Origin of the sequence: Undibacterium sp. Dicai25W (assembly GCF_049340505.1) — a bacterium.
Classification (GTDB): domain Bacteria; phylum Pseudomonadota; class Gammaproteobacteria; order Burkholderiales; family Burkholderiaceae_D; genus Undibacterium; species Undibacterium jejuense.
The window spans coordinates 1-57,671 of sequence record NZ_JBMPOQ010000019.1 but is presented as its reverse complement, the minus strand read 5'-3'; the positions used below and the strand labels follow the sequence as shown (position 1 = coordinate 57,671).

Sequence of the window (57,671 nt, the reverse complement as noted above, 5' to 3'; positions counted from 1 at the left end):
ACTCAATTGATCGATACAAGAAATCGCAGTACTCGGATCATTCACTGCTGGCGAAATCGCTTTGAGCGCAATATCAACAATCTGCAATACACCAAACTCAACGTCTTGCTGCAAAGTGCGCATGGCACCAATATCGAAGGTCGACAACAGGGCTTTTCTGACGTTATCAGTCAATCGTTCTTCTCTGGAAATATGCATCAACGCTACACCTGCCGGGATGAATTGACCGACTCGCTTCAACACTTTGACTTTCAATTGATGCCTTTTGGCAATCTCGACCAATCTGTTTGTATCGATGAAACAAATGTAGCCCGACATGGTATGACTCAGCGGCACCTCAAGTTTTGCGTGTTCTTCGCCAGAACTACCGATAGGCCATAACTTCTGACTGATTGGTTGCGCCATAAATTCATCGATCATCAATTCGGTTTCGCCAGCAATTCTGTCAACAATAAAATTGACGCTGATCGCGCGCGAAATGTGATGGATAAAAAATAGCAGACCAATCACGCAAGCAAGCACCAAAACCATCGCACCAAACACCGATAGCACAGGCGAAAACGCATAGGGTTTGGTACGTGCGGCAGGCAATACAGCAATACAATACGAAAACGTCCCTAGGAAAATACCTAAAATCCACTGTGTCACTTTGTCTCTGGAAAAACTGACAATGATGCGTGGCGAAAACTGCATCGATGCCAGAGTCAGTGACATCAACAAAATCGCAAAGACAATAGAAACGACCGTCATCACTGATGTTGAAATATCACTGAGGATAATCTGCGCAACTTGCGGATCACTTTTCGATGGAAACAGCGTCGCCGGTACCCAGGCACTCAATGCCGGAAAAATTTCTTCAAAATAGGAAAGCGCGCCACCCAGCATACCCAACACGAGGGTAATACATAGCGGACGGACTAAAAAGCCGCCCCGCAAGTTGTACATGATGTGCTTAAAAGTCAGCGGCAGGCGTCGTATCATTAGTTGCTCAATAAAAATGCATAATCAATCTCTTACTCTTCGGTCGAGAAGCACAACACGAAGATCAAGAGTGAAGAATGATATCGCAAACGTCTGCAGAGAAGATAAGAATCGCTTATTAACGATCTATACTCTAAGCGTAGTGCAACGCGCTTTTGATAGATCGTGGCTGAAACAGAAGGCCTGACTTTCTGGGCGATGAATCATCACGCTTTAGAATGTCGCCTGCCCAGATAAATATGCAGAAAAAGCAGTAGTGGCAATGCGGAGCCTATGATCCAATGCGCTAGCGACCAGAGTGGTCGGGCAGTTTCGCTGGCGAAGTAGTACAAGCCGTATCCAGTCATTGTCAGCCACATCAAGCTAAGGATCATGGTCCAACCACTTGCCCGGTTACGATGGGCACGATGGGCGCGACGCATGTGTTGTAGCAACAAGCTACCCACTAACACGGCAAATGGCACGATCAAGGCACCGTGGACTTGCATAGACCAGTGTTCTAATGGATGTACCGTTTCTCCGAACTCGCCCATCACACGCAGGCTGAAATGCGCGATAAGCCAGGCAATGCCGCTCAACAGTAAGGCAGTCAGCACGGCGTAGATACTGAGCTTATGCCAATTTTCTAACTTGAACTGTAGGCGCGCAGCACTTGTTGAAGTGGGATGACGCAGACTTTGTTTGTGGGTACGCATAGGCTGGCTAATAATAAATGGCTGGCGATAATCAGAGAATAAATGCTTTTGCTTGGTAAGCTTCAAAGCAGGGATGACGCGCATCCTGCGTTGCGGCAAGTAGCTTGGTCAGGCCATCCGCCAGCATACAGCAAGGTGCGAGCACCGAATAGCTGTGAGCGGCATGTAAAGAACGCCCGCTACGACCATCAAACAAGGCGCTATGCCAATCGCCACGCCATTTTTTCTGAGAAAAATACGTCGCCGAACTTGCCATTGCCTGATCTTGCAATAGCATTTTTTTTGCCATTACCGTGGGTTGTTGCGGATCACGAATCGCTATTTCGTGTTGACCCAATACGCTAAGATCACCACCAGCATTGACGCAAGCGTGTTGAATACCAAAGTTTTGTAATGCCAGAATCGCCTGATCAACCGCATAACCCTTAGCAATTCCGCCCACATCCAGCCAGTCGTTGCGTAATTTTTTTATCTGACCATCGTTGAACAGTTCATAGGCCTGTTGGCCGCTCTGATATTCAGGTAGAGGTGTGCTTGCGCTGTGAGGTAAAAATTCGCAGGCAGCGAGACGGCTGGCAATTCTCACGTCAAAAATTCCGGCGGTGACCTGATTAAGTTCTTGGGCAAGGTTCAGAACGCTGAATGTATGAGGACTTAATTTGATCTTTGCGCCGATAGCAGCGCGATTAAAGCTTGCGATGTCGCTGTCATCTGAATGAAAACTCATGCATTCATGCACTTCGCGCACTACGCCAAAAGCCGCTTGAAATGCCACTTGCAGCAGGTTGTCCGGCAACGCATCCAAAATGCTGATATCGACCAAAGTGCCTAACCACGGCTGGGCACGACGGTTCATTTTTTCAATGTCACCTGAGCGATGGCAGCAATACGACGAACGCCATCCGTCACGTGGGTACATGACAAGGTCGCGCCGCTGATATTGGCAATCCCTTCGCCGACGACCAAACCCGTGTTCGCCGTTTTTCCGACAAATTGCCGACGCCAGTTGGCGTTGCGAATTTCAAAGCCGTGGCTTTCACGATAAGTCAGAATTTCAACTTGTTTGACGCTGGCATCCGGTAACAAACCAACAGCATAAGAAATCAACTCAAACTTGCCAATGACGTCGTCCAACACCACGTAACCTAACAAGCTATTGTCTTTGTATGCGGCGATAGTGCGCCAGGCAACGGAGCGTGCTGGCACACCGGCGATTTTTTCAACCTGCTTCATTTGCTCCGCGTTTAATTGCAAGGGCTGCGCATTGAAGTGATTGGCTTCTGGAAAAATACTTTGTTGTGCTTGCTCTACCGTCAGATATTGCGTAGCAAAAGCACTGCTGCTCACAGCAGCGAGTGTTGTCAAAGACAGAGGAGCAAGCATTTTCATAAGAACAATCAGAACGAGTAACCAACACCAAGATTATATCGATCTTGGTTGCTATCCTGCTGGAACTTTTGGTAATCCGCTTTCAGCACTACACCTTCACCGATGCGGAAATTAGCACCCAGGGTCGTCACTTTTTGATCTGCTGCCGGAGCTAAACCCAGACCTTGCGGCATTGCCGTATACGATTGCGCTGTATTGAACTGCTCATAACGCAAGAATGGTGTCAGGCTGTAACTATCTGTTTTCCAAACCTGATACGCAGCCTGCGTGTACCAACCATAGAACGAGGATGGAACCGGCGTTACTTGTCCCGCAAAAGTCTGATTCAAGGCTGCAACGCCTGTGATGGTGCCGCGGGTATACAAGGCGCTCACATCAAGCTTGCCTGGGTTGTAGCGGGCATGCACATCCCACAAAGTGACGCGAGTGTCGTTGGCGACGGAATTAGGCGCCCCCTGTCCTGCTTTACCGGTAAATGCCGAACCACCTAACAACAAACCTGGCACACCGCGCCAGTTCAAGGCGGCGTGCATACTCAAGTCACGCGATTTAGCGAGCTGCCCTTCCTGGTGAATACTGCCTAAAGGAGATGTGCTGCCGTCAGTGCTGGTGGCGTCCCATTTATTGATATCAAAACCTGTCGTCAGACCCGCGTCCCAGCTAATGCCGTTATCATGCGTTCCGGACAAGCCAAAACCTGCTTCGCGCCAGGTACTTGGGATAATCGCAGTTTCAACAAAATTTCGCTTTACGCCATAGTAGGCGGTTGGTTCATGATTGGTGTTGAGGAGGCCGACTGGCATCAAAAACAAACCCGCTTTGCCACTCAAACCCGGACGAATTTCATGCTCTACGTACAGTTGCTCAACTTCGCTCTCGCCTTTGTCATCTTTGGAAGTGACTGCGTGTTCCCACTCAAATTCTGCAACCATTTTGGTTTTTTCATCGAAGCGATGGGTAATGCCAATCACTGCACGAGCAACATCGGTTTGCGCCTGGCTGTTTGACTGACGAGGGCGGGTGTAATTGACCTCACCGTAGCTGCTGATCACGGTCTGCGAACCTGATTTGCCTGCTTGTTCTGCCATTGCAACCGCTGAACCAGTGGTCGCGGCTGTAACACTAGAGATTGCCGCCGTATTTTCTGCAACGCTGGTGCTCAGTTGTTGTTGATTCTTGGCGACGCTGTCTGTTTTTTGCTTGGTCGCAGCCAATTCCGCCTTGATAGCATCCAATTCAGCGGCAAGTTTCTCTATTTTTTGAAGCAAGGCTGCTTCATCGGCGTGAGCTGGCGTAACAAAGGCGGTAGCGATGATGGCGCTGCAAATGCTTAGGGAAAAGATATTTTTTTTCATGTTAACTTTCGGTATTTTGATTTTTAATGTCGATTTTTTATTGATCAAGGCTTGTAACCGTCGTTCAAGGTCGATAGGAAGGTAATCACATCCTCTACCTCTGATGGCGTCAGTGCAGCAGCCATGCCTGGTTGGCGGTTGTATGGCACTTCCTTCACATTGACGTTACCCGCATAAGCGGCAGGCAAATCATTGAATTTTTGAATACTTCCATCTGTGCCAACCGGGAACCATTCCTCGGGATTGGTATCACGGCGCACATAAAAATTGACGACATCGCGCAGGTTATTAAATTGGCCGTTATGGAAGAACACTTTGCGAGTCGCTACGTTGCGCAGCGTTGGTACTTTGAATGCGCCGCAAAATTCAGTACGTTTGGCTAAATCCGTACGATCCGGGCCACAGACGCCCATGTCGAAATAATCTGCTGCTGCGGTCGCCGGTATCAGCTTATTCCTCGGCACACCCAGATTGTCGAAGGTGAAGTCGGTAAACAGTGGGGCTGATCCATCTGCTCCCTTCTTGCTGATGTGGCAGGCCGCACAATTACCCTTAGTTGGATTATTGAACAAAGCAAGTCCGCGTAACTCGCTGTCCGACAGGGTCGCTTTGCCTGCTAAAAAGCGATCGTATTTTGAATCGTAGGGATGAAAATCACTGTCTTCCAATTGATACTGTTGTAACGCAAACAAGGCACGTTCAAATGCGCTGTCCACATTGCTAAAAATAGTCGCACCAAAGGCATTTTTGAATTCGTTGACATAGCTCGCGCGCTGCAATTTCGCTACCACGTCTGCACGTCCGTTGTTGGCCATTTCGTGTGCGGCCATAAATGGCGTCTCAGCTTGTACCGCAAGATTTGGTGCCTTACCGTCACGGGTAAATCCACCTAAAGGCTTGCCATCATCACCAAATGCGAAAGCCGGTGTTTTATCGAGATAGCGCAATGAAGGAACTGCGCGAAAGCCTGGCACATCCAGGTTTTGACCACCAAGTTGGACGCTGAGATTATTGGTTTGGGCGTGCGCGTTGCTCGGATCATGGCAAGTTGCACACGACATTTTCCCTGATGCTGAGAGGCTGATATCGGAAAAGATTTTTTTTCCGACCTGCGCGGCTGCACTCAGACCGGCATCCGAACCTGCATCGCTTGCTGGGTTGTTAGAACTGCCACCACCGCCACCGCAAGCACTTAACACGGTGATTGAAGCACTCAGCATAAGGCCCAACAAAAAGCGCGGACGAAAATAGACATAGGCTGCTTTAGAGGCAGCAATTGAGGTGGATGGCATCATAATTGTAAAAGAAAGCGCAGACTTGCCGCTTTAGAGAAAGAGACAATTCTTAACACAAATGAGAATGATTGCTATTGTATTTTATAATGATTGATAATTACAACTAAAATTGCCTGATGTTGTCGATCGAATACAAAATAAAAACCCAGTATTTGATCTTTTTATCAATCAAAAATCTGCCAAGTGTCGTTTTCTCACGCTTAACTCTGGGATAATGACGAACAATTTTGTTTTCACCCTCACCTTTTAAGGTCCATCATGACTAAACGCGCCGCCAAGCCAGCAGTGACCCTGCCTGCTATTCCAGCTCCAGAACCGTTCCAAGCCAAGACCCTGAAACGCAAGCAATTTGCCAGCACTGGCGATGTGCATATCCAAGGTGATGTGACAATCACGACGCAATTAACCGTCGGAGGCGATTTGTTGATTGATGGTGATCTGATTGCAGAAGAAGTGTATTGCCTCGGTAAGCTGACGGTGACTGGGGATATTCAGGTGCAGTCTTTGTACATCGGTCATACGCTCGACGTGGGTGGCAATATCGATGTTGAATTTTTGGTTAAAACTGGCTGCAGTGCCGAATGGATGGTACGCGTACTGGAAATAGACCAGCGCAAACCAGCAAAAGATGGCAGCAGTTTTATGGATGCTCTGGTCCATCCGGCTATCCTGGCGCGTCATGAGCACAACGATGTGTTTGGCGGTTTTGGTGATATCCAATGCCTCGGTTATTTGTCTTGCGCGGATCTTGATTGCCACGGCAATCTGCAACTCGACGATGATCTGGAAGCATCGGAAGTGCAATTCGTTGGTGGTCATCTGGCAGCGAGCGCCATTCACGTTGCAGGCGATTGCAATTGTCAGGGCGAAGTCTTCAGCGAAACCAATATTGAAGTCGAAGGCAGCTTATTTGCTGGTGAAATCATCAGCCAGGGTAATGTTGCTGCCGGTTCTATTGGTAGCCAAGGCGATATTAGTGCCTGGGGTAGCATCCGCGCCAAAGGCGAAATCAGCAGCCTGTTTGGTGAAATCCACGCTGGCCGCTGGATCGCCACTGCTGCCAGTTTGTATGCCGCAAAATACATCAAGGCCGGTGAGTCGGTAGTCGGTGAAAAAGGTATCAGCTGCGGCAAAGACTACGGTATTTTCGCTGGCTCTACCCTGCCACGTTCTGAATGGGCGACCAATGGCATGATTTCGGCAAACGCCAAACCGCGTCTGATCTTGTCTGGTGAATTCGTGGCAGATAAAAAGCTGCGCCATATCGATGCATTAGAAAAAAAGCGCGATAAAGAACTGGATTGGGAAATTTCACGTCGTGTGAAACGTGAAATGTTGGCAGAGTAAAGATCCCACGAGATACCCTGTCGCCAGCAGCGCTCGGTATCTCAGTCTGACCTCTTTGCAATCTGAACGACAATGATGCTGTGCTTATTTGTACGCCTTATTTACCTCTAATAACGATAGTTTCCTTTCTTGCTCGCTTGAGACTGAGAAACAAAACAATTCACGGAGCACAATTTGAACAAATTGAATTTCTTTTCTTTACTATTAACCAGTACTGCAATCAGCAGCATGTCAATGGCATATGCCGACGAAGGTCAATGGCAACCACACCAATTGCCGCAGCTCAAAGCTGAATTAAAACGAGTAGGCATTGTCCTTCCCGCTGAAAAATTAGCCGATCTGACCAAAGCACCATTGAGCGCGATGTTATCGCTAGGTGGATGTTCCGCGTCATTTGTCTCCGATGCCGGTTTAGTCGTGACTAATCATCATTGCGCTTATGGTGCAATACAACGCAATTCCAGCGCCCAAAAAAATTACATCAGTGATGGATTCTTAGCTAAAACCATGAGCGAAGAATTGCCGGCCGGTAGCGATTCGCGCATGTATATCACGGACAAGGTTGACAACGTTACGGCCCAGGTCTTGCAAGGTATCAGTCCTACAATGACTGGCAAAGAACGTCATGCTATGGTCGAAAATAAAATCAAAGCACTGATTACCGAGTGCGAACAAGACAAAGCCTACCGTTGTTCTATTCCTAGTTTCCATCGTGGCATGGAGTATTACCGGATACGTCAATTGATGATCCGTGACGTGCGTCTGGTGTACGCACCTTCGGACAAGATCGGTAATTTTGGCGGTGAGGTCGATAATTTTGAATGGCCACGCCATACCGGCGATTTTTCATTTTTACGCGCTTATGTCGGTAAAGATGGTCGTCCTGCTGACCCAGCACCCGACAATGTCCCGTATAAATCTAAAGACTTCTTAACGATTTCAGCATTAGGGCTGAAGAACGGTGATCCGATTTTACTGGCAGGCTACCCGGGCCGGACTAGTCGCTATAAATTGCCAGAAGAAATCCGCTTCGCACGCGACGTCAGCTATCCAAAGCGCATCGCTGAATCACAATCTGACGTGGAAGTAATTAATGCGGCAACCCAGGGAAATCCCGATGCCGTAGTGCGCTATGCAAGTGTGGTCAAGGGCATCAATAATGGTCTGAAAAAAACCCAAGGATTGGTTGATGGCTTTAACCGCAAAGACATCGCAGCCATCAAAGATGAGCAGGATGCCGAATTCCGCAGCTGGTTTAGTAAAAATAATCCAGACAAAGATTTTTTGAAAGAACTCGATACCGTGATCGCCAGTGATATGGCATTGACCGAAGAAGAGTTTGCCTGGTCGGTCGCCAACAATAGCGAGCTATTGAGAAGCGCCCGTACCTTATATCGTCTGGCGCTGGAAACCGCGAAGCCAGATGCACAACGTGAAGCTGGCTTCCAGCAGCGTGATGTCGCGTTTATTGCAGCACGGCTGAATCGTCTGGAACAATCGTATATGCAAAATGTCGATCAGGCACGCTATACCGCTGCATTACAAAGGTATAACAAACTTGATGCCAAAACCCACCCACAAGGACTCGACATTTTATTGCCGATGCCGGAATCGGTTGCCAGCATGTATCAACAAAGCGAGCTGGGCAATACGGCCAAACGCCTCGCGTGGCTGAAACAAGATGCTGCCGCGTTCTTACAGTCAGATGATGCCTTTATTAAACTCGCGATCAAATTACACGATATCGGGATGACACTCGAAGAGCGTCGTAAAGAAGTGAACGGAAATCTGGAACGCGTTATTCCACAATACATGCAAGCAGTGATCACCTGGAAAAACTCGCAAGGAAAACCTGTCTACGCCGATGCCAACTCTACACTACGCGTTACTTATGGCACGGTTGCTCCATACAGTCCCAAAGACGGCGTGACCAAGGGTCCGTTCACCACCGTTGAAGGTATTGTTGAAAAACATACCGGCAAAGAGCCTTTCATTGCGCCAGATAATTTGCTGACAGCGATCAAAGAGAAACGTTACGGTGTATTTAAAGATGCGACGCTTGGCACAGTGCCAGTAGATTTCTTGTCCAGTGCCGATACTACGGGTGGTAATTCCGGATCAGCAGTCTTGAATAAAAATGGCGAACTGATTGGGTTGAATTTTGATTCCACTTACGAATCAATTACCAAGGATTGGTATTTCGATAGTGCCATCACACGTGCAATTCATGTCGATATCCGTTACATGTTATGGGTTATGAAAGAAGTAGATCATGCTGACAACGTACTCAAGGAAATGTCAGTCAAATATCCGGCCAAATAAAAGTAAAGTATTTAAGCTAAAGCTCTGATCATTAAAACGGCATGTCGCAAGACATGCCGTTTTTTTATTTCGTCAATAAGCTTAAATGAGCAAAATTATCACTAACGGGGATGGCAAGTATCCAACATTATGTTTTAATGTCACGCTGCATTCCCTCTTGAAATAAATGGATAGCTTTTTATGTCAGAAGTAAAACTCGTGGTGTGTCACGAATGCGATCTGATTTGCCAGGAAAAAACACTCGCTGTTGGTGAAGCCGCCAGTTGCCCGCGTTGTCGTGCCAAACTATTTCAGCACCGTGGTTCGACCCTGGAACAAACACTGGCAATGGCATTTACCACTGTAATTCTGTTTTTAATCATGAACACCTTCCCGCTGATGGCATTGCATTTGCAACAAAATACGCGCGAAACCAGTTTATTAGGAGCGGCGTTAGCAATGTGGGATCGAGAAATGCCGGTATTATGCGTGCTTGTGATACTCACCACGATAGTTGCCCCTGCGATGCAAATTGGCATCGAAATTTATGTTTTATCGCGACTAAAGTGGGGCAAGCAGCTCAAAACCACAGGCTTGCCTATGGTCATCTTACAAAAGCTACGCCCGTGGAGCATGGTTGAAGTATTCATGCTGGGATTGTTAGTATCTTTGGTGAAATTAAAAGATTTAGCCGATATTATCGTCGGCCCGGCCTTCTGGTCTTGTTCAGGTCTGATTGTCGTCTCAGCTTACATGGGAACAATGTTAACGCCGCATAATGTCTGGAACTGGTTTCAGCAAAGGAAATCAGATGTCCAGGTTTGAAGACGAACAAATCCCTCCAGCATTAACGCCAATGCGTCATCATTTAGCGACCGGCGCCAGCGCTAATTTGGCAACATGCCGCATTTGCGAGACGCTCTGTCACATTCACGCCAATGATGCCAAATGCCCAGTCTGCGGAACACATCTGCATTTGCGCAGTAAAACAGCATTCAGCAAATCAGTGGCCTATCTGATTGCAGCTTATATTCTGTATATCCCCGCCAATTTATTGCCGGTCATGCATACCGAAACTATTTTCGGCCCTGAAGACGATACCATCATGAGCGGCGTGGTGTTGCTGTTCGCTTCCGGTTCGTGGCCTTTGGGATTATTGGTATTTTTTGCCAGCGTGATGGTGCCATTGCTAAAGCTTTTTTCTATGAGCTTTTTACTGTTTACTTGCTGGCGGCGCTCAGCCTCTCACCCTTTGCAACGGACGCAATTATTTCGTATCGTTGAAACGGTTGGACGCTGGTCGATGTTAGATATTTATGTGGTTACTGTGTTAGTTGCCTTGGTGCAGTTTCAAAGCCTGGCGGCTGTTTATCCGGGTGAAGGCGCGTTTGCATTTGCTACGGTCGTGGTACTGACGATGTTGTCAGCAATAAATTTTGATTCTCGTTTAATTTGGGATGCAATAGATACCGATGAATGATCATGTTCCACCCTCCCCTGAGGGACAAGATACCGCTGCCACACCACGTGCTCAAGCGGCACAAATTCCCGCTGTAAACGTCCATTCACGCCGGCGGCTGCCATCCGTGGTCTGGATCGTCCCCTTCATTGCGGCTTTAATCGGTTTGTGGCTGGTGATTCATAGTATCACCAGCCAGGGTCCGGTAATTACGATCACGTTTAAATCCGCAGAAGGTCTTGAAGTCGGTAAGACTAAACTGCGCTACAAAGACGTTGATGTCGGACAGGTCAAGGCGATCAGTTTATCGAGTGATAGGAAAAACGTAATTGTGACGGCGCAATTGATTAAAAGCGCTGCGGATATTCTTGCTACTGATACGCGTTTTTTTGTGGTCAGACCGCGCATATCTGGCGGCTCAGTATCCGGTTTGAGTACGCTGTTGTCAGGTGCTTACATTAGCGTCGACGTAGGTGTCGCCAAAGATAGTACGGATGAGTTCACGGGCTTGGAAACGCCGCCTTTAGTCACACGCGATTCTGTCGGTCATGAATTTATTTTACATGGCAAACAAATCGGTTCCATCAACTACGGCTCTCCAGTTTACTTCCGGCATATTGATGCTGGACATGTCACGCAATACAGTCTGGATAAAGATGGCAAGGGTATTACGCTGCGGGTCTTTATCGACGCACCGTATGACCAGTACGTCAATACGCAAACACGCTTCTGGCACGCCAGCGGTGTAGAAGTGTCGTTGGACGCAAATGGCGTCAAAGTTGCCGCTGAATCGTTGACCTCAATACTCGATGGTGGCTTAGCATTTCAGGACGTCGACGATGCGCCACCAGGTTTAAAACCTGCCGACAATGGCACGGTGTTCAGCTTATTTGAAAACCGCGAACATGCGATGCGCTCTCCCGATACCAGAGTCCGATCCTACGTGATGTATTTTAAAGATTCGCTGCGTGGTTTATCTAAGGGGGCCCCCGTTGATTTACACGGTATTGTGATCGGCGAAGTGAAGTCTATCGGTGTGGATTTTTCTGAAAGTGGCGATGTGCCGCGCTTTCCTGTCGAGGTCAGCATTTATCCGGATCGTCTGCGTTCGCAACTCAGAAATGGCGCACAAGCACCGGATGACGATACCGCACGCAAAGAACATGCTTTGCTTGATCGCCTGGTTGCGAAAGGCCTGCGAGCACAATTAAAATCCGGTAATTTGCTGACCGGACAGCTCTATGTAGCACTGGATTTTTTCAACGATGCGCCGCCAGCAAAGATCAACTGGAGTAGCGATGTTCCAGTATTACCTAGCAATAATGGTGGTTTGGCAGAAATTCAGGATACGGTAGGTCGGATCGCTAAAAAAATCGACAAGCTTCCATTCGAACAACTATCCGGTGAACTGTTGACCGCAATGACGAAGCTAAATAAGACGCTGGAAAACACAGAAAAATTAAGTCGTCATCTTGATACTGAAGTCACCCCAGAATTGACTTCAACCTTAAAGGAAGCGCGTGCAACCTTGACCAGCGCCAACGCCGTATTATCAGAAGATGCACCGGTACAACAAGACTTACGTGAAGCCCTCAAACAGGTCTCCAAATCAGCGCGCTCGCTGGCCAATTTTGCCGATACTTTAGAGCGTCATCCGGATGCGTTGGTGTTTGGAATAGAGAAAGTTAAACCATGATCAAGTTCAATCAATACTCTTTGATTTCGCACCAGCAACTGCTACGCAAGCTGGGCGTTGCGGCACTTGTTACGACGCTGGTGGCTTGTGCCAGTCCAAATAAAGACCGTTTTTATCAACTCACATACGCCAATCAAGACCATACGTCTGATGATGCAAAATATGACGTCATTCTCGATACAGTCACGATACCTGATGGGATAAATCGGCCGCAATTAGTAGTACAAAAATCGCCGACAGAGTCACAAATTCTGGATGAACAACGCTGGGTAGCACCGCTGGATGAACAAATCAGACAAACGTTTCTCGCTAATTTGCAGGCACAATTGCCAGAGGCATGGTTAGCTCTACGTGCTGATACACACGCGACTTTACCGCGTTATTTTGTTCATGCTGAGATTCAGCAATTACAAATAACGCCGGGGCAGGACATAGCGATCGATATTGTCTGGACTATTTCTGACACCAACAAAAAACCATTACGGCGACAGCATTTACGGCGCTCAATGGCATTAAACAGCGCAGATTACGGTGGCATTGCCCCAGCAATTTCCAGTGTTTTACGCAGCATATCTGAGAACATGGCCAAAGATATCTTGCAAGCCACTCAGCAACGCCTGAAATAAATGTTCCATATTGGTGGTCGTTGATTAGTTCACGGCCACGCTTCGCCATGCAGCAGGAGCCAGATAGCCTTGCGCCCATGCCAGCACCTGATTAGCTGGCATTGGCCGTGCAATACCAAACCCTTGAGCAAGATCGCAGCCCAAACGCATCAAAGCAACACCATGCTCGGTGGTCTCAACACCTTCAGCAATGACCTCTCGTTTAAACGCCCGTGCCAGACCAATAATTGCACCAATCAAAGCCAGATCATCCTGGTCATCCAACATATCGCGGATAAAACTCTGATCAATTTTCAATGTATTTGCCGGTAAGCGTTTGAGATAAGATAAAGAAGAATAACCCGTGCCAAAATCATCTAGGGCGAAACGCACTCCTAACTGCTGCGCTGCCAGCATCACTTCGTGCACATATTGAATGTCTTGAATCGCTGCCGACTCCAGAATCTCAATTTCCAGACTTTGGGATGGCAATTGTGGAAAGGCAGAAAGAATCTCACTGAGCTTTTCCAGAAAATCATGACATTGGAAATGTCTGGCAGCAATATTGACACTGATCACCCATTGATGACCAGCAGCGATCCATTCCTGCAGGTAAGCAAGTGATTTACGCATCACCCATTCACCGACTTCAATAATCAGATCCGTTTGTTCTATCAGTGGCAAAAATTCCATAGGACTAAGTATGCCGCGCTCCGGATGGTCCCAACGCAGCAAAGCTTCCATTCCTATCACGAGCCCACGTCGCATATCGACCTTAGGTTGAAAATATAAGACAAATTCATTGTTATATAAGGCTTCACTAATCCGTACGCGTTGGTTGTGATGCGTGCGCACTTCCTGATCGCGTTGAGCATCGAACAAATGGTATTTATTGCGACCGCTGATCTTAGCCTGATACATGGCTTGATCGGCAAAGCGTAACAAGGCATCAGGGCTCTGTTCATCGCGTGGATAGATCGCCACACCAATACTGGCTGACATGACGGTGTTGCGCTGTTCGATCTGATATGGCTGTGCTAATTCGGCCAACAGAAGCACTAGATTTTTATCAACCTCTGCCAGATCATGTTGATTTTGAAGAAGGACTACAAATTCATCTCCTCCAAGACGCGCGACCAAATTTCCTTCTCCAACGCTGCGCTCCAATCTGCGTGCAACGCGTTGCAACAGCTTATCGGCGAACTCCTGACCATATTGTTCGTTCACAGCCTGAAAATGATCTAAATCCAGCAGACACACAGCGAGGAATGTATTTTGTTGACGCGCTATCGTAATCGCATTTTGAAAATGCGCGGTCAAAGAACTACGATTCGCCAATCCAGTCAAAATATCATGACCAGCCTGCCAGGAAATTTGTCTCAATAATTGGCGTTGTTCGCTCAAATCCCGGAAAATCAACACGCAACCCCGATGCGTACCATCAACCTGCCGAATCGGCGCAGCGGTAAAATTAATGTCTAATAGCTTGCCATTGCGGCAGCGTAAAGCTTGATTATTGGCTTGGTACGTAGAGCTTTGCCATTCAATATTTTGCAGAAACGCTAAAAACAAATTTTGCTGTTCGGGGTCGGATAATTCAAATACCTCAGTCAATAATAAACTTTGCGCCTCGTCCCGGCTCCATCCCGTTAACTGCCGCGCCACCCGATTGAGTGTCAGAATACGACCGTCAATATCGGTACTAATTACAGCGTCACCAATCGAATCGAGCGTGGTTTCAACTCTTTCTTTTTCTTCTGCGAGATCAGCCTGCATTTGCTTGCGTTCGCTGATATCGACCAGAGCGCCGATCACACCTGATGGTTTTCCTTCCACGCTAGTGTAGGTTGCTTCGTAATATATAACGTCCAGATCTTTGTCCGCTGTCGGGACATTCATTTCTAAGACCAATTGTTGGCCCAGGTGCGCATCTTTTTGTGTGTGCAGGTTATGACTGATCTGCTCAATTAATGGCAAGATTTCTTGCATGGGTCGGCCCACAGCATGCTGCGCACTCATACCAAACATTTGCGTCCACGCGGCATTCACACCACGGCAAATTCCGTTGCGATCTTTAAAAAAAATAGGGATGGGTAAAGCCGTCAACAATTGCCAGGTAAAATGTAATTGCTCGTTTTGTTCAGCCTGACTCACGCGCAGTGAAGTCACCAACTGTTCGACCTCTGCTGCCATACTATTAAAAGTAGAACTAAGCGCCCGTCCCTCCGAAGTGCCGCCCACTTCCATACGAACGGAGTATTCACCGTGTTGAAAGCGATGATTTGCCGCGGCCAGTTGTGCCAAAGTCTTTGCATTGGCTCTCACCACCAACGCTAATAATGAAAAAATCGCTATCAGCAAAAAACTAGAAATAAGCAATTGTTGCTGCACTTTTTTCCAGATGAGATACGCTGCGGGAGCAGCATTTGCATCTATTTGCAGGTTGCCAGTTTGTCCGTTTGCGAGGGCAACCGTGGTCTGTAGTTTCAATGGTGGAAGTTTGATCAGGTGTCCAAACCAGGGCGGCAGGTTTTTTGGTACTGTTTCTGCCTTAGTTACATTTGATGCGTGAGGTTGTTGATGACTCTCTACGTTTTGTTGATCTGCGCTCCAGTAAATCGCTGCAAGCTCCGGTGTTGCACCGAGCTCTTGCTCGAATAAGCGCGAAATATCAGTAGCATTGCCACTTTCATCAAGTTCCGTGATGCGTGTGCTCAGGTAATGAGCTGTTTGCGTCAGAACGACTTGTTGTCTTTGATGCGCTTCTCTGGTTTCAGCATCAATGAATAGATAATAACGTAGCCCCGCTACCGCGAGGACAAGAACTAGTAATGGTACAAATAAGCGGTTATACGCGCCTTGTTGTAACCATAAATGCATGATTTTTCTGATAGTTTGCACAAATTCTATGAAAATCTAAGGTGAGAATAACTGTAGTTTTTATTCAATAACCGCAATTTTGCCTAACTTTCGGCGGAATTCTAAGTTTTATCACAACGAATATGTAATCAAATGTTACCGAGTGGCAACTATATGTAAGAAATGTTTGCCGCTTTGTCTTAATTGGCACCGCAAAAAAGCTCGCAAGAATGGCGCGGTTATACAAAATCAAAGGTAATTTTCTTTCGCCGTCTGCTATTTTCTGCCGTCTTGTGCTTCATGCCCTACAATAACGCCATAGAAGCTGGCATTGCTCTTTTATTGCCACGCACAGAGTGCATAGCACTTATCCATCCGTTTTTTGAAATGAGCTCCATGTCCGACTCCACTGCCTTTAATTCGCTCCCCTTGTCTCCTGCCATCCTCGCTAACCTGGAGAGTTTGGGTTATCAAACGATGACCGCCATCCAGGCAGAGAGTTTGCCTATTGTGTTGCAACAACGTGATCTGATTGCGCAAGCCAAAACTGGTAGCGGCAAAACGGCCGCTTTTGGACTCGGGATATTAGCCAAACTCAACCCGACGTATTTTGCTGTGCAAGGTCTGGTCATTTGCCCAACCCGCGAGCTCGCTGATCAGGTGGCAAATGAATTACGCCGCCTCGCCCGCGCCATCGAGAATGTCAAAATTCTGACCTTGTGCGGTGGCACAGCTATGCGCCCGCAAATCGCTTCGCTAGAGCATGGTGCACATATTGTTGTAGGCACGCCCGGTCGTCTGATTGATCACATCAGCCGTGGCACGATCAAGCTCAACAGCGTACAAACCTTGGTACTGGACGAAGCCGACCGCATGGTCGATATGGGTTTTTATGATGATATCTACACTATCGTTGAAGCGTGTTCCCCGCGCCGTCAAACCTTATTGTTTTCTGCGACCTATCCCGACAATATTCGCAAAGCCAGCGAACAATTGCTACGCGATCCGGTTGAAATCAAGGTCGAGTCACAACACGCGGCGAATCACATTGAGCAGTTGTTTTATCTGGTCACACCAGAAGAGCGCAATGAAGCCGTCGCGCGTTTGTTACACCACTATCAACCGATTTCTACCATTGCCTTTTGCAATACCAAAATTCACTGCCGCGAATTGACTGAAGAGTTGCAAGCTCAAGGTATCAGCGCCCTGGCCTTGCATGGCGATCTGGAGCAACGCGACCGCGATGAAGTATTGATCCGTTTTGCCAATCAAAGTTGTTCAGTATTAGTAGCAACGGACGTGGCGGCGCGCGGGCTCGATATTCAAACTTTGGGAGCGGTCATCAACGTTGACGTGTCGAAAGATACTGAAGTACACATTCACCGCATCGGTCGTACCGGCCGCGCTGGTGAAAAAGGTCTGGCACTGAGTCTGGCAACCCCAAATGAAAAAAAATGGGTGAAGCTGATCGCAGAATATCAGGGGGAAGCCGTCACTTGGGCCGACATCAATGCGCTGGAAGCCGCACCAGATCAAACGTTACAAGCGCCGATGACGACCGTGTGTATCTTTGGCGGAAAAAAAGATAAATTACGTCCTGGTGATTTGCTTGGCGCATTAACCGCCGACATTGGTCTGAAAAAAGAACAAGTCGGCAAAATCAACGTGTCTGAATTCTCTACCTATGTGGCGATTGATCGTCACGTCGCGCGCAACACTGTGGATAAACTCAGCCGCACGAATATCAAAGGACGTCAGTTTAAGATGCGCATCATCGATTAATTGATGACGCGTAGCTGATCGGTACACGATCACTTCGGTAATCGGATGCGTGCGTAGTGAAGCGCTTATTGGTACAGATCGGTTGCTATTTGCCTATGACTGACGCACTGACTGCGCTTCACCCGTATAGAAGATATTTTTTTGGATACGTTCAAATACCGAGACCGGGACATGCGGCGATTCATCAGAAATGCGATCTAACTCTTCGCGCAAAGTATCGAGATAATGTTTCTCGGCAGTCTCGGTATGTTCGGCGTACAGAATTTCTAGCTTGCGGCGGATGGCACCGTAACGAGCGGCGGTTGCTCTATGCTTTTCAGAACGTTCAGAATATTTAAAAAAAGTCTGCAAGCTCGATAATACAGCGGCAATGGCACTCAGGGTTCCGACGACAATTTTCGCACCTGAACTAATTTCGACTGAGCTTAATGAGGCAAAGACCGAAGTACCAATCACGGTCGTGATTAATATTACTGGTACCCCAAGCCAACGCCCGCGGGTCGAAAGCAAATTCGCCATTTCGTAGTGTGCCATCTGCGATTCGCGTGCGCGCCGCAGCCATGCGAGCACCAGTTCTCGTTGATTCGCGGGAGGCTGATAGGACGAAGAGGGTTTGCTAGACATAAATTGGTTTTGGAAAAGGGAGAATTTGGCAGATGCCTGATTCTCCCACAATTCTTTATATCTAGATAACTGTTGTAGGAGGTAAATCCTTCAGTGTCTGCGTCTGACGAATTTCAGACAAACTCCATAGCGCACTGATCCACAAGCCAATACCGGCTCCCAGACAGATATTTACATCACCAGGTCCATTTGCTGAACAAAGCGGAAAAAGCACCGCCAACAATACAAAGTAAGCTCCCGTCAGGTAATGTTTAGGCTGATGGAACAGACGAGCTAATGGAAAAAAATGTAAGCCAACGATCAATACGATCAAAGGAAGATCCCATGCGGCGAGACCAAATTGATTGAGTAGGTTAATGCCAATAAATATCGCCAACCATTGTGCAGCATTGATTAAATGATAGGTTTTATTGCTCAACCGACTATCCTGGTCATTCTGGATACCGGTAAGCGTGGATCTGACTCTCTTGTCGATGCTGACCGCCCAGGAAATGATTGCGATACCACATGCTACGATCAGCACGTTAAATAGCGTTTGATGGCTGCCTGAATAATGATTCCAAGAAAGTAACCACAGACTGCCAAAGACGGCAAAAATCATTGCGCCTATCGGGCGGCGTTGACTGGCTTGGGCTGAGACGGGTTGCACGAAAGCGTGTTCCATGATGATCCTCGCAAACTGGTTGATTTATGTTTAACTAACACTCAGGATACCATCTTCGGTTCGAAAAAATCAGTACAGATGATCACCAATCAATGATGACATTTGTCACGAGATGAGCACTGCTAGATGTCAACAGGATCAATCTCTATCGACCATTTAACCCGGCTTTTAAACGACCTCAGGGTAATGATCCATTCTTTCACAAACGCTTGCAGCGCTGGTCTTGAAGCAGATTCAACCAATAATTGCGCGCGATCAACATTGGCGACGCGCGTCATGGTCATAGGGATAGGGTCATTGATGGTAATCCCTATGTGGGTCTGGCACGCCGCTGCTTGTTGCAAAAATTCCAACGCTTGTTGCAATTCTTTTGCTTCTGCGCGGAGCAAAGCCTGGTACATAAATGGTGGTAATTGTGCTTGCTGTCGTTCTAGCAAAAGATCTTTTGCAAAGTCTTCGTAGTTGTGCGCCATCAAAGCATGATACAAAGGATGATCCGGGTAACGGGTTTGTACCAATACTTCAGACATGTTACCGCCCTCTTTTTGTGCCGTACGCCCAGCACGTCCGGACACCTGCATCAATTGGGCAAACAAGCGTTCGCTAGCGCGGTAGTCTTGCGAGAACAAAGCAGCGTCCGGGTTCAACGCGGCAACCAGCGTCAGGCGTTTAAAATCGTGCCCTTTGGCAACCATCTGGGTGCCGATCAGGATATCCACGTCACCATCATGCACACGTTCAAACGCGGCGGCAGCGCTGCCTTTGAGGCGAGTTGAGTCGGCATCAATCCGAAATACCTTAGCGTCAGGAAAAATTGCCGCAAGACTTTCTTCCATTCTTTGCGTACCACGCCCCAAAGGTTGCAGATCAATATTGCCGCAAGTCGGGCATGAACGCGGGATACGTTGCTCCAGTCCACAGTGATGACAACGCAAACGATGATCGCCTTTGTGTAAGACTAAGTTAGCTGTACATCGGGTACATTGACTGATCCAGCCGCAAGCATCACAAGCGAGAACTGGAGCATATCCACGCCGGTTTAGGAATAGTAGTGATTGCTCACCCTTCTCAAGACGTAGCTTTATTGAGGATATCAGACGTGGGGTCAAACCATCGCTGGGTTTTTCCCGCTCCAGATTAATGATTTTTACAACTGGTAAAACAGCATTCTTGACTGCCCGTTCACGCAGATTTAATTGGCGATAACGACCGCTTTGGGCTCCCTGCCAGCTTTCCAAGGACGGTGTAGCCGAACCCAATACGACAGGAATATTCAACTGACGCGCACGCCAGATCGCCAGATCGCGCGCCGAATAGCGCAACCCCTCCTGTTGCTTGTAAGAAGGGTCATGCTCTTCATCAACAATAATAAGTTTCAGATGCGGAATTGATGCCAGCATCGCCAGACGCGTGCCCAAGATAATGCGTGCCTGCCCCTGATGAGCGGCGAGCCAGTGCAACAATCGTTCGCCTTCCGCCATGCCGCTATGTAAGGTCGACAACATCACACCCGGGAACCGGGCTCTGATATGTGACTCAAACTGTGGCGTCAAATTGATTTCAGGCACTAAAATGAGGATCTGACTTTGCTCATCACGTGCTAGTACTTTGGTTGCCGCTTGTAAGTAAACTTCGGTTTTTCCGCTCCCAGTCACACCAAATAGCAAATTGGCAGCGAAGCCGGATGCACCCGTAATTTGATCGACTGCAGCTTGTTGTTCAGCGTTCAAATCTGGCTCAGCGGTAGGCTGGACATTGTTCGTGGTGCTTATTTTTGCTAATTTTTTTAAATTTCGCTGTAGAGAAACCGGTTTAATTGCCTTTAGGTTCTTTGGCAACGCTGGCAATGCCACCTCGCCCAAAGGCCTTTGATAGTAATCGGCGGCAAATTGCACTAATGCCATCCAATCCGGCAACAAGGGTGTTAGCTCCGTCCGGACGGTGATAACGTCTTTGATCTTATTTTCTGGGACGTCGGTGCTCTCACGAATATCAACAATGACACCAACCAATTCTTGACGTCCAAATGGAACGACAAGTAATTGCCCGATATAGGGAATGCTTGCCTTGTCAGTCGCGGTCGAAAGCACGCAACGGTAATCAAACAGGGTGTCAAGAGGAGTGTCGAGCGCGACACGAAGAAAAATAGCTTTCACGGCCTAGTTTTTTTGGCAATAAACAAGCGTAAACATTGATTTTATAAGGCCTTTTTGAGTTGTCCACAACTTCTGTGGATAACTTTGTGGAGAAAGATCTATTGACATTGGTTTTTGTTAGTGTTTATGCGGGTCTTGGGCTAGAAGTGGTTCTACGTCAAAATTTTAATGTCTTTTAAAATCAATGACTTATAAATATTCGTCGAATATAAAAAAATATTTTTAAAGCTTTTTTACAACGCCCTGAATTTGTGCATAAGTAAGTAAAATCGGTGAAAGAAATATAAAAGTTATTAGCTATTATCCACTTGGTTTTCCACAGCTTTTCGGTTGGGAAGGCGCATAAATACGAGGTTGTGCATAGCAACATGACGCGTTGGCGCGGCAAATCAGTCATTGTCGTTTTGCCAGCACCAACGATATTCAAATTTTAATACTTTTATCCGGTTCTTCGATTATATGACGGGCAGCAGATTACCCTAACCTGTGCATTTCAAATGATGTCATGCAACTTTATAGGGCAAGTCTGATCACTTATTACGCTGCTGACGGCTATATTCGTGCACGGTATCAACCAGAACACTAACGGATTCTGGCGGCGTAAACTGGGAGATTCCATGTCCCAGATTGAACACATGGCCATGACCTGCGGTCGGCGTCCCATAGGCATCCAGGGTTTGTATCACCTGCTGGCGGATTTGCTCCGGGTCAGCAAACAAGATCGCTGGATCTAGATTTCCTTGCAAGGCAACCTTGTCACCTACGCGGGAACGTGCTTGTCCCAGATTGACTGTCCAATCCAAGCCTACTGCGTCAGCACCGATGGCAGCAATCTTCTCCAACCATAGGCCGCCACCTTTGGTGAAGACGATGGCGGGAATGCGTTTGCCGTCTTTTTCCTTTTGCAGCTTGGATACGATGTCTTGCATATAGGACAAAGAAAACTCTTGATATGCGGCATCCGCCAACGCCCCCCCCCAACTATCAAAAATCATCACGGCCTGTGCTCCGGCATCAATTTGTGAATTCAGATAACTAGCGACGGCATCCGCATTCACACGCAAAATGTGATGCATCAAATCTGGACGCTTGTACAGCATGGTCTTGACCTTATGGAACTCTTTCGAGCCCTGGCCTTCGACCATGTAGCATGCCAGCGTCCAAGGGCTGCCTGAGAAGCCAATCAACGGTACGCGACCATCAAGCGCAGTGCGGATTTGTGTCACAGCATCAAACACATACTGCAGACTGCCTTCTTCCGGAACTTTTAAAGCCAAAATGTCTTTTTCGTCTTTTAATGGACGTTCAAATTTCGGCCCTTCGCCTTCTTCAAAATATAAGCCCAAGCCCATAGCGTCAGGCACGGTCAGAATATCGGAAAACAAAATCGCTGCGTCCAACGCATAACGATCAATGGGTTGCAACGTGACTTCCGTCGCGAACTGCGGATTTTTCGCCAGGCTCATAAACGACCCAGCGCCTTTACGGGTCGCACGATACTCTGGCAGATAACGTCCGGCCTGACGCATGAGCCACAATGGGGTGTAGTCGGTTTCTTCACGCATTAAAGCTTTAAGAAAGGTATCGTTTTTCAGTGGCGAAAATTGGTGGCTCATGGGGGCTTTCAAAAAACTAAGGTTCACAGCAATGAATAAATATCATCGCAAATTTCGGATTAGTCGACATTATCGCTTAAGCCGCAGGGATCAGCATCTGATCTTGCGCAAGTTGCGTTTAAGGCTGTGAATTTCTTTTGAATAACTGTGGATAACTTTGTGGATAGATTTTCTTTATTTGGAGTTTACCTCGATTTTTTAATTACGTATGACAAGTTAACTTCCTAAGTCATTGATTTTATTATATATAAATACTCATAATCAGAAAGGCGCTTATTTTTATAAAAATAATGTACTTGACAGTTTGTGCATAAGTGATGATTTCAATTGGTGGCTTACGTTATTTATATTGCAAATTTATGACCAATACCACTTCAAGCTTGAGCAATGAGTTTCGCTATCTTTAGATAACATGCATCGATTGAATTAGCTTCTTCGCCCATTTTTTGTTAGCGATATTTCTGGTTGCAGACCTCCACAAATCGTGAGACCTGTGATGAGGTGGAGTGTTAGCAAAAAGTACGCTCATTTTCGTTATTCAACAATCAGTTTGCTATATTCGAGATTGCCGGGTGGATACTTGAGGTTAAGACTTGCAAGTCGTTCGTCAACAATACTGGCGATGACAAGATTTCTTTGGGTCTTAGAATCAGACGGAACCACGTACCAGGGTGCTTCCCGGGTATCCGTCGCCGTTAAGGCTCTTTCATATGCGCGTTGGTAAGCATCCCAATGCACACGTTCAGCCAGATCTTGCATATCAAATTTCCAATGTTTATCCGGATCGGCTAAACGTTCCTCAAGACGCTGTTTTTGTTCAGCATTGGAGATGTGCAGGAAAAATTTCAAAACGATGGTTCCCGTTTCGACCAACATGCGTTCGAAGTCGCGGATATGCGCGTAGCGGCGTTCGCATTCAGCATCGTCGATCCAACCATGCACTTTGCTGATCAGTACATCTTCATAATGGCTGCGATTAAAAATCACGATTTCGCCTTTACCTGGCACTTCTTTGTGAACTCGCCATAAAAAATCGCGGTCCTTTTCAGCCTGACTTGGCGCTTTAAATGCCACGGTGCGAGCACCCAAAGGATGAAGCTGACCGAACACACTTTTCACCGTTCCGTCTTTTCCCGACGTGTCCATGCCTTGCAAAATAACCAATAGTTTATGGTCGTGATTGGCGGCGAACACCTCTTGCAAACTCGAGATTTGTTCAGCAAAGGAAGCAGTTTGTAATTTATCTGCTTGTTTGTCTTCGGATTTCTGACCAGTCGAAGATCCTATCAGCTTACGGGAGGCATCAGCATCTTTCAGTTCGAATTTGGCTGGGATGTGAAATTGTTCAGCGACGCTCATGGTTTATTCACTTTCGGTGTAGGTGTTCATATTCAGAAGAAGCCGCTGGTGCTCTATTTTCAGACAGCGATCCATAACAACGATTAACCCAGCCTGATATGCTGACTGCGCGGCATCAATATTCACTATGCCGGACTGCATCCAAAGGCAGCGCGCCGCGATCTCGATTGCCGCATCGGCAATTGGTGGAATATCGTCAGCACTTCGGAAACAAGCAACGATGTCGATATGGTGGTGCTGGCGCGCTTCTGCTAAATCAGCATAACAAAGTTCCGACAAAATCGTTTTTCCTGCTTCGCGTGGGTTGATGGGAATAATGCGGTAGCCGTGCGCTTGCATATAGGCCGCAACGGAATAACTGGCACGGTGTGTTTTGGGCGACAAACCGACCACGGCGATAGTTTTACTTATTCGAAGCAAGTCCGCTATGTCTGCCATGGGCTGGTCAAAAATGGCTGATGCGTGCATTAATCACCCTCATAAAACAAAAAGACAGCCGGAGCTGCCTTTTTATTGTACTGCTTTCGTCGCGTCAATGACGGCAACGAATTAACGCTTTTGACGCAATTTGTTAATCGCTGCCAATTGGGCGATCGCGGTTGCCAATTCAGCCTGTGCTTGCGCATAGTCGATGGTGGAATCGCGATTAACCAAAGCTTGTTCAGCCAATTTCTTAGCTTCAGTCGCTTTAGCTTCGTCCAGGTCGTGACCACGAATCGCGGTATCAGCCAAAACAGTCACTCCGTCTGGTTGCACTTCCAGCAAACCGCCAGCAACGAAAACGAATACGTCTTCAGCCTGACCAGCCACTTTGATGCGCACCGCACCCGGTTTGATACGGGTAATCAGTGGAGTATGTTTTGGATAGATACCCAATTCACCAGCCTCACCCGGCAACGCGACGAATTCAGCTTCACCAGAAAAAATCAATTCTTCTGCTGAAACTACGTCAACGTGAATAGTGTGTGCCATGTTGGACCCTTTTTGTTCGCTTGAAAAAGCTCTTGCTGCGACGTTGCCGTCGCAGCGCTAGTGCTTAAGAATTAAGCAGCCAGTTTTTTCGCTTTTTCGATTGCTTCGTCGATAGTACCTACCATGTAGAACGCTTGTTCTGGCAAGTGATCGAGTTCGCCGGAAGCGATCATTTTGAAGCCCTTGATCGTGTCTTTCAGCGAAACATATTTACCTGGAGAACCGGTAAATACTTCAGCAACGTGGAAAGGCTGAGACAAGAAACGTTGCATCTTACGTGCACGTGCAACCAGCAATTTGTCTTCAGGAGCCAATTCGTCCATACCCAGAATCGCGATAATGTCGCGCAATTCTTTGTAGCGTTGCAGAGTACCTTGAACAGCGCGTGCTGTTTCATAGTGCTCTTGACCCACAACTTGTGGATCCAACTGACGGGATGTCGAATCCAGTGGATCAACCGCTGGGTAGATACCCAGAGAAGCGATGTCACGGGACAGAACAACTGTAGAATCCAAGTGAGCAAACGTCGTTGCAGGAGATGGATCGGTCAAGTCATCGGCTGGAACATACACGGCCTGGATCGATGTGATCGAACCAGTTTTTGTGGATGTAATACGCTCTTGCAGACGGCCCATTTCTTCAGCCAGTGTCGGTTGGTAACCCACAGCGGAAGGCATACGACCCAGCAACGCGGAAACTTCAGTACCGGCCAGTGTATAACGGTAGATGTTATCCACAAAGAACAGAACGTCTTTACCTTCGTCGCGGAAACCTTCAGCAATAGTCAAACCAGTCAAAGCAACGCGCAGACGGTTACCCGGTGGTTCATTCATCTGACCGTACACCATCGCAACTTTGGAGTTTTCTGGGTTTTCCAGATCAACCACTTTTGCGTCAGCCATTTCGTGATAGAAGTCATTACCTTCACGAGTACGTTCACCAACACCAGCAAACACGGACAAGCCGCTGTGTGCTTTAGCGATGTTGTTGATCAGTTCCATCATGTTAACGGTTTTACCAACACCAGCACCACCGAACAGACCAACTTTACCACCCTTAGCGAATGGGCAAACCAGATCAATAACTTTGATACCGGTTTCCAGCAATTCCTGGGATGGTGACAGTTCGTCGTAAGCAGGCGCTTTACGGTGAATCGATGCTGTCTGCTCGTGGCTGACAGGACCGCATTCATCGATAGGGTTACCCAATACGTCCATAATACGACCCAGCGTTGCTTTGCCGGTTGGTACCATGATTGGATGACCTGTGTTGCTGATAATCATGCCACGACGCAGACCGTCAGAAGTACCCAGAGCAATGGTACGGACAATGCCGTCGCCCAATTGCTGCTGAACTTCCAAAGTCAACTCGGAGCCTTCCATTTTCAAGGCATCGTAAATCTTAGGCATCGCGTCACGTGGGAATTCAACGTCCACCACAGCGCCGATACACTGAACGATTTTGCCATTAGCCATGTTCGTTCCTTCAATAAATATTTATACAGTTTAGACCGCTGCCGCGCCGGCGACGATCTCGGAGAGCTCTTTGGTAATGGCAGCTTGACGGGTTTTGTTATAAACCAGTTTCAACTCACCAATGACGTTACCTGCGTTATCACTTGCTGATTTCATCGCCACCATACGGGCCGACTGTTCAGACGCCATGTTTTCAGCCACTGCTTGGAAAATCAGCGCCTCTACATAACGGATCAGCAATTCATCAATCACCGTATTTGCATCTGGTTCATAGATGTAATCCCAAGCATGGGAAGACTTATCTACCGCCAGGCGATCCGCTGTCAGAGGCAATAATTGCTCCATCACCGGTTCTTGCTTCATGGTGTTAATAAACTTGGTATAACTCAAGTAAACCGCGTCGAGTTTGCCTTCCTGATAGGCATCCAGCAAAACTTTGACTGGGCCAATCAATTTATCGAGGTGCGGAGCGTCGCCCAATTGCACTGCATGGGAAACCACTTCTGCGCCAATACGATTCAGGAAGCCTAAACCTTTATTACCAATTGCGACCGCTTCTACTTTTGAACCCTTACCTTCGAGTTCACGCAATTTGTTGGTGACCAAACGTAACACGTTGGTGTTCAAGCCACCGCACAAACCTTTATCTGTCGTCACAACGATCACTCCGACCTTCTTGGAGTGATCTTGTTGAACCATAAAAGGATGCGTGTACTCTGGGTTGGCTTGCGACAAGTTAGCAGCGATGTTACGAATCTTTTCACTGTACGGACGAGCCGCACGCATCCGGTCTTGCGCTTTACGCATTTTGGACGCAGCGACCATTTCCATCGCTTTCGTGATTTTCTTCGTATTTTCTACGCTTTTAATCTTGCCACGTATCTCTTTGCCTGCAGCCATGAGTATTGACTCCTTCTAGCTACAGTAAATTAATAGGCGCCGGATTTTTTGAAATCAGCAATTGCGGCAGCCATGGCAGCTTCGCCATCTTTGTCCAGTTGCTTGGTTTCTTCGATCTTTTGCAACAAAGCAGCATGGCTAGTTTTCATGAAGTTGTGTACGCCAGCTTCAAAAGCCAATACTTGCTTAACAGGTACATCATCCAGGAAGCCTTTGTTCACGGAGAACAAAGTTACAGCCATCAAAGAGATAGACAATGGTGCGTACTGAGCTTGTTTAAGCAGTTCAGTAACACGGGCACCACGATCCAACTGCTTGCGGGTTGCTTCGTCAAGGTCAGATGCGAACTGAGCAAACGCTGCCAATTCACGATACTGCGCCAAGTCAGTACGAATACCACCGGACAAATTTTTGATAACTTTAGTCTGCGCTGCACCACCAACACGGGAAACCGAGATACCAGCGTTAATCGCTGGACGGATACCGGCGTTGAACAAGGATGTTTCCAAGAAGATCTGACCATCGGTAATCGAAATTACGTTGGTAGGAACGAATGCGGAAACGTCACCAGCCTGAGTTTCAATGATAGGCAACGCTGTCAGAGAACCTGTTTTACCTTTTACTTCACCTTTGGTGAATGCTTCAACGTAATCAGGGTTCACGCGCGCTGCACGCTCCAACAAACGGGAGTGCAGGTAGAACACGTCACCTGGGTAAGCTTCGCGGCCTGGTGGGCGGCGCAGCAACAGGGAAACCTGACGGTAAGCCACAGCTTGTTTAGACAAATCATCATAGATGATCAGTGCATCTTCACCGCGGTCACGGAAGTATTCGCCCATCGCGCAACCGGAGTAAGCGGAAACGTATTGCATCGCTGCAGATTCAGCAGCAGTTGCAGCAACAACGATGGTGTATTCCATGGCGCCGTGGGCTTCGAGAGCGCGCACAACGTTTTTAACGGAAGAAGCTTTTTGACCAATCGCTACATAGATACATGTAACGTTCTGGCCTTTTTGGCTGATCACCGCATCAATCGCTACCGCTGTTTTACCAGTTTGACGATCGCCAATGATCAATTCACGCTGACCGCGGCCAACTGGTACCATCGCGTCGATAGACTTGATACCTGTTTGCAGTGGTTCAGAAACGGATTGACGAGCGATAACGCCTGGAGCGATTTTTTCGATTGGTGCAGTCAATTTAGCATTGATTGGACCTTTGCCGTCGATAGGCTGACCCAGCGCGTTAACAACACGACCGCGCAATTCAGGACCGATAGGCACTTCCAGAATACGACCAGTACATTTCACTGTGTCGCCTTCGGAGATGTGTTCGTAGTCACCGAGAATAACGGCGCCAACGGAATCACGTTCCAGGTTCAATGCCAGACCAAATGTGTTGCCTGGGAATTCCAGCATCTCACCTTGCATCGCGTCAGACAGACCGTGGATGCGGCAGATACCGTCGGTAACGGAGATAACCGTACCTTGATTACGAATCTCAGCTGTGTCGCCAAGGCCTTGAATCCGGCTCTTGATCAACTCGCTGATTTCAGATGGGTTGAGTTGCATACTAACTCCTAATATTTATTACGTTCTTACGCGGTCAGTGCTACGTGCATTTTTTGCAGCTTAGCGCGAACCGACGTGTCAAGCACCTGATCACCAACCACGATGCGCACACCACCGATCAAAGCAGGATCTACTTTGACTGTTGGGTGCAGTTTGCGGCCAAATTTCTTCTCCAATGTCACTGCCAGGTCGCTCAACTGGGCTGCGGACAATTCAAAAGCGCTTGTTACTTCCGCATCTGCAGCGCCGTCGAAGGCGTTTTTCAGAGCGTGAAATTGGAAAGCGATTTCAGGCAGCAAAGTCAGGCGATCATAGTCAGCGAGCGTTGCTACGAAGTTTTTGGCTTCAGTAGTCACTGGCGATTTGAGCGCAGACAGGAAAATCTCAGCTTTTTGAGAAGCCGAGACTTTTGGGTTGTGTGCAAGAGCTTGTACATCGGAATTCGCACCCACATGACCCATTTCAGTGACCAGTTCCGACCAGGCGGACAGGTTACCGGTTTGGGCAACACGGAATAGCGCTTCAGCGTAAGGACGAGCGATCGTTGCGAGTTCGGCCATGATTACAGCTCGGTTTTCAGTTGAGTCAACAAATCTGCGTGAGCGGATGCGTTGATTTCACGTTTCAGAATTTGTTCTGCGCCTTTGACTGCTAATGTAGCAACCTGGTCGCGCAATTCTTCGCGTGCTTTAGTAACTTGATTTTCTGCGTCAGCCTGAGCAGCAGCGACGATGCGAGCAGCTTCAGTGGATGCAGTGTTCTTGGCTTCTTCGATGATCAATTGTGCGCGTTTTTCTGCGTCAATGATACGTTTTTGGCCTTCATCACGCGCACCAGCCAATTCAGCTTGCACACGCTTTTCAGCAGCTTGCATTTCAGCGCGGCCACGGTCGGCAGCTGCCAGTCCGTCAGCGATTTTCTTAGCGCGCTCATCGAGCGCGTTCATCAGTGGCGGCCACACAAACTTCATGGTGAACAATGCCAAGATGAAGAAAACCCCAAACTGAACAAACAAAGTTGAGTTAAGGTTCACGGTAATTCCTTATCTAGATGGATCAAGCCAGAAGCCAGCGACTTCCGGCACGAAAAGGAAAGACTATTAAGCGTGGAACGGGTTTGCGAACGCGAACAACATAGCGATACCAACACCGATCAGGAACGCAGCGTCGATCAGACCAGCCAACAAGAACATCTTAGTTTGCAATGTATTCATCAATTCTGGTTGACGTGCAGATGCTTCCAGGTACTTACCACCCATGATAGCGATACCGATACAAGCACCGATCGCGCCCAAACCGATGATCAAACCGCAAGCCAAAGCAACAAAAGATAAATCAGTCATGACATTTCCTTAAAAGTTAAAAATAATAAAAAGCTAAAACTAAAACCAAAAAACTAAAACTAAATCAACACTTACTACTTACTGCAATCTTAGTGATGTTCGTGCGCTTGACCGATATAGACCAGTGTCAACATCATGAAAATAAACGCTTGTAAGAACACAATCAGAATATGGAAGATCGCCCAGATGGAACCTGCAATCAGGTGACCTGCAACACCAAATACTGTTGCCATTGAACCCAATAAAGCGATCAACAAGAACAATAATTCGCCTGCAAACATGTTACCGAACAGTCGCATACCCAATGAAACAGTTTTTGCCGCGAATTCGATGACTTGCAGAATCAGGTTGAACGGCGCCAACCAGATGCCAAAAGGCGCGGCCACCAGTTCGTACAGGAAACCACCCAAACCTTTGATTTTAACGCTGTAATACAGCATCAAAGCCAATACGCCTAAAGAGATACCGATGGTTCCGTTCAAATCGGAAGTTGGTACCACACGGTGGTGCATGTCGGTCAGGGATTCAGGGGCAACACCCAGACTAACTAATAAACGGAACAAGCCAGAGAACATATCGACTGGCAAGAAATCAAGGGAGTTCATCAAAGCAACCCAGACAAACACGGTCAGTGCCATCGGAGCGATGAACGTACGATCACCATGAACAATGCCTTTGGACTGTTCTTCCACCATTTCAACCAAAATCTCTACCGCTGCCTGAAAACGACCTGGTACGCCGGAAGTCGCCTTACGTGCAGCCAGCCACAATACGAGGCTGCCGACAATACCGGCGAAAAGTGACCAGATAATGGTGTCGTAATTTAATATAGAAAAATCAACAATTTTATCTTGGTGATGGGTCGAAAAATGTCCTAAGTGATGGACAATATATTCTGACGCTGTTGGTGCGTTCTCGGTTGCGCTCATGGTCGTTGTCTAAAGAGTAAAATGAAATAACTTTTCAGTACTACGATGAAGGCGATCAAAAAAGCCGGCCAGTTGACATCGTGGTACAAGGTAACAACCGCAGCCATCAGGCCGATTGTTAGTCCAATCTTGATAAATTCACCGATGAAAAAACTCATCGGGTTGGCTCCTCCAGGCTTTCGGGCGCTCATCGTCAGGCGCAACGCGAAAAAAGCGTTTGGAATTGCACAGCACAGTCCACCTAACAAGGCTGAAAATGCTAAAGAAATCGTCCCAAATACACCAGCAACAAGCGCGACGACCAGAGCTGCCACCATTTGCAGCAGTACGATACGCGCCATGCTTTCCTCACTTAATTTATAGATCTTGCTCGAATTCACCGCATTTGCCTCGAAATATTATCGGGCAGCGTAAATCCTTGCCTATCAAAACCACGGAATTATACGTGGTAGTGCGTAATAACGTCAAACGATACCTTCAGTGCACCAGAATGAGACACTGCCTATTTTTTTTGCAACTTCAGCCTATTGGCACCAACTTCTTCAACCAGCTCTGGCCTTGCTCCCAATTGCCGAGACCCGATTCACTGTTGATGTGGCCTTTCGCGCTTAGCGAATGAAATTCGCTTCCCCAGCAGTGTGCCCAATGTCCGCTTAATGCAACATCGCACCAAGGATCATTATCCGAAGCGATCAGAATACTAGGTACCGGCAGGCGATTTTCTGGCATAGGACTAAAGCTGGGTGCTGGAAACGTATTTTGTCCTACATCTGGCGCTGCCACCAAAAACAGGCCTTTAACTTGTTTCACGTGTAACGCCGATGTCTTGAGCGACGCAACCCAGTGTACGGCCAACGCACAGCCCAAACTATGCGCGACCAAAATAACGTCTTCCTTACAATTGTCTATGTGAGCGGATAATTTGGCCATCCAAACATCGAGTTCAGGTTGATCCCAATTCTCTTGTTGCACCCGTTCGATATTGGGCAAGCTGGTTTCCCATAAGCTTTGCCAATGCTGGGGACCGGAGTTGTATAAACCTGGGAGAGTAAGAAGTTTCACGTGGAACGCACCATGAGAATAAAAATGACCCATTCAAAAACGGGGACGAAAAAAAAGCTGCAAAACCAAATTGGTTTGCAGCTTCATGTTATTTTTTACTGACCGCGTATTTTTAAAATCACGCCATCCAAAGAATCAAGATCGGCAAAGTCGATCAGCATTTGCCCCCTGCCCTTGCTTCCCATTTTCAATGTCACTTGGGTTGCCAGCAAATCGGATAACTCTTCTTCGAGTCGCGTAATGTCACGCGACTTCTCAGCTTTGTCGCGTGGCTTGCCTGGCGAATTCATTTCAGACGTGGTTTTTGCCACCAGCTTTTCTGCTTCACGCACCGACATGCGTTTTGCCACAATCTGATTTGCCAACTGTATCTGGGTTGCCGCATCGGTAGCAAGCAAAGAACGCGCATGCCCCATATCGATATCGCCTGCCATCAACATGGTTTGTACTGGCTTGGCCAGGTTCATCAAACGCAACAAATTGGACACAGCACTACGTGAACGGCCCACCGCCGTTGCCGCTTGCTCATGGGTAAATGAGAAATCGGTAATCAAGCGATGTATGCCCTGCGCTTCTTCCAAAGGATTGAGATCTTCACGCTGAATATTCTCAATCAAAGCCATGGCTGCCGCGGCCTGGTCATCCACATCTTTCACCAATACTGGCACTTCTTCCAGACCAGCCATTTGTGAGGCACGGAAACGACGTTCGCCGGCAATGATTTCATACCGGGTAACGCCGTTATTTTGTCCGATAGGACGTACCAGAATTGGTTGCATCAAGCCTTGCGCTTTGATCGATGCGGCCAGTTCTGCCAGTGCCCCCTCATCCATACGGGTACGTGGCTGATATTTACCAGCTTGCATATGCTGAACTGACAGGCTGGTTGGTGCACCGCTGACCGTTGGTACGGCATCCGCAAAATCACCTGCACCACCAAGCAAGGCGTCGAGACCACGTCCCAAACCCTTTTGTTTTTTTATGACCATATTCATTTTTCCAACTGTTTAATTCTTTCGACCATTTCTGCACCGAAGGCGATGTAAGCCTGTGCACCTTTGGACGAGGGATCGAAAACCACGCCAGGAATGCCATACGATGGCGCTTCAGCCAACCTCACATTGCGTGGGATCAGAGTTTTAAAGACTTTGTCGCCAAAATGCTGTTCCAGCTGGTCAGAAACTTGTTGAGACAAGGTCATGCGCGGATCGAACATGACACGCAACAAACCCACAATTTTGAGATCCGGGTTCAAATTTGCAGAGACTTTTTTGATGGTATTGGCCAGATCTGACAAACCTTCAAGCGCATAGTATTCGCACTGCATAGGAATAATCACGCCATGGGCGGCGCACAAACCGTTCAGGGTCAACATCGACAAGGCAGGTGGGCAGTCAATCAGGATGAAATCATAATCAGCACTGACGACCGCTAAAGCATCGCGCAAGCGCTTGTCACGATTCTCCAGCTCCACCATTTCAACTTCAGCACCGGCCAGTTCGCGATTGGCTGGCAATACATCAAATCGGCCTGATTCGGAACGCAAACGAGCCGTCGCTACGTCCGAGATACCGAGCAATACTTCATACACAGAAGAGGTTAATTTTGCTTTGTTAATCCCCGCGCCCATCGTGGCGTTGCCCTGAGGATCAAGATCGACCAGTAAAACACGTTGGTCCAATTTCGCCAGTCCGGCGGCAAGATTGACAGTGGTAGTGGTTTTGCCCACGCCACCTTTTTGATTTGCTACACAAAAGATTTTTGCCATACAGGTTTTCCGTGGGTGATTCAGACTGGGGATTTTTTAACAAAAACAAGATGCCGCTCTGCTTGTAAACCCGGCACCGACAAAGCTTGCATGCCTGTGACTTGCCAGCCCTCAGGTAGCCGCTCGATTTCCTGCGCTGGTGCCACACCTTTCATGGCGATAAATTGACCACCATCAGCCAGCAAATGTCCCGACCAATTAATGAAGTTACACAGTTCAGAAAAGGCACGTGAAGTAATCACGTCAAATTTCTCTTTTACTTGCAAAGCTTCCACGCGGCCAGTGTGTACAGTCACGTTCGTCAAACCGAGTTCGGTTTTTGCCTGACTCAGAAAGGCAGTCTTTTTACTGACCGTGTCGATCATAGAAACCCGAGTATCCGGATAGGTAATCGCCAACATCATGCCAGGCAAACCGCCGCCCGCACCAACATCCAGTACGTTTTTTGCATTAACAAAAGCCGGTGCCGCCGACAGAGAATCGAGCAAATGCTGCTTGACCATCTCTTTAGGATCACGAATTGCTGTTAAATTATAAACGGAGTTCCATTTTGATAGCAGCAACAAATAAACAATCATCTTATCTATTTGCGCACTTGTTAAAGCTAGATCTAATTCTTGCACACCGTCGGCGAGCATGTTACGCAAAGCACTCGTATCGTTGATACTCATCAAACCTCTCCTGCTGCGGGCATTGTTTCTTCCAGTACTTCCGGGGCGGCGGCAAATTCTTTAAAACCGCGTTTTTTCAAATGCACCAGCAACAACGAAATGGCTGCCGGAGTCACGCCAGAGATACGACCACACTGCCCCAGAGTTTCTGGCTGATGCTTATTCAATTTTTGGCGCACTTCGATAGATAAGCCGTTGACTTCCATATAGTCAAACGTCGCAGGCATTTTGAGGTTTTCAAAGTGTGCATGACGCTCAACCTCTTTGGCCTGGCGGTCAATATAGCCTGCATATTTAACTTGAATTTCGACCTGTTCACGTACTGCTTCGTCATTAACACCAGGGCCAGCTAAAGCTTGTCCTTCGATACCAACCAACCCCATCAGGCTGTTGTAAGTCACTTGTGGACGGCGCAACAAATCAGCCAATGAATACTCACGTTCGAGTGCTTTACCAACCACACGCTCGGCTTCTTCAGCACCGAGGATACGTGGATTAACCCAGGTAGAACGTAAGCGCTCCATTTCACGTGCAACACTTTCACGCTTTTGTTCAAACATCTGCCATTGCGTATCGCTGACACAACCAAGCTGGCGACCGATTTCGGTCAGCCGCATATCGGCATTATCTTCACGCAAACTGAGACGGAATTCTGCACGGCTGGTGAACATGCGGTAAGGCTCTTGTACACCTTTGGTAATCAGGTCATCGACCAATACACCAAGATACGCCTCATCACGGCGTGGCACCCACGCATCTTTACCCTGAGTTTGCAAGGCGGCATTTAAACCTGCCAACATACCTTGCGCTGCTGCTTCTTCGTATCCGGTAGTACCATTGATCTGTCCGGCAAAGAACAAGCCTTCAATCTGGCGGGTTTCTAAGGATGATTTCAAACCACGAGGATCGAAGTAATCATATTCAATCGCATAGCCTGGGCGTAGGATATAAGCGTTTTCCATACCGCGCATAGAACGAACTAATTCCAGTTGCACATCGAATGGCAGGCTGGTGGAGATGCCGTTGGGATAAAACTCATTGGTAGTCAGACCTTCGGGCTCAAGGAAGATCTGGTGCGATTCTTTGCTCGCGAAGCGATGGATTTTGTCTTCGATCGATGGGCAGTAACGTGGTCCAACACCTTCAATCACACCGGTATACATCGGGCTACGATCTAAACCGGCACGAATAATATCGTGTGTTTTTTCGTTCGTATGTGTAATCCAGCAAGGAACCTGCCTAGGATGCATCGCGGCATTTCCCATGTACGAGAACACTGGTACAGGATCGAGATCACCAGGCTGTTCTTGCATGACAGAGAAATCGATACTACGGCCGTCAATCCTTGGCGGCGTGCCAGTTTTGAGGCGTCCTTGAGGCAAAGCCAATTCTTTCAAACGGGCAGACAGCGATATCGCTGGTGGATCACCGGCTCTACCTGCGGAGTAATTATTCAGGCCAACGTGGATTTTTCCGTCAAGGAAAGTCCCTGCCGTCAAAACGACCGCGCGTGCACGGAAGCGGATACCGACTTGGGTTATCGCGCCAACGACGCGATTTCCTTCGACCAATAAGTCATCCACTGCCTGCTGGAACAACCACAGATTGGGTTGATTTTCCAGACGGCTACGGATCGCTTGTTTGTACAAAATGCGGTCCGCCTGCGCTCTGGTTGCTCGAACTGCCGGGCCTTTTGACGAGTTCAGAATGCGAAACTGTATCCCTGCCTCATCTGTGGCGATTGCCATTGCACCGCCCATGGCATCAACCTCTTTCACCAAATGCCCCTTACCAATGCCACCGATAGATGGATTGCAGGACATCTGACCAAGAGTCTCGATATTGTGGGTCAACAACAATGTGGACTGCCCCATTCGCGCGGCGGCGAGGGCAGCTTCTGTACCGGCGTGACCACCACCAACGACAATCACATCAAATTCTTTAGGATAAAACATGGCTAGCTTCTGACAAACAAGGACTTAAGAGGCACGATTATAGTTTGTTTTCGCGTTGCAGCAGTTTTCAAAATGCGAATCTACAAAAAATAAGTCCCAATGTTTCACGTGAAACATTGGGAGCAGGAGTAAAAAAGGGCAAACCGACAAGAAAGAATGACTAAATTTTAATCAATTCTAGTTTGTGTAGTAGTGTCTTAAAATATACACCGATTGTTTCACGTGAAACAATCACTTCAAAAACCCATCATAAGTTGTTTTGCAAATCAATGCGACCACCACAAACAAAAACATTTTTCGTACAAAACCGGTGCCATGCTTAATCGCCATATGGGAACCCAACAAAGAACCACCCACCTGGCACACTGCCATTGTTGCACCCAATATCCACAGGACATGTCCGCTAAACCCAAACCAAGACAAGGCTGCGGCATTGCACGCCACATTCAACACCTTCGCGACAGCCGAAGCACGTAAGAAGTCGTAGCCAAAAAAACGTACAAACAAAAACATAAAGAAACTACCTGTACCAGGGCCAAAGAACCCATCATAAAATCCAATCGTAGCACCCACTAACATACCGAGCAGAATTTCTTTACGACCAGAAAACACAGGTTTATCCAAAGCGCCAAACTCTTTTTTCTTAAACGTATAAATCGCCACACCAACCAACACAAACGGCAACGCTTTACGTAACTGATCCGGAGATACATGCGTAACCAGATATGCTCCAGCGAAAGCGAACACAAATGCTGCCACCGCGGCAGGTAATGCCATCTCCCAACGTATGCGAACTTTACGCAAATAGTTTTTCGCCGCTACACCCGTGCCCCAAATACCGGCAAATTTATTTGTGCCCAATAAAGTAGCAGGTGCTGTACCTGGCATCAAAGAAAACAAAGCTGGTACTTGTACCAATCCCCCACCACCAACGATTGCATCAACAAACCCAGCAAAGAATGCCGCACCACCCAACAACAATATATCGACCATGCTATTAACCTTATTCCAACAATCAACAAATTTCCGTGCTACAAACCAATTTTCCGACAGTTTTGCGTAAAGAACAAAGTTCTGGCAAGCTAGAGAGGATAACAAGTCTCTCCCCACTCAGGTCATACAGTTTTCAGTATCTTTTACCAGAACAGGAAATATCCGCATGAATCACTTCGAGTTTCAGACTGTCCCACATATCATCAGCCAGACTGGCGCCGCAAATCACGTAGGCCAGACCATTGCCCTTCACTACCCTGCAGCCAGACATGTATTGTTGGTCACCGATGCCGGCTTCCTGAAAACCGGATTAATGCAAGCGGCGATTGATAATATCCGAGCGCAGCAAATTGAGGTCAGCGTGTTCTCTGATGTCGTCGCTGATCCACCTGAAGCGGTCGTGCTCGCCGCCGCATCTCAAGCGCACATCCTGGGTATCGATCTGGTAGTTGGTTTTGGTGGCGGCAGTTCAATGGATGTCGCCAAACTGATCGCCATTTTGACTGGTAATGAACAAGAATTAAGTAGCATGTATGGCATCGGCAATATCAAAGGTCAACGTCTTCCCCTGATTCAAATACCAACCACCGCCGGTACCGGTTCCGAAGCAACACCCATTGCCATTGTAACCACGGGAGAAACCAGCAAAATGGGCGTCGTCGCACCGCAGCTCTACGCCGACATCGCAATTCTCGATGCACAATTAACCTTGGGGTTACCTGTTGCAGTCAGTGCCGCCACGGGTATAGATGCGATGGTTCATGCGATCGAAGCCTTTACCACCAAACATAAAAAGAACCCCATGTCGGACATGTTGGCAAAGCAAGCGCTGCAACTACTATGGAATAACATTCGCACGGTTTGTCGTGAACCACAGAATCTGGCCGCCCGTCAGGCCATGTTGTTGGGTGCATTCCTTGCCGGTCAATCGTTTGCCAACGCCCCCTGCGCTGCAGTACATGCCCTCGCCTATCCGATCGGTGGAATTTTCCATGTGCCACACGGCCTGTCCAATTCACTGGTCTTACCAGCCGTGCTGCGCTTCAATGCAAGTGCTGCACATCCCCATTATGCCGAACTCGCTGCCATTATTGCACCACACGAGCAAGGTAGTAGCGAAGCAAAAAGTAGCGCTTTGATTAATGCACTTGAACAATTAACGGGCGAATTGGGCATTGCCACCCGTTTGCAGCAAGTCGGCATCAAGGAAAGCGACCTCGACAAAATAACCACAGATGCCATGCTCCAGACCCGCCTATTAGGCAATAACCCGCGTGAGGTCACGTGGCAGCAAGCAAGAGCGATTTACGCTGAAGTTCTATAAAGCCGGATAAAATTCGTTATAAAAAATGGTTCTTTTGACAAACAAATATCGATAAACAGTCAACCGAGCCAGCATCATTAGTAAGTGAGAAACCCGGAAAATTAATTCTTCCTTTTTCAAAACAAAACAGGCTGTGGATAGTCTTACACTTTTCCACAGCCGTTCCGAATGTTATTTACGCCTATCAAACTAACCCACCGGTGGACAACTTCACTTTTTTCCACAAACTACGAGATAGCCCTCCCAAAATCGTTGATGCGAAAGTCAATCTAAGCTGATTAAGACGAGATTTTAATCAAAACACATAAGTCCTCGCATTTATCAAAAAAAGCTCGCTAGGATGCTTTAAATCGCTCTTAAACAATACAAGTTCATCACAACTCCCAACACAAAAAAACAAAAAGCCTCACAAATTACTTTGCGAGGCTTTTTTATCCATCAAATCATAAAAAACTTAATGCGAAACAGAACTCCGTTTAGCGCCGAACACAGCAGCCAGTTCACCGACGATCCCCTTACGGAATAACAACACACAGACAATAAAAATAAATCCAGTCACCAAAGTGACCGAGTCCCCAAGTGTGCGGAACCACTCAATATGGGATACGTCTGCAATCCATGATCCGATATCACCCAATTTATCCTCAAGAGCAATGATCAACACCGCACCAACGATCGGCCCAACCAAGGTACCCAAACCGCCGACCAGCGTCATCAACACCACCAAACCTGACATCGCCCAATGCGCATCCGTCAACGTCTCAAACCCGATAACAACTGTTTTTGTGGCACCTGCAAGACCCGCAATCGCCGCGGACAATACAAACGCCAGCAACTTGTATTTATCGACGTCGTAACCGAGTGAAATCGCGCGTGCCTCATTTTCTTTAACGGCTTTCAAAACCTGTCCGAACGGTGAGTGAATCGTCCGCACAATCAGCACAAAACCAGCAACACAAATTGCTAACACAACGTAATACATCGCCATGTCGGAACCCAAATCAAGTACACCAAATAACTTACCACGCGGCACCCCTTGCAGCCCATCTTCTCCACCAGTGAACTTCGCCTGCAAGAATACGAAATACAGCATTTGCGCCAAGGCTAGGGTGATCATCGTAAAATAAATTCCTTGCCGACGAATCGCCAATGATCCCATCACAAAACCAATCGTGGCAGCGACCACAACGCCAGCGAGGATACCGGCCTCGAACGACCAACCCGCATCACGCAAAACCACACCTGATACATAACCAGCAGCACCAAAAAAAGCCGCGTGCCCAAATGACAGAAGGCCAGTAAAACCGATCAGTAAATTGAAGGCGCAAGCAAATAACGCGAAGCACAAGACTTTCATCAAAAATACTGGATACATCAGCTGCGGTGCCACCAGCAATAAAACCAGAGCCGTTCCATACGCCATTTTTTTATTCATCACAGCTCCGCTTATCTTTCTTTTCCAAACAAACCAGCAGGACGTATCATCAGCACAATCGCCATTACGATAAACACCACCGTCGCTGATAATTCAGGATAAAAAACACGTGTCAAACCTTCAATCACACCCAGGCCTAAACCAGTTACGATAGAGCCCAGTATCGACCCCATTCCACCAATCACCACCACAGCAAATACAGTGATGATCAAGTTTGATCCCATCAACGGTGAGACCTGAATGACCGGAGCTGCCAGCACACCAGCGAACGCCGCCAAACCCACGCCAAACGCGTAAGTTAATGTCACCATCAAAGGCACATTGACACCAAAAGCCTCAACCAATTTAGGGTTCTCAGTACCAGCACGCAAATACGCGCCGAGCTTGGTTTTTTCAATCACAAACCAAGTCGCAAAACACACCACCAGCGATGCGACAACAACCCAGGCGCGATAATTCGGCAGTATCATGAAACCCAGATTAGTCGCACCACTAAGGGCTTCAGGAACGGAATACGGTTGACCGGAAACACCATATACAGAACGGAAAATCCCTTCCAGCATCAGCGTGATACCAAAGGTCAAAAGCAGCCCATACAGGTGATCAAGTTTATAGAGCCAGCGTAACATCGTACGTTCAATCACGACGCCAAACACGGCAACGATTAAGGGGGCGGCAATCAACATAAACCAGTAATTTATGCCAAAGTATTCCAGCCCCATCCAGGCCAAAAAAGCGCCCATCATATACAATGCGCCATGCGCAAAATTGATCACATTGAGCAGGCCAAAGATCACTGCGAGCCCGAGCGACAACATCGCATAAAACGAACCATTCACCAATCCAAGCAGCAATTGGCCCAGCATCGCCTGTAGCGGAATACCAAAAATTTCCATGGCACTCTTCAAAAAAAATCCGTCAGAAAAAACGGAAACATGTCAAAGAAAGTCAGCGTCCACGCGTACTCGCGGACACTGACAAGAGCATTCACATTCAACGATCAATGCGCATTATTTCCACAACGCGCACTTCGAATCTGCCTTGGTGGTAAACGCTTGTTCACCCGGAATTGTCTGAATCACTTTGTAGTAATCCCAAGGTTCTTTAGAATCCGCCTGCGCTTTCACTTGCATCAGATACATATCGTGAATCATGCTGCCGTCAGCGCGTACGTAGCCATTTTTAACGTACATATCGTTGAACTTCATACTGCGCAATTTCGCCATGACTTTATCGGTATCATCGCTACCCGCTGCTTTAACGGCGTTCAGATATTGCAACGTTGCAGAATAATCTGCGGCTTGCAAACTAGACGGCATTTTTTTCATTTTTTCAAAATACCGACGAGCCCAGGTGCGTGCTTCCGGCGTCTGATTCCAGTACCAGCTATCAGTGAGATACATGCCATTGGTCAGGTTCAGACCCAGTGAGTGAATATCATTAATGAACATCAGCAAACCAGCTAATTTCATGGTCTTGGTGATGCCAAATTCATTTGCCGCTTTAATCGCGTTGATGGTGTCACCACCGGCATTCGCCAAGCCAAGAATCTGCGCTTTTGAGGATTGCGCCTGTAACAAGAATGAAGAAAAATCAGATGCTGATAAAGGATGTTTGACCGACCCACTGACCGTTCCGCCACTCGCTGACACCACCTTGGTTGTGTCACCTTCTAAGGCTGCACCAAACGCATAATCAGCGGTCAGGAAATACCAACTTTTACCACCTTGTTTCACCACCGCTGAACCAGTCCCTTTTGCCAAAGCAACGGTATCGTAAGCATAGTGAACTGTGTACGGCGTACATTCAGCGTTAGTCAATACTGCCGTGCCAGCACCGATAGAAATAAATGGTTTTTTCTTTTCTGCTGCGACTTTCGCCATAGATAAACCAGTGCCAGAATTGGTACCGCCAATCAACATGTCAACGCCATCGCGATCAAACCATTCACGCGCTTTGCTGGCGGCGATGTCAGCTTTATTCTGATGATCGGCACTGACTAATTCAATTTTTTTCCCAAGCACGGTACCGCCAAAATCCGCGATCGCCATCTTGATCGCTTCTATCCCGCCTTTACCATCGATGTCAGAATACACGCCAGAAAGATCGCTGATAAATCCAATCTTCACAACGTCACCGGATACCTGTGCACCAGCACCGCTGGTCCATCCTGCGCACGCCATTGCTACTGCGAGACTAAGAAATTTTGATGTGGTTTTCATGTGTCTTCTCCAAGAAATGAGGATCAATACCTGCTCTGATTTTTTGTGCGAACTTATGTCAAATTTCTACTTCAATGTGTTCTACTTCAGACGCCCAACAACTGATTCAATACCGGCATTTTTTCTTGTAATTGCCCAGCAGAAAAGCTCTCTACGATTTGCCCATGTTCCATCACATAAAACTGATCCGCCAAAGGTGCCGCAAAACGAAAATTTTGCTCGACCATGACGATCGTGTATCCCTTCGCTTTGAGCGTCAGAATCATGCGCGCCAAAGCTTTTACGATCACCGGAGCGAGACCTTCAGATATTTCATCCAACAACAGTAATTTTGCCCCGGTACGTAAAATGCGGGCGACCGCCAGCATCTGTTGTTCACCACCAGATAAGCGAGTTCCCTGACTGTGTTTACGTTCAGCCAGGTTCGGAAACATTGCATAAATTTCTTCTACCGACATGCCTTTTTCATGACGCGATACAGCAGGCGGCAACATCAGATTTTCTTCTGTGGATAAAGACGAAAATATCCCCCGCTCTTCCGGGCAGTAACCGACACCAAGATGCGCAATTTTATGTGTCGCCATTGCGATGGTTTCTATGCCATTAATTTTAATCGAGCCTTTACGCGCCCCAGTCAAACCCATGATCGCGCGCATCGTCGTGGTGCGACCCGCGCCATTGCGGCCGAGGATGGTTACCACCTGCCCCTGATTTACACGTAAATTCACATCATGCAAAATGTGGGACTCGCCATACCAGGCTTGCAAGCCAGAAATTTCCAAACTAGGAATTTGTGCATCGACACTCATGCATGTGCCCCTTCCAGTTCAGCACTAGTACTGCCCATATAGGCTTCCATCACTTGCGGATTTTCTGAGACTTCAGCATACGAGCCTTCTGCCAATATCGCACCGCGTTGTAAGACAGAAATGCGGTCACAAATTCCGGAGACGACTTTCATATTGTGTTCCACCATCAAAATGGTCCGACCAGCGGATACTTTTTTAATCAGCTCAGTCACGCGGTGCACATCTTCATGCCCCATTCCTTGCGTAGGCTCGTCCAACAACATCATTTCTGGTTCCATCGCCAGCGTGGTGGCAATTTCGAGTGCGCGTTTTCTGCCATAGGGCAAATCGACCGTCATTGTATGGGCGAACTCCGTCAAATCCACCTGAGCCAGTAAATCCATGGCCCGGTCATTCAAACGATTCAGCGATACATTACTTTTCCAGAAATGAAACGAGCTCCCCAACGCCCGCTGCAAACCAATGCGCACGTTCTCTAAGACCGTCATATGAGGAAATACCGCGGATATCTGAAAAGATCGGATAATGCCCTGACGTGCTATCTGTGCAGGTTTGTCGGCAGTGATATCACGACCGTTGAACAAAATCTGTCCGGACGTCGGATTTAAAAATTTGGTGAGTAAATTAAAGCACGTGGTTTTACCAGCGCCATTCGGGCCGATTAAGGCATGGATATGTCCCCGCTGAATTTGCAGGTTAACCTCATTGACCGCAGTAAAGCCTCTGAACTCTTTGGTCAGACGCTTTGTCTCCAGGATGACTTGAGTCATCTCATCTCCTTTGATTGTCTTGCCTGAAACATGACAAACCCGCTGTCATAGCAGTGGGTATTTATTTTTCTCTGTGAGATCAAGCTCAGCAGATGATTTCTTCAATTCGGTTTCGATTCGGCTTCGATAGTAACGACTAAATCTGCTTGTACGCAAGCGTTAAAACAGCAAAAAATAAAAGAAATTGTTAATGCCTATTCTGCAAGATGTGTATCGCCGCTTTCTCCGCAATCATGATGGTTGGCGAGTTCGTGTTGCCAGAGGTAATGGTCGGCATCACTGACGCATCCACCACCCGCAAACCCGCGATGCCAAACACGCGCAGCTGACTATCCACCACTGCGCTGACATCATCCTTACGTCCCATCTTACACGTACCAACCGGATGAAAAATCGTGGTTCCGATATCACCTGCCGCCCGTGCTAACTCTTCTTCGGTTCGGAATTGTGCACCCGGCTTCATTTCTTCAGGCTGATATTTTTTTAACGCTGGTGCAGCAATAATCTTGCGTGTCAATGTCAATGAGTCAGCGGCAATTTTCTTATCTTCTGCTGTGCTCAAATAATTTGGTGCAATTTTTGGCGCGGCAAATGGATCCTGACAAACAATCCTTACGTGGCCACGGGAGCTGGGACGTAAATTACAAACACTCGCCGTGAACGCCGGAAAATCATGTAAGGGATCGCCAAATTTTTCCAGAGATAAAGGCTGCACGTGGTATTCCAGATTCGCACTGGTTTGCGTCACATCCGAGCGCGTAAACGCACCTAATTGTGAAGGTGCCATAGACATAGGGCCGCTTTGCTTCAATGCATATTCAAGCCCGATGGCAGCTTTGCCCCACCAATTATTCGCCATGGTGTTGAGGGTTTTTGCGCCAGTAATTTTAAATGCCGAACGGATCTGCAAATGATCTTGCAAATTCGCCCCCACCCCCGGTAGCGCGTGCTGTACGGAAAGCCCCAGACTATGCAAATGCTCAGGATTACCAACACCAGAATGTTGCAATATTGAAGGTGAACCGATGGCACCAGCGGCGAGAATAGTTTCGTGCACAGATTCTGCAAACCATTCCTGACCACCGCCAACAAATTCAACGCCAATACAACGCTTTCCATGTTCACCATCTTTAAAACGCAAACGACGTACCTGGCATCCGGTCATGATGGTCAGATTGTCGCGTGCCGCAGCGGGACGTAAAAAAGCCTTAGACGTATTCCAACGTATGCCGCGTTTTTGATTCACATCGAAGTAGCCACAACCTTCGTTATCACCGCGATTAAAATCATCGGTTTTTGGAATGCCAACTTGTTCTGCCGCATCACGAAATGCATCTAAAATTTCCCATGATAAACGCTGTTTTTCAACGCGCCATTCACCGCCTTGTGAATGAAATTGTTCATCTTTACTGTAATGATCTTCGCTCTTTTTAAATAGCGGTAACACCTGATCCCAGCGCCAGCTATCATCGCCAGTCAGTGACGCCCACTCGTTGTAATCGCGCTCCTGTCCACGCATGTAAATCATGCCGTTAATCGATGAACAACCGCCGAGCACTTTACCTCTTGGATAGATCAGACTACGCCCATTTAACCCAGCCTCAGCTTCGGTGCGAAACATCCAATCAGTACGCGGATTATTGATGCAATACAAGTAGCCGACAGGGATATGAATCCACACATAGTCATCTTTACCACCAGCTTCAATCAACAGTACTTTATTTTCTGGTGCTGCTGATAAACGATTCGCTAAAACGCAACCAGCACTACCGCCACCGACGATGATGTAGTCATATTGCCCCGCTGCTTCCATGGAGGTTTTCCTCTTTTCTTTTTTAGTTTTTTAAGGATTTATCTAAGGTCAGATGTTTGACTAAATTACGCATCAATTCGGTAGCACTCATCGCTTTTGCGCGGGCGACGCCCTGGCCGCACCACATAGACATCCACTCAGGATTATTGCTCTTTCCCGCCGCTGCTCTGATGGCCGCAGTCAATGCATTCTGTACCGGATATGCTGGTACCTGATCAGCCACTGTCGCCATGACTTGCATAAATTGATTATCTAATCCACGTGCAAAACGACCGGTGATTGCACGCGTTTGTCGGGTGGTATCAGAGGTGGCAGCTAATAGTTTTTCCTTGTAAGCAGGATGAATTCCAGACTCATGCGTAACCAAAAAAGCCGTCCCCATTTGCACGGCTTGCGCACCCGTAGCCAAAGCTGCCGTCACGTCTTCACCAGTGACAATATTGCCGGCAGCGATTACCGGTATGCGTAGCTGTGGAACTACCTGCGCCAGCAATTCCATTGTCGATAACTTCGCGTCTTCTTGTCTTCCAATAAATGTGCCGCGATGACCACCCGCTTCGATACCAGACAAACACACCGCATCCGCACCAAGCTCTTGCCAGGCCAGGGCTTCCGCCAGGTGCGTTGCGGTGCCGATGACCAACATACCGGCTTCATGCAGACGCTGTAATTGTTCACGTTTGAGAATACCAAACGTAAAACTTGCGACGGCAGGCCCTGCAGTTAGCAAAGCCTCAAACTGTTCATCAAAATCCTCACACCATTTACCTGGCAGGGGCAATTTATCCCAAGCCAATGACGACCAGACTGGCTGCAATAAGTCACTTGCAAGCTGTATTTCCTCAGCCGACGGTGAAGGCGTTTGTTGTACAAATAAATTCATAGCAAACGGTTTGTCCGTTGCTTGTCGTATCTGCCATGCTTGATCCAGCATCGCCTCAGGAGACAACATGCCACACGCCAGAGAACCCAGTCCACCAGCATTCGATACCGCCGCCACTAAAGCCGGTGTCGAGGCGCCTCCAGCCATGGGTCCCTGAATAATCGGATGTGGAAATAAATCGCGCAAAGTCAGCATTGTTATTCCTTGAGATGGAAAGTTATTTCGCAACCGGCATCGTAAACTCTGCGCCTTTGCCTATGCTATCTGGCCAGCGCTGCATAATCGATTTGTAGCGGGTATAAAAACGGATACCTTCTTCGCCATACGCATGCATATCGCCAAACAAAGAGCGCTTCCAGCCACCAAAAGAATGCCATGCCATTGGTACTGGAATCGGCACATTAATACCCACCATACCGACTTGTATGCGACGTGAAAACTCACGTGCAGTATTTCCGTCAGACGTAAATAAAGAAACACCATTACCAAATTCATGGCGATTAATCAGCTCAACAGCAGAAGCAAAATCAGGTACACGAACAATGCACAATACCGGTCCAAAAATTTCTTCGCGATGAATCTTCATGCCTTCTTTAACATGATCAAATAAGGTGCCGCCAAGGAAGAAACCACCCTCATGTCCGGCCACTTTCAAACCGCGCCCATCGACTAGCAAAGTCGCTCCTTCGGCAATGCCGTCAGCGATATAGCCTTCGATTTTTGCTTTGTGCATGGCGGTCACCACCGGGCCCATTTCGGCGTCGCTTTCCATACCATTTTTGATCGTCAATGCTTTCACGCGCGGCACCAGCGCACTCACTAATTGATCGGCGATCTCACCGACCGCCAACGCCACAGAAATCGCCATGCAACGTTCGCCTGCAGATCCATAAGCTGCGCCCATCAATGCATCAACGGCTTGTTCCAGATTCGCATCCGGCATCACGACCAAATGATTTTTTGCACCGCCTAAAGCTTGCACACGCTTTCCTAAACGCGTGCCTTCGCTGTAAATGTATTCTGCGATCGGCGTTGAACCAACAAAAGAAATCGCCGCCACATCCGGATGCTGCAATAAAGCATCGACCGCTGTTTTGTCGCCTTGCACCACATTAAACACGCCATCCGGCAAACCCGCCTGACGGAATAAGTCTGCAATCATTAATGCACATGATGGATCGCGCTCCGACGGTTTCAATATAAAGGTGTTGCCCGTCGCAATCGCCAGTGGTGCCATCCACATCGGTACCATGAAAGGAAAATTAAATGGGGTAATACCGGCAGTCACGCCCAATGGCTGGCGCAGATTGTAGTTATCGATACCGCCACCGATGTTGTCCGAAAACTGTGATTTCAACAATTGCGGCATCCCGCAGGCAAATTCAACAATTTCAATACCACGGGTAACTTCTCCCATCGCATCGGACAAGACCTTGCCATGCTCACGCGTGATCAACGCTGCTAACTCCTGGTGGTGCTGATCCAACAATTCTTTAAACTTGAACATCACCCGCGCACGCTTGAGCGGTGCCGTTTCTGCCCACGCTGGCGCTGCCGCCCTTGCAGCAGCAACAACCGTATTGACTTCATCCACGCTCGCCAAAGCTACCTGGGCAATGACCTGACCCGTTGCAGGATTAAATACGTCTTGCTGACGGCCACTGGCAGAAGGAAAAATCTGACCATTCATAAAGTGCTGGAGTACCGATGTCATAAGAAAACCTTAATCAGAAAAAGATATTTGGCATGAGATTAATTCACTCGTCATGGCAAATCCAATGAGTTATTATCAATAGCAATATAAGCATTGCTTATAATAATCTGGTCGATTTTCCTCACATCGGAAAAACTGATGGACTTCACGCAACTACGCGCCTTTGTGACCATCGCCCGCGAAGGCAACCTGACGCGGGCCGCAGAACGTTTGCATGTAACGCAACCTGCAGTCAGTCTGCAAATGAAGGCCCTCCAAGAGCAACTTGGCTTACAGCTATTTAATCGCAGCAGCAATGGCATGGTTTTGACCAATGACGGCGCCAAGCTTTTGCCGTATGCAGAGCGGGTATTGGCGAGTAGCGGTGACTTTATGCAAGCAGCCAATGCGCTCCATTCGACTTTATCCGGTGAACTGGCGATAGGCACCATTCTTGACCCGGAATTTACGCGCCTTGGGGTATTTTTGAAACGTCTGGTCGAAACTTATCCACAGATCGCGACACGCCTGCAACACGGCATGTCTGGCTGGGTTTTGCAGCAAATTCGGGCCGGGCAGCTGGATATTGGCTTTTACCTCGGCGACTTGCCCAATGATGGTAAAACCCCATGCCACCGTCTGGTGCTCACTGATTTTACCTATCGCGTTCTGGCACCAAGTGGCTGGAATAGCCGGGTACAAGGACAAAGTTGGGAAAAGCTGGCGCAGTTACCCTGGATATGGACACCGCCAGAATCAGCACATCATCGCTTGTTGAGTAAGATTTTTGCCCAACATGGGATTACACCCAACAAAGTGGCGCTGGTGGATCAAGAACAATCTATGCTTGATCTGGTGAAATCTGGTGTAGGCCTCAGCTTAATTCGCGATGCGATTGCTATGCGTGAGGCCCATGCTCACGGATTGGTGATTGCCGATGCGGTAAGCATTACAACGCAGCTCAGCCTGATTTGTCAGGAAAAGCGAAAAAATGAAGCAATGATTGCGGAGAGTTTTCAACTAGTTAGCCAATCCTGGAAGTTAATCATCTAAAATCTCAGATCTGATTAAATAACCTCTTTTGCCCGTTTTTTATAAAACGGACAATGTTCGGATACCAGAAAGTAACAAGTGTTCAAAGTACGTGCGATTAAGCAGTCCCTGGTGACTTCTCTCGGTTTTTTTCTTATTCCGGCCTTGGCACAGGCGGAAAGTATTAAGCTGGTCATTCAAGAATTTGCTCCATTTACTTACACCGACCCAAAAACTGGTGAAATTAAGGGCTTTTTAGTCGACAAAGTAATTGAAATCATGAAGCGTGCGGGTGAAACGCCGAGTGTGACCAGTACCTCATTAGCGCGCGGACTCAACGCGACGATGAACGAAGAAAACACCTGCCTGTTTGGTTTTAGGCGCACTCCTGAACGCGAAAGTTTCTATAAGTGGGTCGGTCCTCTGACGACCGATAACTGGGTTCTCTATACGCGTAAAGATGACACCCGGGTGCTGAAACATGTCGAAGATGCCAAGCCATACGCCATCGGCTCTTACCGCAACGCAGCGACCGGCATCCAATTAACAGAACAGGGATATCACATCGTTTTCGCTGGTGAAGATGAAGAAAATCCACGCCTCCTAATTAATAAACGTATCGATTATTGGATCGTTTCCGAATTACACGGTATGTATATCGCCGCGCAACAAGGTTTTGCCAAGGACATCGTGCCTGCCATCAAATACAAAAATATTGAACTCAATATGCTGTGCAATGTTCATATGGATAAGCAAAGAATTGAGCTATTCAATAAAATCAACAAAAATATAGACAACGATGGCACTATGGACAAAATTTTACGTAAGAACGGAATCAAATAATGGCGCGTACCACCAAAGCCAGTAATGCAGTTCAACGACTCAAGGACCGTACCAAACAAGGGGTATATTCCATGGTTACCATGGCTGATGGTCGTTTTTACCTGACACTCAGCGTCGCGGGTGCTGCTCCGGTCGCTGTTCACGAGCCAATGGAAATTGATGCATTTGTCAGTCTGGTCAATAGCCTCGAAAAACAAGCACCAAAAAAAGCGAGTAAATTAGATATCGCTTTTGAAAAAAAATTACAACATTCCAGAAATCAAGACAATTAATATAATTATCACTCCTTTCGTCACCAGGATCTCACCTTTATGAAATCACGTTTATTTGCCGCGTTGTTAGGGTTATTCACTATGTTATCCACAGGATTGAGCTCAGCGCAAACCCAGTCCGAAGCAACAACTTTCGGTGAAAATTTACAAAAAATTGACGTCAAAGTAGGCAATGGACGTGAAGCTAAATTAGGTGATGTTGCTGTCGTTCAATATACAGGCTGGATATACGATCCCCTAGAAAGCAAAGAACATGGCGCAAAGTTTGACTCCTCCGTCGGTGGTGCGCCGTTCAGCTTTCCGATAGGCATAGGAAAAGTGATTAAGGGTTGGGACAAAGGTGTGGTTGGTATGAAAGTCGGCGGCAAACGAACCTTGATTATCCCTCCTGCTCTGGCCTATGGTTCACGCGGTGCGGGGAATGTCATCCCAGCCAATGCAACTCTGATTTTTGATGTTGAGTTAATCGACGTCAAATAACAGGTTCAGCTTCAAAAAGGAAAGCAGACCGGCGCACCAACAGCACCGGTCTGCTTTTTTATTTTTTTAAGTCGACAATACCTGATTAAATCGTAACGAACTGGCAAGCAGTCCCTGACGGTAATAAAACCGATGTGCAAGCGCATTGTTGAGTCCAGTGTCGAGAACAATCTTTCCACAGCCTTGTTCCAAGGCTTCCTGTTTCAACATTTCCATCATTATTTGTCCATAGCCAACGCCGCGCTCTGCCTGATCTGTAACGAGGTCTTCCACATACAAATAGTGCCCGTGAACCAGATTCTCAGCGATCCGGTAACTAGCCAGAGCAACGAACTGATCAGCTTTTTTCAAACTCCATAAGCGATATCCTGCTTGACTAGCGCGTTTCCAATACGCAATCCAACTGCTAACATCAGTCAAATGAGGCCGCAATTGCTGCATTAAATTTAACACGGGTGGTAACTGGCTTTCTTCACAAACCCTTATCAATAATAGATTTTGCGGTAAGCAAGTGCTGGCTTCAATCGTATTCATACAGCCACCTGGCCGAGTCCTGGTGGATTGAAGCGCAAAGCAACACCAATACGATTCCATTGATTGATGCTCGCGATAGCGACACTCAAAAATACTAATTCAGACTGAGTGAAATGTTCTGACATCGCGGCATAAAGTGCATCATCTGGTATGCCATCCGATACGGAGGTCAGTGCTTCTGTCCAAGCAAGCGCCGCTTTTTCCCTGGCAGAGAAAATACCTGCTTCTTGCCATACAGCAACTAGGTCGATTTTTTCCGATGGAATTCCCAGTTTGCGGGCAATCTGAATATGGAATTGCAAACAGAAGGCGCAATGATTAATTTGAGACGCGCGAATTTTAATTAATTCAGTCAACTTCTTTTCCAGACCAGATGCATCAACCGCTTTGCCTAAGGACAATAAACTGACATAAACATCTGGCGCGGTTTGGGTAAATTCTTCATAACTAAGAACAGGTATCGAGGACATCTTTTTCTCCGTAAATAAAAAACAATGAGATAATATCAGAACTCGAACATATTATCAGAACTCTGACATTATTCAAAAAACATGACTAACAAAAAAATTCCGGGACCAGGAGAAGGCAAACGTGGAGAACAAGGTTATTTCGGCTACTTGCTGCGGCAGGCAACCACGGCATACCGTGCGCGTATGGAAAAAGCACTGGCAAAGTTAAAAATCACACCGCCGCAGTTTTCTGTTTTGACGATGATTGCCGCTTATGAAGGTGTCTCCAACGCAGATTTAGCAAGACTATCTTTGCTCACGCCACAAACCGTCAGCGTGATTGTGAATAACTTAGAGAAATCTGGCGCCATTACACGGCGCGCCCACGCAGTTCATGGGCGAATCCAGCAATTGCAAATCACCACATTGGGCCAGGAAACCCTCGCGCAATGTAATAGTTACGTAAAAGAGGTAGAGCAGGAACTTAGTATGTCATTAACTGAAGAAGAGGCCCGCATCGTCAAACGCTGGTTAGTCAGCATCGCAGTCAACGCGGAAAGCTAACTGTACGATTCACAGACTAATATTATTTTCAGGATTGTCTTATTCAAAATCTTCGTGTGGAATAAACTCAAACGTATAGACAGCATAAAAAAAACAGCAAATCGCCATCACCAATGCAAACGTACCAAAAAAGAAGAGTGGCTGTATTCCGGCGGGAAAAATATATTCGTACCAACCGACAAAACTAGATAACACTAAAGTCGAAAAAGCAAAATTCATTAACTTGCGCGAGTGTCGCAAGGTAGCGGCAGCAATTAATAGCATGACTAAAAGAGATAACGCGAAATTTACTATTCCAGACATTTCTCCTCCTTCATTTTTAAAATAATAAATAGCAAATTAGCATAAAAACACTTCCTTTCCATAGCTTTTTTACAATTTAAAGCTTCTTTTATATATCTTACAAAGAAACATCCTTCGCGTAGCTAGAATAAAATGACAACGTCTGTACATAGGAGCACAAACTACTTCCCTCAATAATCCAGCTATTTCAATCAATGTTCGATAAAATAGACGCGATGAGTCGCACACAATTGTTTTTGCGCCCACTCCGACAAATTCTGCCAGTTCCTGTGATTTCACTCTCCGCGAGTAAGCAAACCAGCTTCATACAAAGAATATTTCAGTTAATTTACTACTACCACAATCAAGATTCGACATAATGAAAATCAAGCTTGCCCTGATACTCGCATTGCAACTCATCGTATTTCCTACGTTCGCAGCAGATCAACTCCCCCCCCCAGCAACAATCAATGTGCAAACGACGCAGCCGGTGATCGTGGTCAGCCCAGGCGACGATGCAACAAAAAGTCAGGGCGTACAAATTGACCTGCCAAAAATGCCTGAAGAAAAGAAAAACCCTCACGCAAACGACCCCATTCGCACTTGGTCAGGCGATGTACCGGTAAAAGGAGTGATTTATATTTTGATTGCCTCTATGCCAGTGCTGGCTTCGCTGTATTTTGCTTATCAGTTATTTTTGTTTATTCAGGCACGTCGCCGTCGGTTGAGCATCCGACATCAACGAGAAAACTAAAATCTGTGATTTTAAAAATGAAATCTGGTATTAAGGTTGTATCAGATTATGCATTTTTCATTAAATATTCATCTGCCTGTCACTTGCTTGTCACCTGCTCCTCCTAAAGTCATCTCCACGGATAACCTAAGAACATTTTTCAACTATCTAAGTTCGTCAAATTCATCATGCGACTAATGATAGTGAGAAAGTTCAAAACCATCGTCGGAGACCAGTATGTCAAGCAAAGCATTAATAGACAGCGCTGTATTTAATTCCACCACTTCAGGCCGCAAAGGTTTAGCGGACAAACTGTTCGCCCATTGGTTTAGCCGTCTCGTTTACGCGCAAATCTGGGAAGATCCGAAATCTGATCTGGATGCTTTGCAACTGCGTCCAGGGGCAAATATTCTGACTATCTCATCAGGAGGTTGTAACGCGCTGGCCTACTTGTCTGCGCAACCAGCCGCGGTGCACGCAGTTGACTTAAACGCAGCACACCTCGCCATGCTGAACATGAAACAACAGGCAATCAAGCACTTGCCAGATTACGAAGCGGTGCTCGCTTATCTCGGCGATGCCAACCACAACGATAATATCAAGCGCTATAAGCGCCATATCCGCCAACATTTGTCAGATGACGCTAATAATTTTTGGGAAAGCAGATCCATTTCTGGTCAGCCGCGTTATCACTATTTTGCTAAGCAAGCTTATCAACACGGTTTATTGGGGAATTTCATCGGCTTTGCACACACTTTCGTCAAAATGATGGGTGGCGACCTGAGCAAAGTATTAGCAGCAAAAAATCTCGCAGAACAAACTGAGCTATTCAATCGATACGTCGCGCCAGTATTTGAGACCCGCCTGTTTAAACTTATGGCCAAACAACCGATGGCTTTATATAGCCTCGGCATCCCACCATCCCAGTTTGAAGCACTCAAACACGATGCGAAAAATGGCTTGCACTCTTTATTTAAAGAAAGAATGCGTCATCTTTGCTGTGACTTTCCTTTAGATGAAAATTGCTTCGCACAACAAGCACTCGGTCGCCGCTATGACACAAAGAAACAAGCTGCCTTACCTATGTATCTGCAACAACAGCATTTTGATGCCTTACGCAGCAACATTGATCGCCTGCATTCACATCACACCACCCTGACTAGTTTCTTGCAGCAGCAACCACGCGCATCGATGGATGCCTACTTATTCCTTGACGCTCAAGACTGGATGGATCAACAGCAGTTGACTGAATTGTGGGAAGAAGTAACGAGAACTGCTGCGCCTAACGCCAAAGTCGTGTTCCGGACTGGCGGTGAAACATCACCGCTTGAACAAAAACTACCTGCGTCGATTATGTCCGTCTGGCATACCGACACAGAGAAGAATCGCGCATTGTATGCAACAGATCGTTCTGCAATATACGGCGGCATGCATTTATATACCAAAATTTGACCTGAACTAAGAATCACTTGAATACTCCATTACCACCACGCATGGTGGCCGATGCCTTATGGTTACTCACCGCACGATCACGCGGTGGTAACCATTGGGTAAGCAACGTCCATTCAGAAATACAATCTGTCGACATTGCCGGTCATAGTTACCCGGTTACCTTACTCAATGACAGCGACTGGCAGGAAAGCTACGTCGCCAGCCCCCGCTCTACCTGGCTAAGATACGCACGCCAGGAAGCGATACGGCAAGTAGCTCCCGGCCTTAGCAGTTTGGTCAAAGCAACCTCGTGTCTGATTTTTGGTCCCTTATCAGCCTTGATGCATGCGAGCAAAATCGACCAGGCGGCAATTATCGGCAATTACCTGATTTCTACCAATTTATATCCCAAATTAAGCGCACAAGATATTGCAGGCTTAACCGAAGTTATGCGTCAAAAGCACCCAGATCGTCCATTAATGATTCGCAACATCTGCCCTGAAGTTACGCCGGAATTAATGGAGAATCTGATTGCCCAAGGCTGGAAGATGCTTCCGTCACGCATGATTTACCTGTGCGACCCGCAACAAAAATCGGTCTGGAAACATAATCACGTCAAACAAGATGCCAAACTGCTCATAGATGGACAAGTAGAAATTGTCCACCAGGAACATCTTAAATTAAGCGACTTAGATGATTTACGGAACATTTTTCGCCAGTTATTCATCGACAAGCACTCCCACCTGAATCCGGATTTCAGCCTTGCCTTTTTTGAATTATGTCTGGAAACCGGCTTTCTTGAATTAATTGGGCTGCGTTGGCAAGGACGTTGGGTTGGCATACTAGGCTTGTATGTACATCCAGAAAGTGGCTGGATCACCACGCCACTCATAGGCTATGACACGTCCTTGCCGCAAGAACTAGGTTTATACAGGCGTCTCATGGCTTTACTGTTACAGCAAGCCAAAGAACGTGAGTGTCGCCTCCACTACAGCTCTGGGGCGAGTCAATTTAAAAGATCACGTGGCGGAGTTCCAGCACTGGAATTTACGGCAATTTACGATGAACACTTGCCCAAATCAAACAAAAAATATTCCAGCTTATTTATCAAACTCTTTCAACAATGCGCTCCAAGCATGTTGAAACGCGCTGACAAGCTATAAAAATTTCTCCAGTTCTAATAAGGGGCAACAATAAAAGTGACTTATTGTTGCCCCTCACTTCTGCAAAAATCATCTTTTTACACTTAAAACGCCTGTGGATAAGGCTGCTCATATCCCCAACACAAATTGGGGAAAACCCTCTTTATCTTTTCTTCACCAATTCTTATCCCAAAACTATCCGCAAAACATACAGAGCTTATCCGCGTACATATACAGAGCATAAGTCATTGTTTCTGTGAATAATTTACGACTTATCCACAAAAAAACGCGACGTTAACCATTACTACTATGTATATATAAACTAAGTTATATAAGTAAACCTGTTTTCGAAAAAATGCGGAAATCTGAACCAAAAGAACAAACAACAAACAACCCAAAAAGACCTTATGTTCTTTTTTAAAAGCAATGGATACGAATTTTTAGAATGTAGAACAAGCTTTGAATTTGCATGGCGATATTGATTTTAAAAAAGCCTGTGTATAAACCAACAAATGATCTCGTTCACTTTTGTAACCTCTTATCTTTTAAAAAATAATCAGCAAAATAAGATCTCATTCAGACTTAAAAAACATTTTTTCACATGTTTAAATAAAATTTCATTAGCAAAAAGCTTCGACATACTGCTCATCAATCGTAAAAATTCCACTTTTGAAGATGATTTTTGAAGTTTTTTCTAAAATTTTTCATAAAAAACAACAAATTTAAAAATATTTCTGTGGATAAGTAGACTGATATCCACTGTATGCATTGTGGGTAAGCACAAGTTAACGAAAATAAAGTTTTTTTATACAGATTTTGTCCTGTGGATATACATGCTTTTTTCACTGGGTTATAAATCCTGTAAACAATTGATTCTGTGGATGTATACTGAGTTATCCACAGACAACCCCAACCGTTAACAATAACTACTATTTATATATAAAATTATTAAACTAAGTGCTATCAACAGGCCAAATTTCAGATTCCCCCATCATTGAAAAAATCCTTTAGAATCCATCACTTACAGAAATACCACTCGTTAATATATTACCTATGTATATGCAAGAGTTAGATACACAAGTGCAGCAGAGCAATAAATAATGAGTAAAATCGTTAAGCAAGGTAAGATGAGGAACTCA

At 47.1% G+C, this 57,671-nt stretch carries 55 protein-coding genes (1 of these 55 running past the window's edge); 16 read left to right on the top strand and 39 right to left on the bottom strand.

Features of this window, described 5'->3' with window-relative positions; genetic code table 11:
• From ACO0KY_RS16585 to ACO0KY_RS16560, 6 genes are all read right to left on the bottom strand, one after another.
• A protein-coding gene (locus ACO0KY_RS16585; RefSeq protein ID WP_423047883.1) for a DUF2254 domain-containing protein crosses the window boundary here: on the bottom strand, window positions 1-981 show its 5' portion. It extends 339 nt beyond the left edge of the window; only the first 981 of its 1,320 coding nucleotides appear in the window; it begins with the start codon at window positions 979-981; its stop codon lies off the left edge, out of view.
• 206 nt (window positions 982-1,187) lie between these two features.
• A complete protein-coding gene (locus ACO0KY_RS16580; protein ID WP_423047881.1) occupies window positions 1,188-1,676 on the bottom strand; it encodes a DUF4405 domain-containing protein in 489 nt (162 codons plus the stop codon).
• A 31-nt stretch (window positions 1,677-1,707) separates the two neighbouring features.
• Window positions 1,708-2,532 (bottom strand): FAD:protein FMN transferase, encoded by an 825-nt coding sequence (locus ACO0KY_RS16575; RefSeq protein WP_423047879.1) that lies wholly within the window; start codon window positions 2,530-2,532, stop codon window positions 1,708-1,710.
• Entirely contained in the window at window positions 2,529-3,059 is a 531-nt protein-coding gene (locus ACO0KY_RS16570) for an FMN-binding protein (protein WP_423047904.1), read from the bottom strand. Before ACO0KY_RS16570 ends, ACO0KY_RS16575 begins: the two co-directional genes overlap by 4 nt.
• Window positions 3,060-3,073: 14 nt before the next feature.
• Window positions 3,074-4,420 carry a hypothetical protein gene (locus ACO0KY_RS16565; protein ID WP_423047877.1) on the bottom strand — a complete coding sequence of 449 codons (1,347 nt, stop codon included), beginning with the start codon at window positions 4,418-4,420 and terminating at the stop codon, window positions 3,074-3,076.
• A 44-nt stretch (window positions 4,421-4,464) separates the two neighbouring features.
• Window positions 4,465-5,712, bottom strand: a complete 1,248-nt coding sequence (locus ACO0KY_RS16560; RefSeq protein WP_423047875.1) for a cytochrome-c peroxidase — start codon at window positions 5,710-5,712, stop codon at window positions 4,465-4,467.
• 261 nt (window positions 5,713-5,973) lie between these two features.
• Here ACO0KY_RS16560 and ACO0KY_RS16555 point away from each other — a divergent pair, with 261 nt between their 5' ends.
• The 6 genes from ACO0KY_RS16555 (at window position 5,974) to ACO0KY_RS16530 (ending at window position 13,144) form a co-directional block, all read left to right on the top strand.
• Window positions 5,974-7,062: a polymer-forming cytoskeletal protein gene (locus ACO0KY_RS16555; RefSeq protein ID WP_186911966.1), complete on the top strand. Its 1,089-nt coding sequence runs from the start codon at window positions 5,974-5,976 to the stop codon at window positions 7,060-7,062.
• 228 nt (window positions 7,063-7,290) lie between these two features.
• On the top strand, window positions 7,291-9,384 hold the full coding sequence (locus ACO0KY_RS16550) for a S46 family peptidase (protein ID WP_423047902.1): 2,094 nt from the start codon (window positions 7,291-7,293) through the stop codon (window positions 9,382-9,384).
• A 180-nt stretch (window positions 9,385-9,564) separates the two neighbouring features.
• Entirely contained in the window at window positions 9,565-10,188 is a 624-nt protein-coding gene (locus ACO0KY_RS16545) for a paraquat-inducible protein A (protein ID WP_186911967.1), read from the top strand.
• Entirely contained in the window at window positions 10,175-10,843 is a 669-nt protein-coding gene (locus tag ACO0KY_RS16540; RefSeq protein ID WP_246447216.1) for a paraquat-inducible protein A, read from the top strand. The genes ACO0KY_RS16545 and ACO0KY_RS16540 overlap by 14 nt, the downstream gene beginning before the upstream one ends.
• A complete protein-coding gene (locus ACO0KY_RS16535) occupies window positions 10,836-12,518 on the top strand; it encodes an intermembrane transport protein PqiB (RefSeq protein ID WP_423047872.1) in 1,683 nt (560 codons plus the stop codon). The genes ACO0KY_RS16540 and ACO0KY_RS16535 overlap by 8 nt, the downstream gene beginning before the upstream one ends.
• Window positions 12,515-13,144, top strand: a complete 630-nt coding sequence (locus tag ACO0KY_RS16530) for a PqiC family protein (RefSeq protein WP_423047871.1) — start codon at window positions 12,515-12,517, stop codon at window positions 13,142-13,144. The genes ACO0KY_RS16535 and ACO0KY_RS16530 overlap by 4 nt, the downstream gene beginning before the upstream one ends.
• Window positions 13,145-13,168: 24 nt before the next feature.
• Here ACO0KY_RS16530 and ACO0KY_RS16525 read toward each other — a convergent pair whose 3' ends face one another.
• Complete coding sequence (locus ACO0KY_RS16525) at window positions 13,169-16,003, bottom strand: EAL domain-containing protein (protein WP_423047869.1); 2,835 nt, start codon at window positions 16,001-16,003, stop codon at window positions 13,169-13,171.
• Window positions 16,004-16,369: 366 nt separating this feature from the next.
• Here ACO0KY_RS16525 and dbpA point away from each other — a divergent pair, with 366 nt between their 5' ends.
• Window positions 16,370-17,764 (top strand): ATP-dependent RNA helicase DbpA, encoded by a 1,395-nt coding sequence (gene dbpA, locus ACO0KY_RS16520; RefSeq protein ID WP_186912094.1) that lies wholly within the window; start codon window positions 16,370-16,372, stop codon window positions 17,762-17,764.
• Between the two features lie 93 nt (window positions 17,765-17,857).
• On the opposite strand, the gene ACO0KY_RS16515 is transcribed toward dbpA, so the two are convergent.
• From ACO0KY_RS16515 to ACO0KY_RS16415, 21 genes are all read right to left on the bottom strand, one after another.
• Window positions 17,858-18,388 carry an SLATT domain-containing protein gene (locus ACO0KY_RS16515; protein ID WP_423047867.1) on the bottom strand — a complete coding sequence of 177 codons (531 nt, stop codon included), beginning with the start codon at window positions 18,386-18,388 and terminating at the stop codon, window positions 17,858-17,860.
• A gap of 61 nt (window positions 18,389-18,449) precedes the next feature.
• Complete coding sequence (locus ACO0KY_RS16510) at window positions 18,450-19,052, bottom strand: hypothetical protein (protein WP_423047865.1); 603 nt, start codon at window positions 19,050-19,052, stop codon at window positions 18,450-18,452.
• Window positions 19,053-19,174: 122 nt separating this feature from the next.
• Window positions 19,175-21,208, bottom strand: coding sequence for a primosomal protein N' (locus ACO0KY_RS16505; protein WP_423047863.1), 2,034 nt, complete (start codon window positions 21,206-21,208; stop codon window positions 19,175-19,177).
• A gap of 530 nt (window positions 21,209-21,738) precedes the next feature.
• Window positions 21,739-22,824, bottom strand: coding sequence for a uroporphyrinogen decarboxylase (gene hemE, locus ACO0KY_RS16500; protein ID WP_186911974.1), 1,086 nt, complete (start codon window positions 22,822-22,824; stop codon window positions 21,739-21,741).
• Window positions 22,825-23,358: 534 nt separating this feature from the next.
• Window positions 23,359-24,183, bottom strand: coding sequence for a PPK2 family polyphosphate kinase (locus ACO0KY_RS16495; protein ID WP_423047860.1), 825 nt, complete (start codon window positions 24,181-24,183; stop codon window positions 23,359-23,361).
• Between the two features lie 3 nt (window positions 24,184-24,186).
• Entirely contained in the window at window positions 24,187-24,651 is a 465-nt protein-coding gene (locus ACO0KY_RS16490) for a CoA-binding protein (RefSeq protein ID WP_423047858.1), read from the bottom strand.
• Window positions 24,652-24,732: 81 nt separating this feature from the next.
• Window positions 24,733-25,155, bottom strand: a complete 423-nt coding sequence (locus tag ACO0KY_RS16485; protein ID WP_422992282.1) for a F0F1 ATP synthase subunit epsilon — start codon at window positions 25,153-25,155, stop codon at window positions 24,733-24,735.
• Between the two features lie 71 nt (window positions 25,156-25,226).
• A complete protein-coding gene (gene atpD / locus ACO0KY_RS16480) occupies window positions 25,227-26,630 on the bottom strand; it encodes a F0F1 ATP synthase subunit beta (RefSeq protein ID WP_186911977.1) in 1,404 nt (467 codons plus the stop codon).
• 30 nt (window positions 26,631-26,660) lie between these two features.
• Complete coding sequence (atpG, locus tag ACO0KY_RS16475; RefSeq protein ID WP_422992284.1) at window positions 26,661-27,530, bottom strand: F0F1 ATP synthase subunit gamma; 870 nt, start codon at window positions 27,528-27,530, stop codon at window positions 26,661-26,663.
• A 29-nt stretch (window positions 27,531-27,559) separates the two neighbouring features.
• Window positions 27,560-29,101, bottom strand: a complete 1,542-nt coding sequence (gene atpA / locus ACO0KY_RS16470) for a F0F1 ATP synthase subunit alpha (protein ID WP_186911979.1) — start codon at window positions 29,099-29,101, stop codon at window positions 27,560-27,562.
• 26 nt (window positions 29,102-29,127) lie between these two features.
• Window positions 29,128-29,661, bottom strand: coding sequence for a F0F1 ATP synthase subunit delta (locus ACO0KY_RS16465; RefSeq protein ID WP_422997094.1), 534 nt, complete (start codon window positions 29,659-29,661; stop codon window positions 29,128-29,130).
• A 2-nt stretch (window positions 29,662-29,663) separates the two neighbouring features.
• Window positions 29,664-30,134: a F0F1 ATP synthase subunit B gene (locus tag ACO0KY_RS16460; RefSeq protein ID WP_186911981.1), complete on the bottom strand. Its 471-nt coding sequence runs from the start codon at window positions 30,132-30,134 to the stop codon at window positions 29,664-29,666.
• A gap of 66 nt (window positions 30,135-30,200) precedes the next feature.
• Window positions 30,201-30,443, bottom strand: coding sequence for a F0F1 ATP synthase subunit C (atpE, locus tag ACO0KY_RS16455; RefSeq protein WP_186911982.1), 243 nt, complete (start codon window positions 30,441-30,443; stop codon window positions 30,201-30,203).
• Between the two features lie 89 nt (window positions 30,444-30,532).
• On the bottom strand, window positions 30,533-31,372 hold the full coding sequence (gene atpB / locus ACO0KY_RS16450; protein WP_423047854.1) for a F0F1 ATP synthase subunit A: 840 nt from the start codon (window positions 31,370-31,372) through the stop codon (window positions 30,533-30,535).
• A complete protein-coding gene (locus ACO0KY_RS16445; protein ID WP_423047852.1) occupies window positions 31,369-31,713 on the bottom strand; it encodes an ATP synthase subunit I in 345 nt (114 codons plus the stop codon). Before ACO0KY_RS16445 ends, atpB begins: the two co-directional genes overlap by 4 nt.
• 178 nt (window positions 31,714-31,891) lie before the next feature.
• Window positions 31,892-32,434 (bottom strand): RBBP9/YdeN family alpha/beta hydrolase, encoded by a 543-nt coding sequence (locus tag ACO0KY_RS16440; protein ID WP_423047850.1) that lies wholly within the window; start codon window positions 32,432-32,434, stop codon window positions 31,892-31,894.
• A gap of 95 nt (window positions 32,435-32,529) precedes the next feature.
• Window positions 32,530-33,423 carry a ParB/RepB/Spo0J family partition protein gene (locus tag ACO0KY_RS16435; protein ID WP_186911986.1) on the bottom strand — a complete coding sequence of 298 codons (894 nt, stop codon included), beginning with the start codon at window positions 33,421-33,423 and terminating at the stop codon, window positions 32,530-32,532.
• 2 nt (window positions 33,424-33,425) lie between these two features.
• Complete coding sequence (locus ACO0KY_RS16430; RefSeq protein ID WP_423047848.1) at window positions 33,426-34,202, bottom strand: ParA family protein; 777 nt, start codon at window positions 34,200-34,202, stop codon at window positions 33,426-33,428.
• Window positions 34,203-34,222: 20 nt separating this feature from the next.
• On the bottom strand, window positions 34,223-34,873 hold the full coding sequence (rsmG, locus tag ACO0KY_RS16425; RefSeq protein ID WP_423047846.1) for a 16S rRNA (guanine(527)-N(7))-methyltransferase RsmG: 651 nt from the start codon (window positions 34,871-34,873) through the stop codon (window positions 34,223-34,225).
• On the bottom strand, window positions 34,873-36,828 hold the full coding sequence (gene mnmG / locus ACO0KY_RS16420) for a tRNA uridine-5-carboxymethylaminomethyl(34) synthesis enzyme MnmG (RefSeq protein WP_423047844.1): 1,956 nt from the start codon (window positions 36,826-36,828) through the stop codon (window positions 34,873-34,875). Before mnmG ends, rsmG begins: the two co-directional genes overlap by 1 nt.
• 231 nt (window positions 36,829-37,059) lie before the next feature.
• The gene (locus ACO0KY_RS16415; RefSeq protein WP_423047842.1) at window positions 37,060-37,821 is read right to left on the bottom strand and encodes a sulfite exporter TauE/SafE family protein; all 762 of its coding nucleotides are present in this window, start codon (window positions 37,819-37,821) and stop codon (window positions 37,060-37,062) included.
• A 166-nt stretch (window positions 37,822-37,987) separates the two neighbouring features.
• On the opposite strand from ACO0KY_RS16415, the gene ACO0KY_RS16410 reads away from it, so the two are divergent.
• A complete protein-coding gene (locus ACO0KY_RS16410; RefSeq protein ID WP_423047840.1) occupies window positions 37,988-39,145 on the top strand; it encodes an iron-containing alcohol dehydrogenase in 1,158 nt (385 codons plus the stop codon).
• 454 nt (window positions 39,146-39,599) lie between these two features.
• Here ACO0KY_RS16410 and ACO0KY_RS16405 read toward each other — a convergent pair whose 3' ends face one another.
• The 8 genes from ACO0KY_RS16405 to ACO0KY_RS16370 form a co-directional block, all read right to left on the bottom strand.
• Window positions 39,600-40,580: a branched-chain amino acid ABC transporter permease gene (locus ACO0KY_RS16405; protein ID WP_423047838.1), complete on the bottom strand. Its 981-nt coding sequence runs from the start codon at window positions 40,578-40,580 to the stop codon at window positions 39,600-39,602.
• 11 nt (window positions 40,581-40,591) lie between these two features.
• The gene (locus tag ACO0KY_RS16400; protein ID WP_422992307.1) at window positions 40,592-41,476 is read right to left on the bottom strand and encodes a branched-chain amino acid ABC transporter permease; all 885 of its coding nucleotides are present in this window, start codon (window positions 41,474-41,476) and stop codon (window positions 40,592-40,594) included.
• Between the two features lie 114 nt (window positions 41,477-41,590).
• The gene (locus ACO0KY_RS16395; RefSeq protein ID WP_423047900.1) at window positions 41,591-42,763 is read right to left on the bottom strand and encodes an ABC transporter substrate-binding protein; all 1,173 of its coding nucleotides are present in this window, start codon (window positions 42,761-42,763) and stop codon (window positions 41,591-41,593) included.
• Window positions 42,764-42,888: 125 nt separating this feature from the next.
• Complete coding sequence (locus ACO0KY_RS16390) at window positions 42,889-43,611, bottom strand: ABC transporter ATP-binding protein (protein WP_423047836.1); 723 nt, start codon at window positions 43,609-43,611, stop codon at window positions 42,889-42,891.
• The gene (locus tag ACO0KY_RS16385; protein ID WP_423047834.1) at window positions 43,608-44,381 is read right to left on the bottom strand and encodes an ABC transporter ATP-binding protein; all 774 of its coding nucleotides are present in this window, start codon (window positions 44,379-44,381) and stop codon (window positions 43,608-43,610) included. Before ACO0KY_RS16385 ends, ACO0KY_RS16390 begins: the two co-directional genes overlap by 4 nt.
• A 187-nt stretch (window positions 44,382-44,568) precedes the next feature.
• Entirely contained in the window at window positions 44,569-46,194 is a 1,626-nt protein-coding gene (locus ACO0KY_RS16380) for a GMC family oxidoreductase (protein WP_423047832.1), read from the bottom strand.
• A 22-nt stretch (window positions 46,195-46,216) separates the two neighbouring features.
• The gene (locus tag ACO0KY_RS16375; RefSeq protein ID WP_423047830.1) at window positions 46,217-47,272 is read right to left on the bottom strand and encodes an NAD(P)H-dependent flavin oxidoreductase; all 1,056 of its coding nucleotides are present in this window, start codon (window positions 47,270-47,272) and stop codon (window positions 46,217-46,219) included.
• 22 nt (window positions 47,273-47,294) lie between these two features.
• Entirely contained in the window at window positions 47,295-48,791 is a 1,497-nt protein-coding gene (locus tag ACO0KY_RS16370; RefSeq protein ID WP_423047828.1) for a CoA-acylating methylmalonate-semialdehyde dehydrogenase, read from the bottom strand.
• 138 nt (window positions 48,792-48,929) lie between these two features.
• Between ACO0KY_RS16370 and ACO0KY_RS16365 the strand changes: the two genes are divergently transcribed.
• The 4 genes from ACO0KY_RS16365 to ACO0KY_RS16350 all read left to right on the top strand — a co-directional run bounded on the left by ACO0KY_RS16365 (window position 48,930) and on the right by ACO0KY_RS16350 (window position 51,397).
• Window positions 48,930-49,823: a LysR family transcriptional regulator gene (locus ACO0KY_RS16365; RefSeq protein ID WP_423047826.1), complete on the top strand. Its 894-nt coding sequence runs from the start codon at window positions 48,930-48,932 to the stop codon at window positions 49,821-49,823.
• A 78-nt stretch (window positions 49,824-49,901) separates the two neighbouring features.
• On the top strand, window positions 49,902-50,645 hold the full coding sequence (locus ACO0KY_RS16360) for a substrate-binding periplasmic protein (RefSeq protein ID WP_423047824.1): 744 nt from the start codon (window positions 49,902-49,904) through the stop codon (window positions 50,643-50,645).
• The gene (locus ACO0KY_RS16355) at window positions 50,645-50,917 is read left to right on the top strand and encodes a hypothetical protein (RefSeq protein ID WP_423047822.1); all 273 of its coding nucleotides are present in this window, start codon (window positions 50,645-50,647) and stop codon (window positions 50,915-50,917) included. Before ACO0KY_RS16360 ends, ACO0KY_RS16355 begins: the two co-directional genes overlap by 1 nt.
• A gap of 39 nt (window positions 50,918-50,956) precedes the next feature.
• A complete protein-coding gene (locus ACO0KY_RS16350) occupies window positions 50,957-51,397 on the top strand; it encodes an FKBP-type peptidyl-prolyl cis-trans isomerase (protein WP_186912003.1) in 441 nt (146 codons plus the stop codon).
• Window positions 51,398-51,463: 66 nt separating this feature from the next.
• Here ACO0KY_RS16350 and ACO0KY_RS16345 read toward each other — a convergent pair whose 3' ends face one another.
• On the bottom strand, window positions 51,464-51,931 hold the full coding sequence (locus ACO0KY_RS16345) for a GNAT family N-acetyltransferase (protein ID WP_423047819.1): 468 nt from the start codon (window positions 51,929-51,931) through the stop codon (window positions 51,464-51,466).
• The gene (locus tag ACO0KY_RS16340; RefSeq protein ID WP_423047817.1) at window positions 51,928-52,401 is read right to left on the bottom strand and encodes a carboxymuconolactone decarboxylase family protein; all 474 of its coding nucleotides are present in this window, start codon (window positions 52,399-52,401) and stop codon (window positions 51,928-51,930) included. Before ACO0KY_RS16340 ends, ACO0KY_RS16345 begins: the two co-directional genes overlap by 4 nt.
• 81 nt (window positions 52,402-52,482) lie before the next feature.
• Here ACO0KY_RS16340 and ACO0KY_RS16335 point away from each other — a divergent pair, with 81 nt between their 5' ends.
• On the top strand, window positions 52,483-52,944 hold the full coding sequence (locus ACO0KY_RS16335; RefSeq protein ID WP_423047815.1) for a MarR family winged helix-turn-helix transcriptional regulator: 462 nt from the start codon (window positions 52,483-52,485) through the stop codon (window positions 52,942-52,944).
• A 39-nt stretch (window positions 52,945-52,983) separates the two neighbouring features.
• Here the strand turns inward: ACO0KY_RS16335 and ACO0KY_RS16330 are convergent, their stop codons facing one another.
• Window positions 52,984-53,247, bottom strand: a complete 264-nt coding sequence (locus ACO0KY_RS16330; RefSeq protein ID WP_423047813.1) for a hypothetical protein — start codon at window positions 53,245-53,247, stop codon at window positions 52,984-52,986.
• A 358-nt stretch (window positions 53,248-53,605) separates the two neighbouring features.
• On the opposite strand from ACO0KY_RS16330, the gene ACO0KY_RS16325 reads away from it, so the two are divergent.
• From ACO0KY_RS16325 to ACO0KY_RS16315, 3 genes are all read left to right on the top strand, one after another.
• Entirely contained in the window at window positions 53,606-53,980 is a 375-nt protein-coding gene (locus ACO0KY_RS16325; protein ID WP_423047811.1) for a hypothetical protein, read from the top strand.
• A 216-nt stretch (window positions 53,981-54,196) separates the two neighbouring features.
• Window positions 54,197-55,411 carry a DUF3419 family protein gene (locus ACO0KY_RS16320; protein ID WP_423047809.1) on the top strand — a complete coding sequence of 405 codons (1,215 nt, stop codon included), beginning with the start codon at window positions 54,197-54,199 and terminating at the stop codon, window positions 55,409-55,411.
• 17 nt (window positions 55,412-55,428) lie between these two features.
• Window positions 55,429-56,553 carry a hypothetical protein gene (locus ACO0KY_RS16315; RefSeq protein ID WP_423047808.1) on the top strand — a complete coding sequence of 375 codons (1,125 nt, stop codon included), beginning with the start codon at window positions 55,429-55,431 and terminating at the stop codon, window positions 56,551-56,553.
• Window positions 56,554-57,671: the final 1,118 nt, after the last annotated feature.

Excerpts from the sequence above, each read along its gene's own strand:
- ACO0KY_RS16515 (WP_423047867.1), bottom strand. The coding sequence starts at position 18,388 with ATGTCTAGCAAACCCTCTTCGTCCTATCAGCCTCCCGCGAATCAACGA.
- ACO0KY_RS16555 (WP_186911966.1), top strand. The coding sequence starts at position 5,974 with ATGACTAAACGCGCCGCCAAGCCAGCAGTGACCCTGCCTGCTATTCCA.
- ACO0KY_RS16510 (WP_423047865.1), bottom strand. The coding sequence starts at position 19,052 with ATGGAACACGCTTTCGTGCAACCCGTCTCAGCCCAAGCCAGTCAACGC.
- ACO0KY_RS16490 (WP_423047858.1), bottom strand. The coding sequence starts at position 24,651 with ATGCACGCATCAGCCATTTTTGACCAGCCCATGGCAGACATAGCGGAC.
- ACO0KY_RS16560 (WP_423047875.1), bottom strand. The coding sequence starts at position 5,712 with ATGCCATCCACCTCAATTGCTGCCTCTAAAGCAGCCTATGTCTATTTT.
- ACO0KY_RS16340 (WP_423047817.1), bottom strand. The coding sequence starts at position 52,401 with ATGTCCTCGATACCTGTTCTTAGTTATGAAGAATTTACCCAAACCGCG.
- ACO0KY_RS16350 (WP_186912003.1), top strand. The coding sequence starts at position 50,957 with ATGAAATCACGTTTATTTGCCGCGTTGTTAGGGTTATTCACTATGTTA.
- ACO0KY_RS16465 (WP_422997094.1), bottom strand. The coding sequence starts at position 29,661 with ATGGCCGAACTCGCAACGATCGCTCGTCCTTACGCTGAAGCGCTATTC.
- ACO0KY_RS16325 (WP_423047811.1), top strand. The coding sequence starts at position 53,606 with ATGAAAATCAAGCTTGCCCTGATACTCGCATTGCAACTCATCGTATTT.
- ACO0KY_RS16550 (WP_423047902.1), top strand. The coding sequence starts at position 7,291 with ATGTCAATGGCATATGCCGACGAAGGTCAATGGCAACCACACCAATTG.
- ACO0KY_RS16345 (WP_423047819.1), bottom strand. The coding sequence starts at position 51,931 with ATGAATACGATTGAAGCCAGCACTTGCTTACCGCAAAATCTATTATTG.
- ACO0KY_RS16445 (WP_423047852.1), bottom strand. The coding sequence starts at position 31,713 with ATGGCGCGTATCGTACTGCTGCAAATGGTGGCAGCTCTGGTCGTCGCG.
- ACO0KY_RS16375 (WP_423047830.1), bottom strand. The coding sequence starts at position 47,272 with ATGCTGACTTTGCGCGATTTATTTCCACATCCGATTATTCAGGGACCC.
- ACO0KY_RS16565 (WP_423047877.1), bottom strand. The coding sequence starts at position 4,420 with ATGAAAAAAAATATCTTTTCCCTAAGCATTTGCAGCGCCATCATCGCT.
- ACO0KY_RS16495 (WP_423047860.1), bottom strand. The coding sequence starts at position 24,183 with ATGAGCGTCGCTGAACAATTTCACATCCCAGCCAAATTCGAACTGAAA.
- ACO0KY_RS16530 (WP_423047871.1), top strand. The coding sequence starts at position 12,515 with ATGATCAAGTTCAATCAATACTCTTTGATTTCGCACCAGCAACTGCTA.
- ACO0KY_RS16335 (WP_423047815.1), top strand. The coding sequence starts at position 52,483 with ATGACTAACAAAAAAATTCCGGGACCAGGAGAAGGCAAACGTGGAGAA.
- ACO0KY_RS16535 (WP_423047872.1), top strand. The coding sequence starts at position 10,836 with ATGAATGATCATGTTCCACCCTCCCCTGAGGGACAAGATACCGCTGCC.
- mnmG (WP_423047844.1), bottom strand. The coding sequence starts at position 36,828 with ATGTTTTATCCTAAAGAATTTGATGTGATTGTCGTTGGTGGTGGTCAC.
- rsmG (WP_423047846.1), bottom strand. The coding sequence starts at position 34,873 with ATGAGTATCAACGATACGAGTGCTTTGCGTAACATGCTCGCCGACGGT.
- ACO0KY_RS16435 (WP_186911986.1), bottom strand. The coding sequence starts at position 33,423 with ATGGTCATAAAAAAACAAAAGGGTTTGGGACGTGGTCTCGACGCCTTG.
- ACO0KY_RS16395 (WP_423047900.1), bottom strand. The coding sequence starts at position 42,763 with ATGGCGTGCGCAGGATGGACCAGCGGTGCTGGTGCACAGGTATCCGGT.
- dbpA (WP_186912094.1), top strand. The coding sequence starts at position 16,370 with ATGAGCTCCATGTCCGACTCCACTGCCTTTAATTCGCTCCCCTTGTCT.
- ACO0KY_RS16400 (WP_422992307.1), bottom strand. The coding sequence starts at position 41,476 with ATGGAAATTTTTGGTATTCCGCTACAGGCGATGCTGGGCCAATTGCTG.
- ACO0KY_RS16410 (WP_423047840.1), top strand. The coding sequence starts at position 37,988 with ATGAATCACTTCGAGTTTCAGACTGTCCCACATATCATCAGCCAGACT.
- ACO0KY_RS16540 (WP_246447216.1), top strand. The coding sequence starts at position 10,175 with ATGTCCAGGTTTGAAGACGAACAAATCCCTCCAGCATTAACGCCAATG.
- atpD (WP_186911977.1), bottom strand. The coding sequence starts at position 26,630 with ATGGCTAATGGCAAAATCGTTCAGTGTATCGGCGCTGTGGTGGACGTT.
- ACO0KY_RS16380 (WP_423047832.1), bottom strand. The coding sequence starts at position 46,194 with ATGGAAGCAGCGGGGCAATATGACTACATCATCGTCGGTGGCGGTAGT.
- ACO0KY_RS16545 (WP_186911967.1), top strand. The coding sequence starts at position 9,565 with ATGTCAGAAGTAAAACTCGTGGTGTGTCACGAATGCGATCTGATTTGC.
- ACO0KY_RS16405 (WP_423047838.1), bottom strand. The coding sequence starts at position 40,580 with ATGAATAAAAAAATGGCGTATGGAACGGCTCTGGTTTTATTGCTGGTG.
- ACO0KY_RS16485 (WP_422992282.1), bottom strand. The coding sequence starts at position 25,155 with ATGGCACACACTATTCACGTTGACGTAGTTTCAGCAGAAGAATTGATT.
- ACO0KY_RS16365 (WP_423047826.1), top strand. The coding sequence starts at position 48,930 with ATGGACTTCACGCAACTACGCGCCTTTGTGACCATCGCCCGCGAAGGC.
- atpB (WP_423047854.1), bottom strand. The coding sequence starts at position 31,372 with ATGAGCGCAACCGAGAACGCACCAACAGCGTCAGAATATATTGTCCAT.
- ACO0KY_RS16385 (WP_423047834.1), bottom strand. The coding sequence starts at position 44,381 with ATGACTCAAGTCATCCTGGAGACAAAGCGTCTGACCAAAGAGTTCAGA.
- ACO0KY_RS16570 (WP_423047904.1), bottom strand. The coding sequence starts at position 3,059 with ATGCTTGCTCCTCTGTCTTTGACAACACTCGCTGCTGTGAGCAGCAGT.
- ACO0KY_RS16525 (WP_423047869.1), bottom strand. The coding sequence starts at position 16,003 with ATGCATTTATGGTTACAACAAGGCGCGTATAACCGCTTATTTGTACCA.
- atpA (WP_186911979.1), bottom strand. The coding sequence starts at position 29,101 with ATGCAACTCAACCCATCTGAAATCAGCGAGTTGATCAAGAGCCGGATT.
- ACO0KY_RS16355 (WP_423047822.1), top strand. The coding sequence starts at position 50,645 with ATGGCGCGTACCACCAAAGCCAGTAATGCAGTTCAACGACTCAAGGAC.
- atpG (WP_422992284.1), bottom strand. The coding sequence starts at position 27,530 with ATGGCTGCAGGCAAAGAGATACGTGGCAAGATTAAAAGCGTAGAAAAT.
- ACO0KY_RS16415 (WP_423047842.1), bottom strand. The coding sequence starts at position 37,821 with ATGGTCGATATATTGTTGTTGGGTGGTGCGGCATTCTTTGCTGGGTTT.
- hemE (WP_186911974.1), bottom strand. The coding sequence starts at position 22,824 with ATGAGCCACCAATTTTCGCCACTGAAAAACGATACCTTTCTTAAAGCT.
- ACO0KY_RS16330 (WP_423047813.1), bottom strand. The coding sequence starts at position 53,247 with ATGTCTGGAATAGTAAATTTCGCGTTATCTCTTTTAGTCATGCTATTA.
- ACO0KY_RS16430 (WP_423047848.1), bottom strand. The coding sequence starts at position 34,202 with ATGGCAAAAATCTTTTGTGTAGCAAATCAAAAAGGTGGCGTGGGCAAA.
- ACO0KY_RS16320 (WP_423047809.1), top strand. The coding sequence starts at position 54,197 with ATGTCAAGCAAAGCATTAATAGACAGCGCTGTATTTAATTCCACCACT.
- ACO0KY_RS16370 (WP_423047828.1), bottom strand. The coding sequence starts at position 48,791 with ATGACATCGGTACTCCAGCACTTTATGAATGGTCAGATTTTTCCTTCT.
- ACO0KY_RS16575 (WP_423047879.1), bottom strand. The coding sequence starts at position 2,532 with ATGAACCGTCGTGCCCAGCCGTGGTTAGGCACTTTGGTCGATATCAGC.
- ACO0KY_RS16390 (WP_423047836.1), bottom strand. The coding sequence starts at position 43,611 with ATGAGTGTCGATGCACAAATTCCTAGTTTGGAAATTTCTGGCTTGCAA.
- ACO0KY_RS16580 (WP_423047881.1), bottom strand. The coding sequence starts at position 1,676 with ATGCGTACCCACAAACAAAGTCTGCGTCATCCCACTTCAACAAGTGCT.
- atpE (WP_186911982.1), bottom strand. The coding sequence starts at position 30,443 with ATGACTGATTTATCTTTTGTTGCTTTGGCTTGCGGTTTGATCATCGGT.